This window comes from Streptomyces neyagawaensis (assembly GCF_023516595.1).
Lineage (GTDB): Bacteria > Actinomycetota > Actinomycetes > Streptomycetales > Streptomycetaceae > Streptomyces > Streptomyces neyagawaensis.
The window spans coordinates 1-56,074 of record NZ_JAMGBG010000071.1 but is presented as its reverse complement, the minus strand read 5'-3'; the positions used below and the strand labels follow the sequence as shown (position 1 = coordinate 56,074).

The 56,074-nt window shown below is 71.5% G+C and carries 52 protein-coding genes and 3 pseudogenes; 27 read left to right on the top strand and 28 right to left on the bottom strand.

Annotated features, from left to right (window positions below):
• Positions 1-22: 22 nt before the first annotated feature.
• The 3 genes and pseudogenes from M8J73_RS27945 to M8J73_RS27935 form a co-directional block, all read right to left on the bottom strand.
• Positions 23-943, bottom strand: a complete 921-nt coding sequence (locus tag M8J73_RS27945; RefSeq protein WP_249829227.1) for a hypothetical protein — start codon at positions 941-943, stop codon at positions 23-25.
• 73 nt (positions 944-1,016) lie between these two features.
• Positions 1,017-1,274, bottom strand: a complete 258-nt coding sequence (locus M8J73_RS27940) for a DUF397 domain-containing protein (protein ID WP_240501572.1) — start codon at positions 1,272-1,274, stop codon at positions 1,017-1,019.
• A gap of 88 nt (positions 1,275-1,362) precedes the next feature.
• Positions 1,363-2,040: pseudogene (locus tag M8J73_RS27935) on the bottom strand (helix-turn-helix domain-containing protein); the annotation flags it as partial.
• Between the two features lie 182 nt (positions 2,041-2,222).
• On the opposite strand from M8J73_RS27935, the gene M8J73_RS27930 reads away from it, so the two are divergent.
• Positions 2,223-2,432 carry a hypothetical protein gene (locus tag M8J73_RS27930; RefSeq protein ID WP_055540979.1) on the top strand — a complete coding sequence of 70 codons (210 nt, stop codon included), beginning with the start codon at positions 2,223-2,225 and terminating at the stop codon, positions 2,430-2,432.
• A gap of 2 nt (positions 2,433-2,434) precedes the next feature.
• Positions 2,435-2,878 (top strand): DUF7848 domain-containing protein, encoded by a 444-nt coding sequence (locus tag M8J73_RS27925; protein WP_055540980.1) that lies wholly within the window; start codon positions 2,435-2,437, stop codon positions 2,876-2,878.
• A gap of 33 nt (positions 2,879-2,911) precedes the next feature.
• Here the strand turns inward: M8J73_RS27925 and M8J73_RS27920 are convergent, their stop codons facing one another.
• The 15 genes and pseudogenes from M8J73_RS27920 to M8J73_RS27850 form a co-directional block, all read right to left on the bottom strand.
• Positions 2,912-3,286 (bottom strand): GntR family transcriptional regulator, encoded by a 375-nt coding sequence (locus M8J73_RS27920; RefSeq protein ID WP_055540981.1) that lies wholly within the window; start codon positions 3,284-3,286, stop codon positions 2,912-2,914.
• A complete protein-coding gene (locus tag M8J73_RS27915; RefSeq protein WP_240501573.1) occupies positions 3,283-4,152 on the bottom strand; it encodes a hypothetical protein in 870 nt (289 codons plus the stop codon). The genes M8J73_RS27920 and M8J73_RS27915 overlap by 4 nt, the downstream gene beginning before the upstream one ends.
• 329 nt (positions 4,153-4,481) lie before the next feature.
• Positions 4,482-5,492, bottom strand: coding sequence for an isopenicillin N synthase family dioxygenase (locus tag M8J73_RS27910; protein ID WP_240501574.1), 1,011 nt, complete (start codon positions 5,490-5,492; stop codon positions 4,482-4,484).
• A complete protein-coding gene (locus M8J73_RS27905) occupies positions 5,485-5,937 on the bottom strand; it encodes a nucleoside deaminase (protein ID WP_055540982.1) in 453 nt (150 codons plus the stop codon). The genes M8J73_RS27910 and M8J73_RS27905 overlap by 8 nt, the downstream gene beginning before the upstream one ends.
• A gap of 60 nt (positions 5,938-5,997) precedes the next feature.
• Entirely contained in the window at positions 5,998-6,396 is a 399-nt protein-coding gene (locus M8J73_RS27900; RefSeq protein ID WP_055540992.1) for a gas vesicle protein K, read from the bottom strand.
• Positions 6,397-6,576: 180 nt separating this feature from the next.
• Positions 6,577-6,769 (bottom strand): annotated as a pseudogene (locus M8J73_RS27895) (gas vesicle protein); the annotation flags it as partial.
• A 128-nt stretch (positions 6,770-6,897) separates the two neighbouring features.
• Positions 6,898-7,371: pseudogene (locus M8J73_RS27890) on the bottom strand (gas vesicle protein); the annotation flags it as partial.
• A complete protein-coding gene (locus M8J73_RS27885) occupies positions 7,368-8,537 on the bottom strand; it encodes an SRPBCC family protein (RefSeq protein WP_055540983.1) in 1,170 nt (389 codons plus the stop codon). The pseudogene M8J73_RS27890 and the gene M8J73_RS27885, both read right to left, overlap by 4 nt.
• Positions 8,530-9,114, bottom strand: a complete 585-nt coding sequence (locus tag M8J73_RS27880; RefSeq protein WP_055540984.1) for a hypothetical protein — start codon at positions 9,112-9,114, stop codon at positions 8,530-8,532. Before M8J73_RS27880 ends, M8J73_RS27885 begins: the two co-directional genes overlap by 8 nt.
• A 31-nt stretch (positions 9,115-9,145) precedes the next feature.
• On the bottom strand, positions 9,146-9,409 hold the full coding sequence (locus M8J73_RS27875; RefSeq protein ID WP_055540985.1) for a gas vesicle protein GvpG: 264 nt from the start codon (positions 9,407-9,409) through the stop codon (positions 9,146-9,148).
• 29 nt (positions 9,410-9,438) lie between these two features.
• A complete protein-coding gene (locus tag M8J73_RS27870) occupies positions 9,439-10,152 on the bottom strand; it encodes a GvpL/GvpF family gas vesicle protein (protein ID WP_055540986.1) in 714 nt (237 codons plus the stop codon).
• 9 nt (positions 10,153-10,161) lie between these two features.
• The gene (locus M8J73_RS27865; protein ID WP_055540987.1) at positions 10,162-10,614 is read right to left on the bottom strand and encodes a gas vesicle structural protein GvpA; all 453 of its coding nucleotides are present in this window, start codon (positions 10,612-10,614) and stop codon (positions 10,162-10,164) included.
• Positions 10,615-10,668: 54 nt separating this feature from the next.
• A complete protein-coding gene (gene gvpO / locus M8J73_RS27860) occupies positions 10,669-11,004 on the bottom strand; it encodes a gas vesicle protein GvpO (RefSeq protein ID WP_055540988.1) in 336 nt (111 codons plus the stop codon).
• Between the two features lie 141 nt (positions 11,005-11,145).
• Positions 11,146-12,261 carry a glycoside hydrolase family 113 protein gene (locus M8J73_RS27855; protein ID WP_079055074.1) on the bottom strand — a complete coding sequence of 372 codons (1,116 nt, stop codon included), beginning with the start codon at positions 12,259-12,261 and terminating at the stop codon, positions 11,146-11,148.
• A gap of 374 nt (positions 12,262-12,635) precedes the next feature.
• On the bottom strand, positions 12,636-13,031 hold the full coding sequence (locus M8J73_RS27850) for a PLD nuclease N-terminal domain-containing protein (RefSeq protein ID WP_055537261.1): 396 nt from the start codon (positions 13,029-13,031) through the stop codon (positions 12,636-12,638).
• Between the two features lie 154 nt (positions 13,032-13,185).
• Between M8J73_RS27850 and M8J73_RS27845 the strand changes: the two genes are divergently transcribed.
• From M8J73_RS27845 to M8J73_RS27830, 4 genes are all read left to right on the top strand, one after another.
• Positions 13,186-14,643 carry a menaquinone biosynthesis decarboxylase gene (locus M8J73_RS27845; protein ID WP_055537260.1) on the top strand — a complete coding sequence of 486 codons (1,458 nt, stop codon included), beginning with the start codon at positions 13,186-13,188 and terminating at the stop codon, positions 14,641-14,643.
• A complete protein-coding gene (gene mqnP / locus M8J73_RS27840; protein WP_055537259.1) occupies positions 14,640-15,542 on the top strand; it encodes a menaquinone biosynthesis prenyltransferase MqnP in 903 nt (300 codons plus the stop codon). The genes M8J73_RS27845 and mqnP overlap by 4 nt, the downstream gene beginning before the upstream one ends.
• A gap of 174 nt (positions 15,543-15,716) precedes the next feature.
• Positions 15,717-16,262, top strand: coding sequence for an META domain-containing protein (locus M8J73_RS27835; RefSeq protein WP_055537258.1), 546 nt, complete (start codon positions 15,717-15,719; stop codon positions 16,260-16,262).
• Entirely contained in the window at positions 16,259-17,650 is a 1,392-nt protein-coding gene (locus M8J73_RS27830) for a hypothetical protein (RefSeq protein ID WP_079055293.1), read from the top strand. The genes M8J73_RS27835 and M8J73_RS27830 overlap by 4 nt, the downstream gene beginning before the upstream one ends.
• A 45-nt stretch (positions 17,651-17,695) precedes the next feature.
• Here the strand turns inward: M8J73_RS27830 and M8J73_RS27825 are convergent, their stop codons facing one another.
• Positions 17,696-18,256 (bottom strand): carboxypeptidase-like regulatory domain-containing protein, encoded by a 561-nt coding sequence (locus M8J73_RS27825; RefSeq protein WP_055543208.1) that lies wholly within the window; start codon positions 18,254-18,256, stop codon positions 17,696-17,698.
• A gap of 178 nt (positions 18,257-18,434) precedes the next feature.
• Positions 18,435-19,058, bottom strand: coding sequence for a rhomboid family intramembrane serine protease (locus tag M8J73_RS27820; protein WP_249829226.1), 624 nt, complete (start codon positions 19,056-19,058; stop codon positions 18,435-18,437).
• A gap of 90 nt (positions 19,059-19,148) precedes the next feature.
• Between M8J73_RS27820 and M8J73_RS27815 the strand changes: the two genes are divergently transcribed.
• The 7 genes from M8J73_RS27815 (at position 19,149) to M8J73_RS27785 (ending at position 25,036) form a co-directional block, all read left to right on the top strand.
• On the top strand, positions 19,149-19,928 hold the full coding sequence (locus tag M8J73_RS27815) for a UbiX family flavin prenyltransferase (protein ID WP_249829225.1): 780 nt from the start codon (positions 19,149-19,151) through the stop codon (positions 19,926-19,928).
• Positions 19,929-20,036: 108 nt separating this feature from the next.
• Positions 20,037-20,492 (top strand): Lrp/AsnC family transcriptional regulator, encoded by a 456-nt coding sequence (locus M8J73_RS27810; protein WP_055513474.1) that lies wholly within the window; start codon positions 20,037-20,039, stop codon positions 20,490-20,492.
• 60 nt (positions 20,493-20,552) lie between these two features.
• Positions 20,553-21,716 carry an aminofutalosine synthase MqnE gene (mqnE, locus tag M8J73_RS27805; protein WP_055542825.1) on the top strand — a complete coding sequence of 388 codons (1,164 nt, stop codon included), beginning with the start codon at positions 20,553-20,555 and terminating at the stop codon, positions 21,714-21,716.
• Positions 21,717-21,953: 237 nt separating this feature from the next.
• Positions 21,954-22,478: a GNAT family N-acetyltransferase gene (locus M8J73_RS27800; RefSeq protein ID WP_249829224.1), complete on the top strand. Its 525-nt coding sequence runs from the start codon at positions 21,954-21,956 to the stop codon at positions 22,476-22,478.
• Positions 22,479-22,586: 108 nt separating this feature from the next.
• Positions 22,587-23,018 (top strand): DUF4229 domain-containing protein, encoded by a 432-nt coding sequence (locus tag M8J73_RS27795; protein ID WP_055543064.1) that lies wholly within the window; start codon positions 22,587-22,589, stop codon positions 23,016-23,018.
• Positions 23,019-23,094: 76 nt separating this feature from the next.
• Complete coding sequence (locus M8J73_RS27790; protein WP_055543063.1) at positions 23,095-23,751, top strand: TetR/AcrR family transcriptional regulator; 657 nt, start codon at positions 23,095-23,097, stop codon at positions 23,749-23,751.
• 481 nt (positions 23,752-24,232) lie between these two features.
• Positions 24,233-25,036, top strand: coding sequence for a DUF418 domain-containing protein (locus M8J73_RS27785; RefSeq protein WP_249829223.1), 804 nt, complete (start codon positions 24,233-24,235; stop codon positions 25,034-25,036).
• A 117-nt stretch (positions 25,037-25,153) separates the two neighbouring features.
• Here M8J73_RS27785 and M8J73_RS27780 read toward each other — a convergent pair whose 3' ends face one another.
• On the bottom strand, positions 25,154-26,074 hold the full coding sequence (locus M8J73_RS27780) for a MaoC family dehydratase (protein WP_055542449.1): 921 nt from the start codon (positions 26,072-26,074) through the stop codon (positions 25,154-25,156).
• Between the two features lie 266 nt (positions 26,075-26,340).
• Between M8J73_RS27780 and M8J73_RS27775 the strand changes: the two genes are divergently transcribed.
• Positions 26,341-28,365, top strand: coding sequence for an AMP-dependent synthetase/ligase (locus tag M8J73_RS27775; protein WP_249829222.1), 2,025 nt, complete (start codon positions 26,341-26,343; stop codon positions 28,363-28,365).
• 55 nt (positions 28,366-28,420) lie between these two features.
• On the opposite strand, the gene M8J73_RS27770 is transcribed toward M8J73_RS27775, so the two are convergent.
• Complete coding sequence (locus M8J73_RS27770; protein WP_055537645.1) at positions 28,421-29,485, bottom strand: phage baseplate protein; 1,065 nt, start codon at positions 29,483-29,485, stop codon at positions 28,421-28,423.
• Positions 29,486-29,816: 331 nt separating this feature from the next.
• Here M8J73_RS27770 and M8J73_RS27765 point away from each other — a divergent pair, with 331 nt between their 5' ends.
• Both M8J73_RS27765 and M8J73_RS27760 read left to right on the top strand, forming a co-directional pair.
• Positions 29,817-36,410 (top strand): RHS repeat domain-containing protein, encoded by a 6,594-nt coding sequence (locus M8J73_RS27765; protein ID WP_249829221.1) that lies wholly within the window; start codon positions 29,817-29,819, stop codon positions 36,408-36,410.
• Positions 36,407-36,805, top strand: coding sequence for a hypothetical protein (locus M8J73_RS27760; protein WP_055537644.1), 399 nt, complete (start codon positions 36,407-36,409; stop codon positions 36,803-36,805). Before M8J73_RS27765 ends, M8J73_RS27760 begins: the two co-directional genes overlap by 4 nt.
• Before the next feature lie 64 nt (positions 36,806-36,869).
• Here M8J73_RS27760 and M8J73_RS27755 read toward each other — a convergent pair whose 3' ends face one another.
• Positions 36,870-37,352 carry a hypothetical protein gene (locus tag M8J73_RS27755; protein WP_240501088.1) on the bottom strand — a complete coding sequence of 161 codons (483 nt, stop codon included), beginning with the start codon at positions 37,350-37,352 and terminating at the stop codon, positions 36,870-36,872.
• A gap of 153 nt (positions 37,353-37,505) precedes the next feature.
• Between M8J73_RS27755 and M8J73_RS27750 the strand changes: the two genes are divergently transcribed.
• Positions 37,506-40,874 (top strand): HEAT repeat domain-containing protein, encoded by a 3,369-nt coding sequence (locus tag M8J73_RS27750; RefSeq protein WP_249829220.1) that lies wholly within the window; start codon positions 37,506-37,508, stop codon positions 40,872-40,874.
• A 97-nt stretch (positions 40,875-40,971) separates the two neighbouring features.
• Complete coding sequence (locus tag M8J73_RS27745; RefSeq protein WP_055542387.1) at positions 40,972-41,559, top strand: 3'-5' exonuclease; 588 nt, start codon at positions 40,972-40,974, stop codon at positions 41,557-41,559.
• A 33-nt stretch (positions 41,560-41,592) separates the two neighbouring features.
• On the opposite strand, the gene M8J73_RS27740 is transcribed toward M8J73_RS27745, so the two are convergent.
• Positions 41,593-44,397, bottom strand: a complete 2,805-nt coding sequence (locus tag M8J73_RS27740) for a helix-turn-helix transcriptional regulator (protein WP_240501707.1) — start codon at positions 44,395-44,397, stop codon at positions 41,593-41,595.
• 409 nt (positions 44,398-44,806) lie between these two features.
• Here M8J73_RS27740 and M8J73_RS27735 point away from each other — a divergent pair, with 409 nt between their 5' ends.
• Positions 44,807-45,625: a hypothetical protein gene (locus M8J73_RS27735; RefSeq protein WP_249829219.1), complete on the top strand. Its 819-nt coding sequence runs from the start codon at positions 44,807-44,809 to the stop codon at positions 45,623-45,625.
• 105 nt (positions 45,626-45,730) lie between these two features.
• Here M8J73_RS27735 and M8J73_RS27730 read toward each other — a convergent pair whose 3' ends face one another.
• Complete coding sequence (locus M8J73_RS27730; protein ID WP_249829218.1) at positions 45,731-46,048, bottom strand: AzlD domain-containing protein; 318 nt, start codon at positions 46,046-46,048, stop codon at positions 45,731-45,733.
• Positions 46,045-46,758: an AzlC family ABC transporter permease gene (locus M8J73_RS27725; RefSeq protein ID WP_107424033.1), complete on the bottom strand. Its 714-nt coding sequence runs from the start codon at positions 46,756-46,758 to the stop codon at positions 46,045-46,047. The genes M8J73_RS27730 and M8J73_RS27725 overlap by 4 nt, the downstream gene beginning before the upstream one ends.
• A gap of 68 nt (positions 46,759-46,826) precedes the next feature.
• Here M8J73_RS27725 and M8J73_RS27720 point away from each other — a divergent pair, with 68 nt between their 5' ends.
• A complete protein-coding gene (locus tag M8J73_RS27720; RefSeq protein WP_079055000.1) occupies positions 46,827-47,447 on the top strand; it encodes a helix-turn-helix domain-containing protein in 621 nt (206 codons plus the stop codon).
• A 218-nt stretch (positions 47,448-47,665) separates the two neighbouring features.
• On the opposite strand, the gene M8J73_RS27715 is transcribed toward M8J73_RS27720, so the two are convergent.
• Positions 47,666-47,869, bottom strand: a complete 204-nt coding sequence (locus tag M8J73_RS27715) for a cold-shock protein (protein WP_043442843.1) — start codon at positions 47,867-47,869, stop codon at positions 47,666-47,668.
• A gap of 317 nt (positions 47,870-48,186) precedes the next feature.
• Here M8J73_RS27715 and M8J73_RS27710 point away from each other — a divergent pair, with 317 nt between their 5' ends.
• From M8J73_RS27710 to M8J73_RS27690, 5 genes are all read left to right on the top strand, one after another.
• Positions 48,187-49,032, top strand: coding sequence for a menaquinone biosynthetic enzyme MqnA/MqnD family protein (locus M8J73_RS27710; protein ID WP_055540294.1), 846 nt, complete (start codon positions 48,187-48,189; stop codon positions 49,030-49,032).
• 157 nt (positions 49,033-49,189) lie between these two features.
• A complete protein-coding gene (locus M8J73_RS27705; RefSeq protein ID WP_249829217.1) occupies positions 49,190-50,971 on the top strand; it encodes a serine/threonine-protein kinase in 1,782 nt (593 codons plus the stop codon).
• Between the two features lie 219 nt (positions 50,972-51,190).
• Positions 51,191-52,003: a prepilin peptidase gene (locus tag M8J73_RS27700; protein WP_249829216.1), complete on the top strand. Its 813-nt coding sequence runs from the start codon at positions 51,191-51,193 to the stop codon at positions 52,001-52,003.
• 92 nt (positions 52,004-52,095) lie between these two features.
• Positions 52,096-53,295: a cyclic dehypoxanthinyl futalosine synthase gene (mqnC, locus tag M8J73_RS27695; RefSeq protein ID WP_055543028.1), complete on the top strand. Its 1,200-nt coding sequence runs from the start codon at positions 52,096-52,098 to the stop codon at positions 53,293-53,295.
• A 7-nt stretch (positions 53,296-53,302) separates the two neighbouring features.
• A complete protein-coding gene (locus M8J73_RS27690) occupies positions 53,303-53,752 on the top strand; it encodes a hypothetical protein (protein WP_055543027.1) in 450 nt (149 codons plus the stop codon).
• Positions 53,753-53,845: 93 nt separating this feature from the next.
• Here the strand turns inward: M8J73_RS27690 and M8J73_RS27685 are convergent, their stop codons facing one another.
• Positions 53,846-54,841, bottom strand: coding sequence for a chitinase (locus M8J73_RS27685; RefSeq protein WP_063799339.1), 996 nt, complete (start codon positions 54,839-54,841; stop codon positions 53,846-53,848).
• A 171-nt stretch (positions 54,842-55,012) separates the two neighbouring features.
• On the opposite strand from M8J73_RS27685, the gene M8J73_RS27680 reads away from it, so the two are divergent.
• Together M8J73_RS27680 and M8J73_RS45585 are read left to right on the top strand one after the other, a co-directional pair.
• The gene (locus M8J73_RS27680) at positions 55,013-55,711 is read left to right on the top strand and encodes a demethylmenaquinone methyltransferase (protein ID WP_055543025.1); all 699 of its coding nucleotides are present in this window, start codon (positions 55,013-55,015) and stop codon (positions 55,709-55,711) included.
• Positions 55,712-55,835: 124 nt separating this feature from the next.
• The coding region (locus tag M8J73_RS45585) for a zinc-ribbon domain-containing protein (protein ID WP_372504027.1) at positions 55,836-56,074 on the top strand (239 nt) is incomplete at its 3' end.

The following is a 56,074-nucleotide window of genomic DNA, read 5'->3' as shown; positions in this document are numbered from 1 at the left end:
GAGAGACACTCGCCCGGCGCCCTCACTGCGGCAGTGACACCAGCAGCGCCCGTGACGACGGCGTCCGACCCGGCACCCAGTCGCTCGTCCGCGTCGCGTGCCGCAGCGCCGGGTGGTCCCGCCCCCGCAACCCCGCGTAGAACACGGCCCGGTCGGCTATCCCGGCCGCCCGGTCCCGCAGCACCGACTCCATCACCCTCAGCCCCGCCGTCTCCTGCACGTTGTCTATGAGGATCACCGGCCGCCCGCCCCCGGCCCCCGCGTCCCCCAGGTCCGCCAGCAACGCCCGTACGAGATGCCGCTCGGCGTGCGCCCGCGCGTCCCCGCCCGCCCGGAAGTGCCGGGACAGCAGGACCAGCCCCAGCTTCGGATTGCCGGCCGCGTACGGGTAGTCCCGGTACCAGACCGCGCCCCTGCGCAGCCGCCGGTACGACGACGACATCCCCTCCGTGAACGCCTCCAGCGCCGCCTCGACGATGGCCTCCACCACCGGGCCCGTCCCCGACGTCGACACCGACGACACGAGCCGTGCGACCACCTTGCCCGTCCACCGGCCCGCCGGTCTCCCCAGCAGACCGCCCGTGCCGCTCAGCAGCAGCGCCCGCTCGGCCTCCTCCCGCAGCCTCGGCGCCTCCCGGTCGCTCCACCCGCCGGCCGCGACGGCGAGCAGACCGCACGCCAGCCGGGGGAACGCGACGCGCCCCGCCCCGGCCACCGGTGCGGTGAGCTGCTCCGCGATCGTCGACAGTGCCTCGTAGACGGGCGACCACGACTCCGCCGGGCGGCCCGGCGGCGGCCGCTCGAACCGTGTCTCCTCGCCGTCCATCAGTGCGACGGGGGTACGCCCCTCGTGCGCGTCCCGCAGCACCCGCAGCGCCGTGCTCTTGCCCGGACCCCGGGCATCGGCCAGCACCACGAACGGCTCATCCTTCGCGTGCGTCATAGCAACGTGGCTATCAACAGCCATGGCGCGAGGGGCAGTTGTTGCGGACTAGGGCGCAGATTGTTCGTTCGTATTACGAGAATGTAGGAACGCCGTCCACGAAGTGCGCCCAGGCGGACCGGTTGATGACCAGCACGGGCCCGTCAGGGTTCTTGCTGTCCCGGACGGGGACGACGCCGGGGATATCGGGGGCGATTTCGACGCAGTTGCCGCCGTTGTCGCCGCTGTGGCTGCTCTTGATCCACGTCGCCACTTCCAGGCAGTCGCCGCCGTCGTTGCCGCTGTAGCTGCTCTTGATCCAGATCGCCGCGCTCAGGTCGTACCTGTCCATGACGTTCGTACCCCTCCATCACGTCGCCGATCAGAGCGGCGGATTCGCGGGCTGACGGGATGTCCGCTCTGAGCACATCATAGGTTTGGCTGTCGCGCGTGTAGACGGCTGGATCGTTGTTGAAGTGGCCACTGTGCTGCGACTCCGAGTAGACCCATCGCTCGTCGGGCAGGTCGATCAGCGACATGGAGACCTTGGGGCGGACGAGTCCGAAGAGGTTGGCCGGGACCACCTGGATGCGGATGTTGGGCCGCCGCCCGACGGCGAGCAGATGAGCGCACTGTTCGCGCATGACCTCCGGGCTCCCGACCGCGTTGCGCAGGCAGCTCTCGTCCAGGACCGCCACAAAGAACGGGCCGCCGTCGCTCAGGAAACGTGGCTGGCGGCTCATCCTGGCCCGGACGCGTTCGTCCGCCTCGTCACCGGTCGAGACCTGGGAGAACAACGCGCGAGCGTAGTCCGCCGTCTGCAACAAACCTGGCACCACCTGCTCCTGGTACTGCCGCAGCCCGACCGCCACCGCCTCCATCTCCACCCGCCGCTCGAACCAATCCGGATGCTGGACGGCCGGATACCAGTCGATCTTGCCCCACATGCGGGTCAACACCCCGCCCGTGTCCAGTACTTCGTCGCACCGTTTCGCGAACTGGTCGCTCGGGACCCTCGTGCCCGCCTCGATCTTCGCCACCTGCGACCGGTCGCACGGGATCTCCCTCGCCAGCGCCTCCTGCGTCAGCAGCGCCGCCTCGCGGTAGTGCCGGAGCACCTCGCCGAACAGGGCCGCGCTCCCCGCCCCGCCCGCCCCGTCCGCGTTCCGCCTCGTCACCGCGTCCCCCTCGTGCTCCTCCGTGGCAAAGGCCCAGTGCCACACGTCCCGCGTTGATTGCCACCGTTCCCCTCGGCGACGCTGTGTACACCCAGAGTTACTGGCAGGGCTGTGGAGTGCATGTGGAACCAGAGGGACAGCTTGTCTACGACCCGATGACACGGCGGGTCGGCGAGTACCGGGACAAGGTCGGCCCGTACGCGCTGTTGCGACCGGTCGGCGGAGGCCGGGAGTGGGAGGCGGACCCGGCGGCCTTGCGGCCGGCGACGCAGGCGGAGCGGATCGGCGCGCAGGTACGCGCGGCGAACCGCCGTACGAAGAGGAGGGTGTGAGGGTGCGTCGGCGAGACGAGGGCGAGCCGGGCCGCCCACCCGTTCCGGTCCCCGGCTGCGCCGCGTGCGCGGAGCTGGCGGCGCGGCGGGACGAGGCCCGGGCCCGGTACGACGGGAGCGCGGAGACGGACGCGAACGTCCTGTTCCGGCACCACCAGCGGCGCGACCACGGCGGAGGCGTCCGGGGTCGCCGGGTCTTCCGGTACGTGCCGTACGTCCTCGCGCAGGACCCGACGGCGGAACCGGAGTACGAGGCGCGGTGTGTGTCGGGCGACGAGACGGAGTGCGGCGCCGGGTCGGGCGTGCGGAGTGGCCCGGCTGACGTGGAGGAGTGGCTGCGCGGGCACACACAGGAGACCGGGCATGGGCGCTACCGCCGAACCTTCGGCGACTACGCGGTGTTCGAGGCGCAGGAGGACGGGCCCCGCGAGGGGACCACGCCCTGACGTGCTGCCGGGGCCGTCACGCCGAGGGCGTCCTCACGCCATCGCCTCGCGTACGGCGGTCAGGATGTCCTCCGTGTCGGCGCCCAGCGCCCGCGCGGCCGAAGTGAAGTCGCGGGCGAGGGTGGTGAGCTGGTCGGCGTCATGGGTGCGCGGCCCGGTCGGGAGGGTGGCGACCCGGGTGCCCGCGCCCCGGCGGGTGCGGATCAGCTCGCCGGCCTCCAGTTCGCGGTAGGCGCGGGCTACCGTGCCCGGCGCGAGGCCGAGGTCGGCGGCGAGCTGGCGTACGGTCGGCAGCCGTTCGCCCTCGACCAGCCGGCCGGTGCGGATCAGCGCGGCCAACTGCGCGCGGATCTGCTCGTACGGCGGTACCTGGCTGGTGGTGTCGACGCGGACGGCGGGGTCGGTCATCGGCGGAGCGTCCCCTCGGCGGCGCGCTCGTCGTCGAGGTCCGCCATGTCACCGAGGTCCGCCGCGTCGTCGAAGGCCCTGTCGTCGTCGAGGGACTTCTCGTCCTCGACCGCCCTCGGCGCCACCACGGTGACCAGGGACCAGACGACGGTGAACAGGTTCAGCAGGGCCAGGGGGTAGAACACCCAGAAGGTGAGCGCGCCCAGCACCCCGGCGCAGCCCGTCTCGGTCAGCGCGACGGAGATCATCAGCACGGCGTACAGCTGCTGGCTCGACACCAGCAGGCCCCAGGCCCCGGTGACCGCCCACGCGCGGTCGCGGCGCTGCTGGTCCCCGCCCGGTCCGTGGGCGATGCGGCGCAGGGCCCACGCGCAGGTGGGAGTGGCTATGGCGAGCGCGCCGAACATGGGGAGGCTGTAGTACAGACCGGGCCACGGGCCGAGGCTCGCGCGCATCCCGTTGCAGGTGACGTGGACGACCTTCCCCGTGCTGAGGACGCGGTCGGGGTCCACGGAGGCGGTGGCGGCGGTGATCACCAGCAGGGCCACGAGGGAGACACCCTGAAGGGCGATCAGGGGGCCCATGTGCGGTGGCACATGGTCTCTGACCAGGCGCGGCGCGAGGCTCGCGGTCCGTACCGCCTCCTGCGGGCGCAGGGTCAGGGCGTCGGCGAGCAGGACGCCGGCCACCGCGCACAGGCCGAACGCGGTGATGCAGAACACCACGCGCTGCTCGAACTCCACGTCTCCGTCTCCCAGTGTGGAGACCGCCTGCGCCACGACCACGCCGATGGCCAGCCCGGACCAGCGGGCGACATGATCGGCGTGTTCGAGCAGCCGGTACGGGAGCGGGGCACTGTCGAGCATGTGGAGATCCCCCCGGATCGTCTTGTACCAAGTTGTGGATACAAGATGGCCCGGCCTGGGCGTTGTGTCAAACGCTCGATACAAGTGGGGGTCGAGATGGGCGTCGAGGTGGGTGTCGAGGAGGAGCCTCCGGCCGTCGAGGAGGAGCCTCCGGCCGCTTTCCGCCGCCGTTCTGATCCTGCTCCGATCCTGCTCCGATCCGGTTCTGATCTGCGGGTGGTTCCATGGGGCCCGCAGCTCCGGTCGGCCGGGATCCCGAGACGCCCCGTCCTGCCCGTGTGCCGAAGCGGCCGGGCGGGACGGTGGCCCCGGTCGGCCCACCGTGATCGTCAGCCCACGGTGATCGCGTCGAGCTTCTCCCGCAGGTAGACGTGCGAGTCGACCGGCGGGTACGCGACCCGCCCGACCGGGGCGGGTACCGATTCGACGACCGTGCCCGGTGTGCACTCCCCGAAGTAGACCAGCGACATCAGCTCCTCGGCCGGCTCGTCGGCCGGCGGCGGCAGTACGCGGTGCCGTCCGGAGCGCCAGCGGTCACCGGTCCACCGGGCCATCAGGTCACCGATGTTGATGGTGAAGGCCGTCGGATCGTATGGCGCGTCCTCCCAGCCGCCCTCGTCCGTGTACACCTGGAGCCCGCCCTTTCCGGCCTGCCGGTCGAGGATCGTGACCGTGCCGAAGTCGGTGTGGGGGCCGATCCGGAACTGGCCGGGAGCGGGGTCGCCGAGGACGTCCCGGCCCGGGTACCAGTTGATGTTGAAGCCGTAGGTGGGGTGGCTCATGTGCCGGGCGAAGAAGTCCCGTTCGAGGCCGAGCGCGTCGCCGAGCAGGGTGAGCAGATGCCGCTCCAGCTCGCCCATCCGGTCCAGGTACTCCTCGCAGAGCGGCCGCAGCTCCGGCACCTCGGTCGGCCAGACGTTCGGCTGGTACCACTCCGCGTTGACCACCGGGTCCTCGAACGGCTCGTGCGTCGCGAAGGTCAGCGACTCCTTCAGATCCGGCGGGGTCTCGGTCCCCTCCGCGTAGCCGTTCGCCTCGGCCCCCGGCCCCAGCCACCCCCTCCCGCCGACCTTCACCTCGTACGCCCGCTTGCGTTCCGCGGGCAGCGTGAAGAAGGCCCGCGCCGCCTCCCGCATGCGCGTCCGCAGCGCCGGGTCCACGCCGTGTCCCGTCACCAGCAGGAACCCGGCGGTCTGGAGCGCCTCGTCGACGGTACGCGCGATCCGGGCCCGGTCCTCCTCGTCGCCGTCGAACCAGGGGGCCAGGTCGATGGTCGGGACGCGGGGGCTGCTGGGCCTACCGGCACCGTTGGGGGTACCGGGGCTGTTGGGGCTAATCACCGATGTCCTCGTTCCACAGAGCCGGGTTCTTCTCGATGAAGTCACGCATCAGGGCCACGCACTCCGCGTCGTCGAGGACGACGATCTCCACGCCGTGCTCCGCGAGCCAGTCGTGACCGCCGTGGAAGGTCTCGGCCTCGCCGATCACCACCCGTGAGATGCCGAACTGCCGTACCAGGCCGGAGCAGTACCAGCACGGCGACAGCGTCGTCACCATCGTCGTACCGCGATACGTCCGCTGCCGGCCCGCCGCGCGGAACGCGGCCGTCTCCGCGTGCGTGGACGGGTCGCCGTCCTGGACCCGCCGGTTGTGCCCCCGCCCGAGGACGGTGCCGTCCGGGCCGTAGAGCGCCGCGCCGATCGGGATGCCGCCCTCGGCGAGACCTGCCCGCGCCTCCGCCACGGCGGTGGCCAGCCACGCCCGTGCCGTCGTTTCGTCAGCCATGGGCTCACTCTGCCCCGGAACGGGCGGGCCCACGTATGCGGAGGAGTACGCGGAGGGGGATCACGGCGGGAGCAGGGTGCCCAGGGGGCCGAGGTCGAGGTTCAGGTCGTCCAGGGTGAGGCCGTAGCGGTCGCAGAGTTCTTCCATGCGGTCGTGCAGGACCATCAGGGTCATCCCGAGGCGCTCCTCCTGCTCCTCGGTCAGTCCTCCCTGGTCGACGCGGTGGAGGGCCTGGCGCTCCATCAGCTGGCGCAGCAGTTCGACGATGGTGAGCACCAGCTTGACGAGGTCCCGCTCCACGGTGTCCGGATCGGTCCGCAGCCGGTGGGCGACCGCCCCGCCGCGGGAGAGCGGTGGCGGGGCGATCTCCTCCGGCCGGGCGGGCAGCACCGAGAACGCGCGCCGCGCGGCCTCCGCCACCTCCCGCAGCCGGTCGATGGGCGGCCCCTCAGAGGGCATCGGCACCATGACCGTGCCCTTCCGGGTACGCCGGGTCCGAGGGAGCCGGGTGAGTGGGTGGCCGGTCTGTGTACGCCGGGTCCGAGGGAGCCGGGTGAGTGGGTGGCCGGTCTGTGTACGCCGGGTCCGCGTTCGTTGCGGGCGGCAGGATCGGGGCCCACTGCTCCTCCATCTGCTCGCGGACGGCGACGATCACCGCGCGCAGCGAGATCCGCACGAGGTCGATGTCCGCGATGCTCAGCACGACATCGCCGGTCAGCACGACACCCCCGCTCAGCAGCCGGTCGAGCAGATCGATCAGCGCGACCTGACGTCCGCTGAGGGGGCGGTCGTACTCGTCGTCGTACGCGGCGGGCGGGTCGTACGCGCTCATCGGTGCCGGTCCTCGTCCCGCTCCTCATCGCTCCGTTCGTCGTCGCCCCGCGCGGCGGACGCCTTGCGCCGCTTGGGGCGCGCCTCATCCGGACGGCCCTCCGCCCGGCGGGGTGCGGCGCGGGCCCTGCGTTCGGGATCACTACGTTCGGGATCACGACGTTCGGGATCGCGGGCCTTGCGTTCGGGCTCGGGGGCGCGGCGACGCTCCGACGACGACGAGCCGCTCGGGGACAGCTCCGCCGGGGACTCCTCCAGACGGCCCCGGAGTTCCCTGACCTCCTCGCGGAGGCGATCGTTCTGCTCCTCAAGGGAGCGGCGTCCGTCGGAGCGGGACGCGCGCGACGACAGGGCGGGATCGTGCTCCCACCAGTCGATGCCGATCTCCTTGGCCTTGTCGACCGACGCGACCAGCAGACGCAGCTTGATCGTGAGCAGCTCGATGTCGAGCAGGTTCACCTTGATGTCGCCGACGATGACGATGCCCTTGTCGAGGACCCGTTCCAGGATGTCGGCGAGGTTCGCGCTGGACCCCTGGCCGCCGCCGTAGGGGGTGAAGGCCCGCGACGGGGTCTGGGCGGGGGAGTCGGCGGGCCGGCTCACGACGCCCTCGACCTCGCTTCCTCTTCCGCTTCCTCGTCCTCCGGTTCCTCGTCCTCGTACTCGTCGTCCACGTCTTCCTCGTCGTCCTCGTACTCGTCGTCCGCCTCGTCCTCACCCGCCTCCTCGTCCTCGTCCTCGTACTCGTCGTCGGGCTCCTGGGCTCGGTCCTCGTCCTCCTCGTCCTTCTCGTCCCGCGCCTCCGTGTCCTCGTCCTCCTCCTCCCGCGCCTCCGTGTCCTCGTCCTCTTCTTCGTCCCGCGGCTCGGTGTCCTCTCCCTCTTCTTCGTCCCGTGGCTCGGTGTCCTCGTCCTCGGCCGATTCGTGCGGTTGGGTGACCTCGCCGTCGTGGATCTCGCCGCGCCAGCCGCCCGTGGCCTCGCCGCGCATCATCACGAACGTGCGGTACAGCTTGAGGTCGAGGCGGGCGCGGCGGCCCTGGGACCTGAACAGACCGCCGGTCCGCTCGAAGAGCCCCTTGGGGGAGTACTCCATGACGAGCAGCACCTTGGTGAGGTTCTCGCCGAGCGGGTGGAAGGTGACGACGCCCTTGGTCGTGGCCTTCTCGCCCTCGGAGGTCCAGGCGATGCGCTGGTCGGGCACCTGTTCCGTGATGTTGCCGCGCCAGCGCCGCTTCGACTTGGCGACCTTCACCTGCCACTGCGTCGTGGTGTCGTCCTGCTGATCGACGGCGACGACGCCCTTGGCGAACCGGCTGAACTCCTGGAACTGGGTCCACTGGTTGTACGCCTCGCGCACCGGGACACCCACGTTGATGTCCTCGATGATGGTGTGCCCGCGGCCGGTGCCGCCCTCGGGCGACTTGCCGTGCTTCTTGCCTGCGGCGGAGTCCTTGGCCTTCCCCGCCGCGTCCTTCGCCTTCCCGGCCACGTCCATGGCCTTGCCACCCGCACCCTTCGCCTTCTCCATGAGCGCACCCTTGGCGTGGGACGCGGTCGAGGCCAGACCGTCCGTCAGATGTCCCTCGCCGATCCGGCGGGCGCCCTCGCCGATCTTGTGGCCCGCGCCTTCGAGCATCACGGCCAGCCGCGCCTCGATGTATTCCTCCAGCTCCTCCTTCAGCCGGGTCGTACCGGGGTTGTGCGGCGCCTCGTCCCTCGCCTTGCTGAGGGTGCCGGCACCGCCTTTCGCTCCCTTGCCCTCAGCCATCGTCCTGCCTCCTCGACCTGGAGCCGCTCCCGCTCTTGGTGCGGCTCGCGGAAGCGGTCTGCTTCTTCGCACGCGACGCCGTGCTCCGGCGCTGCGGCCCGCCGCCGCTCCGGCTCCTCTTCGCCGCGGGCCGGCCCTTCCCGCCGCCCCCGCCGCTCTCGGCGCCCTGCTCGTCCCGCTCGCTCTCCTCGTTCTCCTCGTTCTCCTCGTCCTGTTCGTCCTGCTCGTCCTGCTGGTCGTCCGGCTCGGTCCGCTCGTCGTCGCCCTTCGGCTCACCGCCGTCCGGGTGTGCCCGCTCGCGGAGCCCCTCGGTGCGTTCGTGGAGGGCGCCGGCCAGGCTGTCCGCCTTCGCCGTCAGCACGTGGGTCGCCGCCGCCTTGCTCGCCTCCGTCAGTTCCCCGCGCACCTGCTGGGTGACGTTGCTCAGGAAGGGGGAGTCGAGCAGGCCGGCGAGCTGCCCCGGCCTGGCCTTGGCGCCGGCCAGCAGCGCCCCGGCGCCGAGCGCGAGCTTCGCCTTCTTCGTCCGGCCGAGGAGGTAGCCCCCCAGGATGGCCGCGCCGATCGTCGCGTTCTTCATGATCCAGTCTTCTTTCCGTACCCCACGTGCGTCACGGACCGGGTCCCGCGCCCTGCTGGGCCCGGAAGGCGCTGATCTCCTGCAACCGGCGCAGCAACTCGTCCTCGCGCCGGGTGGCCTCCTCCTCGTCGATGCGTCCCTCGGTCCGCGCCCGCTCCAGATTCACCAACTCCTCCTGGATCGGGGCGGGGTCGTAGTACTCCTCCTCGGCGGTCTGCCGCACCTTGTCCAGCACCCAGCCGATGCCGCGCACCGGGGCGAACGGCAACGTCACGATGGTTCCGACCAGTCCCACGTCCTCGCCTCCTCGGAGCAGCGCGGCGGTCATACGAAGCTGTACGGCGGCAGAGGGCCGCGCAGCCGGAGTTCGACGCCCTCGCCCAGGCGCTCGGCCAGTTCCCCGCCGGCGCGGGTGAACTCCTCGGACCGGGCGTCCTCCACCAGGAAGGAGGCGTTCACGAAGTACTGCTGGGACGGCGGAGCGACCTGCTCGGAGACGACCAGCGGACGCATGGTGGCGAGAACCTCCTCGGCGAGCGCCGCGTTCCGGTTCTGCACCTCCTGGGCCACGAGTTCGCCGAGGGCCAGCCGGTCCTCGTACGTGCCGCCGCCGTCGCGGATCGACTCGTTCAGCGTCCGGGCCTGCCCGGAGTCGGTGAGGATCGCGCGCAGCAGGACATCCTCGTCCGTGACCCCCTTCACGTTGAACTCCGCGGTGCCCGACAGCTCGTCCAGCCGCTGGGAGAAGGCCTCGGCCCGCTCGTCCAGCAAGGCGCGCACCGAATCCTCGTCCGGGGCGACGAAACCGAAGCTCAGCGGCAGGATGGCCCCGTCGGACCAGAGGTTCTCCTGGACCTCGTGGTGCGCCTCCAGGTCCCGGCGGGCGACCGAGAGATCGGCCGGGGCCTCGCTGACGACGGCACTCAGGGAGCCGCTGCTCACCGCGTGCAGATCGCTGCCGTCCTCCCCGACACCCCGGACGTCGTCGAGGTCCAGAGGGTGCTCCGCCTTGGTGATCGCGTAGATGTACACGGACATCGGCTCGCCTCACTCCTCGTCGTCATGCCTCGAGGAGCGGCGGCTCGCACCGCGTTCGGAACGCACCCGCTGCTTCTCGCGCCCGGACTCGCGGTCCTCGCGCCCCTTCTGGAGGGACTCGGAGACGGCCTCGACCGCGCCCGACAGCGCCCCCTTGCTCTTGCCGCGGGCGCCCGACTCGGTGGCGTCGCCGACCAGGTCCGTCAGCTGGGAGGGGGCCTTGCGCCCCGACTCCAGGTCCAGCCGGTTGCACGCCTCCGCGAACCGCAGATACGTGTCGACACTGGCCACGACCACGCGGGCGTCGATCTTGAGTATCTCGATGCCGACCAGGGAGACCCGTGCGAACGCGTCGATGACGAGGCCCCTGTCCAGGACCAGTTCCAGCACGTCGTAGAGGTTCCCCGAGCCGCCACCCCCGCCTCCGCGGGAAGCGAGCGCACCCTCGCCCTGTGGCACCACAGTCACGATGTGATCCCTTCCGGGCACGGGAGTCCGTGCGCGTCGGCGGTCGCCTCAGCGGCCGCCGGCCCGGTCGATCTGCGCGCGCGTGTACCGGCGTCCGCGCTCGTACGCCAGCAGCTTGCCCGCCGGGTCCAGGACCACCTGGTAGCTCGCCATCACGCTGCTCGTCTGCGGGACGCGCTCCAGTTCCTCGACCTCGACCTCGGCCTCCCAGCCCTCTTCTGTCGGTTTCAGCGCGGAAACGGACTCCGGAACGCGTCCCAGCACTACGGTGAGCTGCTCGAGCGCGCTCCGAATGGCCTCGGGCGCGGAGACACGCTCCTCGGCGGGCTCCTGCCGCGACGAGGAACGGCGCTTCTCCGACTCATGGCCGTTCGTGGCTCTCACCTTCTCTCTCTCATCTCGCCGTGTGCCCGAAAAAGCATGTATGACACGTTTGAGGCGATTAGGTCAGGAAAATTTCGTCACTCCGGTGGTCCGGTGGTCCGGTGGTCCGGTGGTCCGGTGGTCCGGTGGTCACTCGCGCCGTCACTTGTGAGCGGCGCACTGCCGGTACGCGCGCGCCAGCGCGTGGAAGGCCGTCTTCGGCTCCCAGTGCCAGCCGGACGCGGGAGTGCCGGGACGGGCCTCGATCGGCTTGACCAGGGCGTAGCTCGCCATGTCGAGGTCGTGGCGGGGATCGTCCGGGCGGTGCGGGGAGTCCGCGGAGACGAAGGTGAACGCGTGGGCGGCGTACAGGCCGAGCGCCTCGCACGCGGCGACGACATCGGTGACGTACGCGGCCTGCGTGCGCTCGCTGCGCCTCAGGTCGCCCTTGATCGCCGGGGGGTCGGCGCGATGGTCCACGGCGAACCACCCCATGCCGCCCTCCCGGGGCGCGCCCTCGAAGGTGCAGCAGCCGAACTCCTGGACCGAGAGCGGCTTGCCCGGCCGGATGTGGCGCGCGAGGTCGCGGACGTGACCGGCGTGGGTGCGGTGGTAGCCGTAGTAGTCGAGGCCGACGATGTCGAAGAGGTCCCAGTCGACCTCCTCGTCGTCCGCGGCGGCGTACGTCAGCGGGCCCCGGAAGACGGAACGGGCGACGGCGGCGGCCCGGCGTGTGAAGTCGTGGACCCGCCGGGCGGCCTCCACTGGGTCGAAGTGTCCCGCGAGGAGGTTCTCGATCCGCTCCAGGATGTCGTCGCCCGGCACGATGCCGGGCAGGAAGATCAGGAACTCGCAGCCGACGCTCAGATGCGTGTCCACGCCCTGCCGACGCAGCCGCTCCGCGAAGCGGCCCGTCTCGGCGAGGTGGTCGAGAATGTCGTCCTCGGGAACGCCCCCGAGCGTCGGCTCCAGCCAGACCGCGAGACCGCGCTCGGCCGCCTCGGCGGCGGTCGCGGTGAGCCGGTCCACGCCGTCGCCGGTGACCTTGACGGCGGTGGCGTGCAGATCGTTTCGTATCGCGCGCAGGTCCGCGCGCATCCGGTGCCGGTTCCAGGCGGTGGCGGGGGTGTCGCCCTCGCCGACCTCGTACACGACACTCCGGTACGACAGTCCGCGGGGGCGCTCCGCGGTGCCCATGAAGGCGGCGGCCCTCGTCGTCGGCAGCATCAGCCCACCGCCGAGCGCCGCACCCCACCTCAGAAAACGGCCCCTGCTCATCCCGGTCATCGGCCTTCCCTCCCCGTTGGTTGCCCTCAGTGTGGGGAGCGGGGGCTGGGGATGGGGTCGGCCGAAGGTCTATGGGGGTGGGCCGAAGGGATGGGAATGGGGCGGGGCCGGGCGCCTTAGGGGTGGGGGCCGGGGGGCGTTGGCGGGTGCGGGTGGGTGGGGGTTGTTCGCGCCCACGCGGCGGAGCCGCATGTGTCACCGCCCCGCGCCCCTGAAGGGAACGGGCCTGCGGCCCGCCCTTCGTCCTGAAAAGCACGGGGCGCAGCCCCGGTCGCTTTTCAGGGGCGCGGGGAACTGCGCGAGAGACCACAACGAACCCGCACCCGCCGACGAACCGCGCACCCCCGAGCTACAAGGCGCCCGCCCTACTCCTCGCCGTCCTTCTCGGGCTTCTCCCGCTCCTGCCGCTTCAGCTCTTCCTCCCGGCGCCGCAGATCCGCCTCCCAGCTCTTGAGGAGCGACTCGTCCTTCTTGTTCTCCTCGGAGAGCGACTTCAGGAACTCGGGATTGTCGTCGGGGGCGACATACTCCACGCGGTGGTTGCGGTGCCACTCCGACGGCGTGCGCCCGTTCGCGGGGACGTGGCGCAGCTTGCCCGCGGCGAGCCACGCGATCGGCCCGACGATCCAGAAGAGCAGGATGATGAACACCCAGGCGATCTTGGGCAGGTGCTTCGCCTCGTCCTCGGGGGTGTTGAGACAGTCGATGAACGCGTAGATGGTCAGCGCCAACGGCACGAGGTACATCAACACCCTGAGCATGGAACGCCCCCTGGAAAGCGGTGGTGGGCCCGTCCGCCGGACCCGGTGGTGACCGGTGGGGCCGTGCGGCGCCGACCCTGCGCGGCGGAAAGCCATGACCTTACGCCGGGCCCCGTGACGGGGTCAGGGTAGCCCCTCGGGGATACTGGACCGCATGGCTTACGACGATCTTCGCTCCCTGCTCCGCGCCCTGGAGCGCGAGGGCGATCTCAAGCGGATCAAGGCCGAGGTCGACCCGTATCTGGAGGTCGGGGAGATCGTCGACCGGGTCAACAAGGCCGGCGGTCCCGCCCTCCTCTTCGAGAACGTCCGCGGGTCGAGCATGCCGCTCGCGATGAACGTCTTCGGGACCGACCGCCGCCTGCTGAAGGCCCTCGGACTCAAGTCGTACGGCGAGATCAGCGAGAAGATCGGCGGGCTGCTCAAGCCGGAGCTGCCGCAGGGCTTCGTGGGTGTGCGCGAGGCGTTCGGGAAGCTCGGCTCGATGGTTCATGTGCCGCCGAAGAAGGTGAAGGCGGACAGCGCCCCCGTGCAGGAGGTCGTCCTCCAGGGCGACGACGTGGACCTGGACCAGCTTCCCGCGCTGTTCACCTGGCCCAAGGACGGCGGCTCCTTCTTCAACCTCGGGCTCACCCACACCAAGCACCCCGAGACCGGCGTCCGCAACCTCGGCCTGTACCGCCTCCAGCGCCACGACAAGCGCACCATCGGCATGCACTGGCAGATCCACAAGGACAGCCGCAACCACTACCAGGTGGCCGCCAAGCGCGGCGAACGGCTGCCGGTCGCCATCGCCTTCGGCTGCCCGCCCGCCGTGACCTACGCCTCCACGGCACCGCTGCCCGGCGACATCGACGAGTACCTGTTCGCCGGGTTCGTCGCGGGCAAGCGCATCGAGATGGTCGACTGCAAGACGGTGCCGTTGCAGGTGCCGGCGAACGCCGAGGTCGTCATCGAGGGCTGGCTGGAGCCCGGCGAGATGCTCCCCGAGGGCCCCTTCGGCGACCACACCGGCTTCTACACCCCGCAGGAGCCGTTCCCCGCGCTGAAGATCGACTGTGTGACGATGCGGAAGCGCCCGCTGCTCCAGTCGATCGTCGTCGGCCGCCCCCCGACGGAGGACGGACCGCTGGGCCGCGCGACGGAACGCTTCTTCCTCCCCCTCCTCAAGATCATCGTCCCGGACATCGTGGACTACCACCTCCCCGAGGCCGGCGGCTTCCACAACTGCGCGATCGTCTCGATCGAGAAGAAGTACCCGAAGCACGCGCAGAAGGTCATGCACGCCATCTGGGGCGCCCACATGATGTCCCTGACGAAGCTGATCGTGGTCGTCGACTCCGACTGCGACGTCCACGACCTCCACGAGGTCGCGTGGCGGGCCCTCGGCAACACGGACTACGCCCGCGACCTCACCGTCGTCGAAGGCCCCGTGGACCACCTCGACCACGCCTCCTACCAGCAGTTCTGGGGCGGCAAGGCCGGCATCGACGCGACGAAGAAGTGGATCGAGGAGGGCTACACCCGGGACGGCGGCTGGCCCGACATGGTCGAGTCGGACCCCGCCACGGCGGCGCTCGTCGACCGGCGCTGGAAGGAGTACGGCCTGTGAGCAGCGCATCGGCGGCGATCCCCCAGCCGGGCCGGACCAAGGCGTTCCTGCGGCTGGTGATGATCGAGCACTCGATCTTCGCGCTGCCCTTCGCGTACATCGCCGCGCTCACCGCCATGTTCCAGCTGGACGGCAACATCCACTGGGTACGGCTGCTGCTGGTCACCGTCTGCATGGTCGGGCTGCGCACGTTCGCGATGGCCGCCAACCGGATCATCGACCGCGAGATCGACGCGCGGAACCCGCGCACCGCGCACCGCGAGCTGGTGACCGGCGCGGTGTCGGTGAAGCACGCCTGGACCGGCGCCCTGATCGCCCTGGTGATCTTCCTGGGCGCGGCGGCGCTCCTGAACCCGCTCTGCCTGGCGCTGGCACCCGTCGCCGTGATCCCGATGGTGGTCTACCCCTACGGCAAACGCTTCACGAACTACCCCCAGGCCATCCTGGGCTTCGCCCAGGCGATGGGCCCGGTCGGCGGCTGGCTCGCGATCACCGGCGAGTGGTCCTGGGACGCGGTGATCCTGGGCCTGGCCGTCGGCGTCTGGATCGGCGGCTTCGACCTCATCTACGCCTGCCAGGACGTCGACTCCGACCGCGACACCGGCGTCCTGTCGGTCCCGGCCCGCTTCGGCATCCCGGCGGCGGTGTGGGCGGCCCGGGTGTGCCACGCCCTGACGACGGGGTTGTTCGTCTGGTACGCGCTGGCGACGGACGCGGGCGCGTTCCTGTGGCTGGGCCTGCTGATCGTGGCCGCCGCCTTCGTCTACGAGCACACGATCGTGCGCCCGCACGACCTGTCGCGGCTGAACCGCGCGTTCTTCTCCGTCAACGGCTTCATCGGCATTGCCCTGTTCGTGTGCGCGCTGCTGGATCTTCTGGTTCGGGGGCTCACTCCCTAGTACGACCCTCACGCCCCCCCCGCGGATACGACTTCCACCGCCGGGTGCGGTGGCCGCGGCTCCGTAGCGAGGACCAGTTCCTTCGGCGCGGCCTTGCGGTGTGCGTCCGCGCTGCTACGTTCCTGACAACGCCGGCGCGTTCGCCTCGGCGTCCGTGCGGGTCAGGGGGACCCCGTGTGGAAGACAGCGGCGCGTGACGCGCTTCTCGGCCTCACCGTCATGGCATCGCTCCTCGGCACCACGGGGTGCTCCTCGGAGGACGAGCCGGACGACTCCGGTGGGAGGGGCCCCGGGACGGTCACCACAGCCACCTCCGGCGCCACCGAACCGGTGGAGGACGACGGGCAGGTGTTGCCCGGCGCGCTCGTGGGGGCGTGGAGCAGCGTGGAGGAGAAGACCTCCACCGCCACCATCGCCTACCGGTTCACCGGCGGAGGGCGCTACAAGTACGCGGGCCTCGTGAGCTACCTGGTCCCCGAGGGCACCGTCAAGATCACCTTCGTGGCCGAGGGGACGGCGCGGGTCGACGGCTCGACGCTCGTGCTGCGGCCCATCACCGCCACGCGGTCCAAGGAGGACCCGAGCGCCCCGCAGGACGACTACACGGACGCGCCCTCGTCACTCGCCCCCCAGACCTACACCTGGCAGGTGGAGGACGGCCGACTCACCCTGACCGGCGCGGACGGCAACACGGTCACGTACCGCCGGGAACCGACATGAGCCCGCACCCGGCCCCACCACCGGACCCGACGCCCGCGCCGCCGCCTCCCGCGCCTCCGGGGCCCACGCCGCCTCCCGCGCCTCCGGGTCCCACGCCGTCGCCCGCCCCTCCCGATCCGGCGCCCACGCCTCCGGAACCGCCCGATCCGCCTCCGCGTTTCAGTCCGCGGATCCGGGTCCAGATCCTGCTCATCGCCGTCGTCGCGGCGGCGACCCTGGGAGCCGGCTGGCAGTTCAGCCAGGCGGGCGGCGCCTATCAGACGGCGGTGCGCCAGGACATCGAGCGGCAGGCGGCACTGCTGGAGCACGTACGGCAGGTCTACGGCATCGAGGCACCGCAGGCGTTCCAGGTGGCCGCGGCCCGCGCCAGGACCGACCTGCTGCGGCCGATCAAGGACGACGGGAGGCTCGCGGCGTCCGAGTACACGATCGCCTCCCAGACCGCCTTCGTGCTGCGCGACTCCACCCACATGAGGGACAGCCTCTACCAGGAGCGCCTCGGCTACGACGTGCCCCGTCGGCTCGCCGAGGTCCAGGACCGGTCACCGGACGCCTATGCCCTCGATCCGGCGGCACGGTCACGGGAGGGGGACCGCTGGGCACTGTGGGCGCTGCTCTCCGTCGCCGTCGCGGTGGCGGCCGTCGTCGCCGCCGTGGTCGCCGCGAACGTCCTGCGGCCCCGGCGATGGCGCCGCCCGCCGGGCTCGGCCGCCCGCCGGGTCATCAGGTCGCTGGAGTTCATCCCGCAGCCGGCCACGGCGGCACCCGAGGCCCGGCTCGGCACAAGGCTCAACCTCCTCGTGGTGGTGCTGCTGTTCCTGCTGCCCCTCGGGCAGGCCTACGCGGCCGGCGGCGAGCAGCGGGCACAGGCGGAGGCGGCACGGGAGGCGTCCCGGATCAGGACGAACGTCGTGGCGGGTCAACTGCGTGAGGCGTTCCTGTACACCGCCCGACAGGCCACCCTGCGGGCCGCGACTCAGGGCATCGCCCGCGAACTCGCAGCGATCGACGCCGACGACCCCGAGACCGCCCGGCAGGAGAACCAGGTCGCGTCCGTCGAGACCAGGGCCGCGACCATGATGGGGGTCATGGCCGAGTACATGGGCAGGGCGCCCACCCTCTCCGACGGCGTGGACGCGGACACCGTGAGCGCGCTCCGGAGCGGCGAGAAGGAGTGGTCGGGGGGCGTCGCCGAGCAGAATCGGCAGGTGGTCCTCGCCCAGCGCAGTGGCGACCGTGCCCTCCTGCTGGCCGCCGCCACGGCCCTCGCCGTCGTCGCCCAGGTCCTTGCCGCCTCCGCCATGGCCTCGCAACGCCGACGCCGGCTCCTGTGGCCGGCCGGTGCGGCGGCGCTGTCCCTCGCCCTCACTGCGGCGACCGTCCTGTGAACCGCCGAGCACCGCTAGCTCACGCGCCCCCTGGACGTCCCCCGCTCAGTCGTACGGGGCCCAGAGGAAGTTGATCTCCTGGTCCGGTGGGACGGTGAACGAGCTTCCCGGCAGGTCCACGGGGACCACGTTGTCCAGCTCCGTCCCGGGGTCCCCGTAGAAGGCGAAGGTCTGATAGACGCCGTCGGGCAGCTTGTAGGCGTACGTGCCGTCGGCTGCCGTATAGGTCTCGTAGAAGCCGTTGCGCGGCACCGTGTAGAAGGTGACGCGTACGCCCTCCACCGCGGACCCGGCCTCGTCGAGGACCTGTCCCACGACCACGTTCTCCCCGAGCCCCGGGTTGTACCCGCCGTCGTCACCGCCGTCGGCCGCACCTGTACCGCCGTCGGTCGATCCGCCGTCAGTCGATCCCCCGTCAGTCGATCCCCCGTCGGTCGAGCCGCCGTCGAGTAGGCCGCCGGTCGTCGAGGTGCCGACATCGGCCGAGTCCTCGTCCTCCGGGGAGTCGCCGCAGCCGCCGACGAGTGACAACCCGCCCAACAGCGCCGCGACGCACAACCAGCGACCGGACCGCTGCCGTAAGCGCAGGACAGGCTTCGACTTCATTGGGCACCCCCCGTGGCCAGGGCTCCACGGTGCTCCCGGGGGCGCAGGCCGTCAACGCGGGCTCACCCGCGTTCATCCGGAGATACGCCCGCTGCCGTACCCCTGCCGCCGCTGCGGGGCGACCCGTTCCGACCCCCGCCCCGGCTCCTGCTCCGTCTGCTGGATCTGAAGGCGCGCCCTACGCCGTGAGTGCCCCGCGGGGCTGACGGCGGCGGAACAGGAACGCCGCCACCACCCCCGTCACCAACCCGATCAGGTGGCCCTGCCAGCTGATCCCGGTCTCGGTGGGGGCGATACCGCCGAGGATCGCGCCGCCCCAGATGGCCGCGACCAGCACCCCCACCCCGACCCCCAGCAGCCGGCGCTCCACGAAGCCGCTGACGACGAGGAAGCCGAAGAGGCCGAAGACGACGCCGGAGGCGCCCGCCGTGTTGGTGTTGTCCGGGGATATCAGCCACACGCCCAGACCGTCGGCCACGATGATCAGCGCGCAGACCGCGACGAACCGGCGCAGCCCGCCCAGCGCCGCGAGGAAGCCGAGCACCAGCAGCGGCACGCTGTTGGCCGCGACATGGCCGAAGCCGAAGTGGATGAACGACGCGGGCACGACGTCGACCAGTTCGGGCACCGACCGCGGCATGATGCCGAAGTCGTCCAGCGCGTTCCCGCTGGCCACGTCGATCACTTCGAGGATCCACAGCAGGGCCACCCAGCCCGCCATCAGCTTGGCGGCGGCCTTCGCGCGATCCCCGCGCGACCACTCCCGATCAGGGCTCAGCGCCCCGCGCACTCCACTTGCCATGTCAACCCCCGACTCATCTCGTCCCCTCAGTGGAACGGCCGTGCCCCCTTGACCGGTTCCCGCCCCACGGCGCCGGATAGGCTCGGTGTCGTGAACCGAGTCAAGCCAGGAGAGACGGCGCGTACGCCTTGGATCGTAGGGGTCTCCGGCGCATCCGGCACCCCATACGCCGCCGCCGTACTGCGCGCGCTCCTCGCCGCGGGCGAAAGCGTCGACCTCGTGGTGTCCCGTGCCTCGCGGCTGACCCTGTTGGACGAGACGGGCATCGCGTTCCGGGACGCGCACTGGCGTGACGACCTGCGGGAATGGCTGTCGCGCGGCGCCGACGGCAAACCCGGCACGTTCCCGGTGGACGTCGACGGCGACCGTGTACGGCACTGGAGCGCCGGCGACCTGGCCGCCGGGCCCTCCTCGGGCTCGTACCCCGTCAAGGGCATGCTGATCGTCCCCGCGTCGACGGCGTGCGTCGCGGGCGTGGCCCTGGGGCTCAGCAAGGACCTGCTGCAACGGGCGGCGAGCGTCACCCTGAAGGAACGGCGCCGGCTCGTCGTCGCCGTACGGGAGACGCCGCTGAACGGGCAGACCCTGCGGCATCTGGTGACCCTGGACGACGCGGGCGCGACCGTACTGCCCGCCTCCCCGGCCTTCTACGCCGGGGCCACGCACATCCAGGACCTGGTGGACTTCGTGGCCGGGCGGGTGCTGGACGCGGCGGGCGTCCCGCACACCCTGTACCGGCGCTGGGAGGGCGAGATCGGCGGATCCCGCCCCTCCGGGACGAGCGACCCGAGCGACACGAGCGGTACCGGTACGACGGCCCCCACAGCCCCCACAGCCCCCACAGCCCCCACAGCCCCCAGGGTCACCTGAGCGGCATCCGCCCACCCCCCACGCACGGCGCACCACGCTCATCACACCGAGCAACTCCTCATCAGCAACTCCGGACAAGCAACTCTTCAGTGGAAGGCAACCGATCGCATGGACGCGGTGGACAGGCAGCTCATCCAGGCCCTGAGGGAGAACGGCCGGGCCTCCTACGCGGAGCTGGGGCGCCTCGTCGGCCTGTCGGGACCCAGTGTCACCGACCGCATCAACCGGCTGGAGGCCGCCGGTGTCATCACCGGCTATCGCGCCACCGTCGACGCGGCCTCCCTCGGCCTCGGCGTGATCGCGCTCATCGGGATCTCGCTCTCCGACGCCGCCGACCACGAGGACGTGGCGAACCGGCTGCGTGACCTCGACGAGATCGAGGACTGCTGGTTCATCGCCGGCGACGACTCCTTCATGCTCAAGGTGCGCGCCACCGACGTCGACGGCCTGGAGAAGACGATCCGCCGGCTGTCCGGCACGAAGGGCGTCTCCCGGACCCGTACGACGATCGTGCTCTCCACCAAGTGGGAGAACAGGGTGGGTGAGCTGCCCGAGGAGCAGTAGACCTCGGGGAGTACGGTGGCTGGGTTGCCCATTGAGGGAAGACTGAGGGAAGGCGGAGGCATGGACGTCGGGCTCAAGCGCGAGCTGGAGGAGAAGGTCCGCTCCGGTGAGCGGCTGACCCGCGAGGACGGCATCGCGCTGTACGAGTCGGACGACCTGGCGTGGCTGGGCGGGCTCGCGCACGAGGTGCGGACGCGGAAGAACGGCGACGTCGTCCACTTCAACGTCAACCGTCACCTCAACATGACCAATGTGTGCACGGCCTCCTGCGCCTACTGCTCCTTCCAGCGCAAGCCGGGGGAGAAGGACGCGTACACGATGCGCATCGAGGAGGCCGTCAAGCTCGCCAAGGCGATGGAGTCGGAGAACCTCACGGAACTCCACATCGTCAACGGCCTGCACCCGAACCTGCCGTGGCGCTACTACCCGCGCTCGCTGCGGGAGCTGAAGGCGGCCCTCCCGAACGTCTCGCTGAAGGCCTTCACGGCCACGGAGATCCACCACTTCGAGACGATCAGCGGGCTGTCGGCGTCGGAGATCCTCGACGAGCTGATCGACGCGGGCCTTGAGTCCCTGACGGGCGGCGGCGCGGAGATCTTCGACTGGGAGGTCCGCCAGCACATCGTGGACCACCGCACCCACTGGGAGGACTGGTCGCGGATCCACCGCCTGGCGCACGAGAAGGGCCTGAAGACCCCGTGCACCATGCTCTACGGCCACATCGAGGAGCCCCGGCACCGCGTCGACCACGTCCTGCGGCTGCGCGAGCTCCAGGACGAGACCGGCGGCTTCCAGGTCTTCATCCCGCTGCGCTACCAGCACGACTTCGTGGACATGCAGGACGGCAAGGTACGCAACCGGCTCCAGGCGCGTACGCAGATGGCGACGGGCGCGGAGGCGCTGAAGACCTTCGCGGTGTCGCGGCTGCTGTTCGACAACGTCCCGCACGTGAAGGTCTTCTGGGTGATGCACGGCGTCCAGACCGCGCAGCTCGCGCTCCAGCACGGCGCCGACGACATGGACGGGTCGGTCGTCGAGTACAAGATCACGCATGACGCGGACAACTACGGCACGCCGAACAAGCTGACCCGTGAGGACCTGCTGGACCTCATCCGCGACGCCGGGTTCCGGCCGGTGGAGCGGAACACGCGGTACGAGATCATCCGGGAGTACGAGGGGGCGGATCGGCTGCGGCGGGAGTCTCCTCAGCCGATGCGGGTGTGAGCCGGACGCCTAATAGCTCGGGGGCCACTGTTGTCGTGCGGGTGCGGGTGGTTCGTGGTTTCTCGCGCAGTTCCCCGCGCCCCTGGGAGGAACGGGCCTGCGGCCCGTCCTCCAGGGGCGCGGGACGGTGATGTATGCGGCTCCGCCGCGTGGGCGCGAACGGCCCCCACCCAGCCGCGCGTGTCCACGGTCCGAATCCGTTTGAGCGCCGCCGAACGTAATGGCTAATCTCGCCCCATGGCCCTTACCTTCCAGCTCGATCCTCCCCTCACGCCCGACCTCCGCGACGGCATCCTCCGCCTCTGGGCGGACGTCTCCAACGCCGGTGGTGCCGTCGGGTTCGTGGCGCCGGTGGCGCCGGAGGCGATACGGCCCGAGCTGGTGAAGCACATGGTGGGGATGGCGGAGGGCCGGCAGCGGCTGCTGATCGGGTTCGACGCGGCCGGCGCGCCCGCCGCCACCGCGTTCTTCAGCTTCAACACGCACCGCCTGATGACGCACTGGGTCTGGCTGTACACCGTGATGGTGCACCCCGCCCACCAGGGCAAGGGCTACGGCCGCGACCTCATGAAGGCGGCCGAGGAGGCGGCCCGCGGCTTCGACGGCATCGACGCCGTCCGCCTCACCTGCCGCGGCGGCCTCGGCCTGGAGCACTTCTACGCCGCCTGCGGTTACAAGGAGGTCGGCCGCGTCCCCGGCGCCATCCGGGTCGCCCCCGACGACCACCGCGACGACATCACGATGCTCCTGTCCCTGACCTGATCCCTGCCCGTCCCGCCCGCACCCCCGTGCAAGATCACCCCCCGACCGTGCTTCACTGGACGGTGGCCTTTGGGAACGTCCGGTACGGAAACGGAAGAGTGGATTGAGATGCTCCGCTACACACTGATGCGCCTCGGGATCTTCGTGGGCTGCTTCGTGGTCGTCTGGGCGCTCGTCTACTCCGGCGTCGCCCCGCGTGGTCTCGGTGCCTCCAACGGCATGTGGATGATCATGCTGGCCCTCGTCGTCTCCGCGCCGATCAGCTTCGTGGCCCTCCGCAAGGAGCGCGACCGGGCCTCGGAGCGGATCGCTCCGCGCCTCGACCGTTCCATCGACCGCGTGAAGTCCAACCTCGCCGCCAACCGCAGCCAGGAGGACGAGGCGGACGACGTGGCCCGCACCCCGGCCCCGGCCGGCGCTCCCGCCAAGGACACCGCCGAGGACACGGCCGAGGACACCGACGCCGGGAACGCCAAGCCCGCGGAGAGCGGCCCGGACTCCGAGAACGCCAAGGCTTCCGAGGGCGTCAAGGCTTCCTAGGTGGGCCGGGGCTCCCAGTGGCCCGCCCCGGAACGGCAGGGATCTTTCCCGGCGGCAAAACCGTACGCTTGCCCGCATGGGTGCTGTGAAGAACAAACGGATGCCCCGGGCGGTACGGGAACAGCAGATGCTGGACGCGGCCGTGCGGACGTTCGGGCAGCGCGGCTACCGGGCCGCCTCCATGGACGAGATCGCCGAACTGGCGGGCGTGTCCAAGCCGTTGGTGTACCTGTACCTGAACTCCAAGGAAGACCTCTTCACCGCCTGCATCCGCCGCGAGGCCCAGGCGCTCACCACCGCCGTACGCGAGGGCGTCAACCCGGGGCTGCCCGCCGACCGGCAACTCTGGGAGGGGCTGCGGGCGTTCTTCACGCACACCGCGCGCAACCCGGACGCCTGGGCCGTCCTGCACCTCCAGGCCCGTACACATGGTGAACCCTTCGCCGCCGAGGTCGCGGCGATGCGCGAGGAGATGGTGGCGTTCGTGACGGGGCTGATCCTGGTCGCCGCCCGAGAGGCCCGCCGCGACCCGTCCCTCCCCGAACGCGAGGTCGCCGGCCTCGCCGAGGCACTCGTCGGCGCCGCCGAAGCCCTCGCGGCCTGGGCCAACGCCACGCCCGGCCTGACCGCCAGGCAGGCCGCCGCCACCCTCATGAACTTCGCCTGGTCCGGCCTCGGCAACCTGATGGACGGCCACCCCTGGAGCCCACCGGCCGACATGGCCACGTCGTAGGTCCACCGGGTCCGCCAGTGCCATGCCGGACGGTCTCCGGCCGCGGGCCGACCGGCGACGACCGGTGGGGCCGACCGGTGGGGCCGACCGGTGGGGCCGGCCCCACCACGGATCCTCGGGTGCACCGGCTCGTGCCGTGCCCCCTGCGTTCCTAGCGTTTTCGTATGACGGAAACGCTGCGATGGCCCACTCCCACCCGGTTATTGGGCGTCGACGCGCTGCGCGGGTTCGCGCTGTTCGGCATCCTCGTCGTGAACCTCGCTTCTTCGCCTCCGGCTACCCGTTCCACCTCGTCGTCGATCCGGCGCACGGCTCCTGGCCGGCCGACTCCGCCGAGTTCGTGGTCCGGCTGCTGTTCGAGATGAAGTTCTACCTGCTGTTCTCGTTCTCTTCGGCTACAGCTTCATCTTGCAGCCGGCCGCCGCGGAGCGGGCCGGCGCCAACTTCACCACACGGTTCGTCCGCCGGCTCGGCGGCCTTTTTGACCACCTACGCGCTGCTCGGTCTCGTCCTGCTCGCCGTGCACCGGATCCGGCCGAGGACGGCGGTGATCGCCGCGGGGGTGATCGTCGTCGTCATGGCGGCCGGTGCGGCCGTGGCCGCGCTGGCCGGCGCCGACCTGGTCGCCGACCGGGGCGCCGCGCTCGCCGACGGTCGCGCGTCGACCGACGCGTTGGACGGCGGCCCGGGTTCGGTGATCGGTGAGCATGTGCGCTCGCTGCCGGTGATGGCCGGAAGCCTGGCCGTGCAGGGCCCGCTCGCGCTGTCCGCGTTCCTCGTCGGGCTGGCCACCGGCCGGCATCAACTGCTCGCCGACGGGATCGGCAGGCACGCGGTCGCGCTGCGGCGGCTGGAGCTGGTCGGGTACCCGGTCGGGCTCACCGGCGCGCTGGTGTTCGCGGTCGGCGGCGGCACGGTCGGCCTGGCCGGGCTGGCGGTCTGCATCCTGACCGCGCCGTTGCTGACCGGCGCCTACGTGGCCACGCTGCTCCGGGTGTTCGCCACCCCGCGCGGCGCCCGGCTGGCGCCGGTGCTCGCACCGGCCGGCCGGATGGCGCTGTCGAACTATCTTGGCCAGTCCCTGCTGGGCGTGCTGATCTTCACCGGCGTGGGGCTCGGGCTGACCGGGGACACGCCCCCGGCGCTCGTGCCGGTCGTCGCCGCCGCCATCTTCGCGCTCCAACTGGAGCTGAGCCGACGCTGGCTCGCGCGGTACCGGCACGGCCCGGTCGAATGGGCACTCCGGGCCGTCACGAACGCGGAGCGTCCCCCGATGCGCCGCTGACCTCTGCCGGTGACTTCTGTCGCTGACCTGTGCCGGTGACTTCTGTCTCTGACCTCCGCCAGTGAGTTCTGTCGCTGACCTCCGCCAGTGGTTCCGGGCGGTGGCCTCCACCACCGCTCACTGGAGCAGCGGGTACACGCTCCCCGTCACATGCGTCCGCTGCCCGCCCTTCCGGTCCGTGCCGCGGAGTTCGAAGTCGCCGCCGGGGCGGCCGTCCGCCGCGTAGGCGACGGTGCCCGGGAGGGGGACCGGTGCGCGGAACTCGGCGCGGACCAGGGCCGCCGGGGGTGTGCCGTGTTCGGCGAGGCAGCGGGCGACGGTCCACATGCCGTGGGCGATGGCCCGTGGGAAACCGAAGAGGCGGGCGCCGAGGGGGTGGAGGTGGATGGGGTTCCGGTCGCCCGAGACCGCTCCGTAGCGCCGCCCCACATCCGCGCCGAGCCGCCACTCGGCTAGCGCGGGGAGCGGCGCTGCCACCGGCCGCCTCTCCCCTTCGGCCGGGCTCGGGGCGTCGTCCACGCGGTGCCGGGCGAGGTACGTGCTGCGGGACTCCCAGGCGATCTCGTCGCAGCCGCATGCGCCGCCGGTGTCCCGTACCTCCGTCACGACCGTGGCCTCGGTGCCCCGGCGGTGCGGCGTCAACCCGTCGACGTAGACGGTCAGTTCGTACTCCCCGGTGGCCGGTAGCCGACGGCGGCGGGTGATCTCGATCGAGGTGTGGACGAGCCCCAGCAGGGGCAGCGGGAAGTCGCGGCCGGACATGATCCGCATGGCGAGCGGGAAACCGAGGACGTGCGGATAGGTGAGCGGGACGGCGTCCTCGCCGGTGGGGAAGCCGCAGACCCGTTCGTACGCGGCGAGATGCGCGAGGTCGATCCGTACGCCGGGCAGGACGAGCCGGTCGAGGCGGCCGACCGTGCTGTCGCCGTGCCGGGCGGCCGTACGGGGCAGCCTGCGGCTCTTGCACGGGGAGAGCAGTGCGCCCCGCGCGAGGAGGGGCGGGAGGAGAGGAGGGCCGGTGAGGGTGAGCTGAGGCATCGGACGGTTTCCCCTTCTCCCCGGTGCGGCGCACTTCCTTACTCCCCAGTCAGGTTACCCGAGGTAAAGGTGCCGGAAGCAGCGTGTGCGAGTGGGGGAGATGAACGACCCTCAGGTAATTTGACGCCGCCTTGACCTGCGGCGGAGCGCCGCACGACACTGCACATCCCCGCCCCCGGAACATCCCCGGACCACCCCCACACTCACACGAACCTCACACACCGGCCCCGTACGATCCGGGCACACCGAACGCCCAGGAGCCGCCCGTGTCCCGCCTCGATCGCAGTGAACCCCTGCTCGTGGAACCCGAGTTGAAGCGGCTGGACGGCACGGTACGAGAGGCCTACGTCCCCCCGCTGGTCACGCCCGGCACCTACGGCTCGCTCGCGGACATCCCCTTCGACAACGCGGACCACGAGCCCGGCGCGGTCGTCCTCAGCCGCAAGGACAGCGGCAGGGGCGACGGCAGGGGCAACGGTGGGGACAGCGGCAAGGACGGCCGGGTCGGCGGTCCCGGGGACGGCCGTGAGGACGCGAACGGCAGCGGTGGCGGCAACGGCGGTGGCGACCCCGCCGGGGACGGCGGCCGTTGGCGGGACGTGACGGCGGCCGAGTTCGCGGCGGAGGTGCTCGCCGTGGCGAAGGGCCTGATCGCCGAGGGCCTCATGCCGGGCGACCGTATCGCCATCATGGCGCGGACGACGTACGAGTGGACGCTCCTGGACTTCGCGGCCTGGGCGGCGGGCCTCGTCACCGTACCCGTCTACCCCACGTCCTCCGTCTTCCAGACCCGCTGGATCCTCCAGGACTCCGGCGCGGTCGCCCTCGCCGTGGAGGCGTCCGGCCAGGCCGCCGCCCTCGGCCCCGAACTCGACCGCATCCCCGACCTCCGCCACCTGTGGGTCTTCGACAAGGGCCACATGGAACGCCTCGCCGAACGGGGCCGGGACGTGTCCGACCAGGAAGTCGCCGTACGGCGCGGGGTGCTGGGCCCCGACACCCTCGCGACCCTCATCTACACCTCGGGCACCACCGGCCGCCCCAAGGGCTGCGCCCTCACCCACGGCAACTTCTTCGCAGAGGTCGACAACGCGATCGACCTCCTCTACCCGATCTTCCGCGCGAAGACCGACGAGGAGGCGTCGACGCTCCTCTTCCTCCCGCTCGCCCATGTCTTCGGCCGTATGGTGGCGATCGCGTGCATGCGGGCCCGGATCCGCGTGGGCCACTCGCCGAGCTTCCGCACCGAGGACCTGCTGGCGGACCTGAAGTCGTTCCGGCCGACGTTCCTGCTGCTCATCCCGTACGTCCTGGAGAAGGTCTTCAACACGGCCCGCGCCTCCGCCGAACGCATGGGCCGCGCCTCCTCCTTCGACCGCGCCGCCGCCGTGGCCCGCCGCTACGGCGAGGCCCTGGAGTCCGAGCAACACGGCACCGGGCCCGGCCCCACCGCCTTCCTCAGGGCGGCCCGCTCCTTCTACGACCCCCTCGTCTACCGCCGCATCCGCAACGCCCTGGGTGGCCGGGTCCGTTACGTCATCTGCGGCGGCTCCCCGCTCGGCCGCCGCCTGGCCGCCTTCTTCGCCGGCGCCGGCATCGAGGTCTTCGAGGGCTACGGCATGACGGAGACCACGGCGGCCGTGACGGTCACCCCGCCGGTCCGCCCCCGCCTCGGCACGGTCGGCCGGCCGCTGCCCGGCACGCGTGTGCGTATCGCCGCCGACGGCGAGGTCCTCCTCCACGGCGGCCAGATCTTCCGCGGCTACTGGGACCCGCAGGCCGGCGGAGTCGTCCCCACGGGCCCCGACGGTTGGTTCGCCACCGGCGACATCGGCCGGCTCGACGAGGAGGGCTACCTCACCATCACCGGCCGCAAGAAGGAGATCCTGGTCACCGACAGCGGCAAGAACGTGGCCCCGGCCCCGCTGGAGAACTGGCTCCGTTCCCACCCGCTGATCGCCCAGGCCATGGTCATCGGCGACCGCCGCCCCTACGTCACCGCCCTGCTGACCCTCGACCCCGAGGGCATCACCCACTGGCGCCAGATGAACGGCAAGCACGCCGTTCCCCCGGAACTCCTCGTGGACGACCCGGAACTGCTCAGGGTCCTCCAACGCGCCGTCGACGAGGCCAACCGCCTCGTCTCCCGCCCCGAGTCCATCCGCCGCTTCACCGTCCTCCCCGGCGGCTTCACGGAGGAGGCGGGCCATCTGACTCCGTCGATGAAGCTCCGGAGGGAGACGATCGAGGAGGCGTTCTCGACGGAGATCGAGGGGTTGTACGAGAGGTAGGGGGCCGACGGGCGGCGAACGGGTGCGCCGCCGGCGCCCCGCTGGTCCCGCGGCCTCAGACCAGCAGGTCCTTGTAGTAGAAGCTGGCCTTCTTGTCGGTCAGTGTCTTCGATTCCTCGGAGCCGAAGCCGATGTGGAGGCGGGCCGCCGCCGGGTTGGCGGTGTCGGGGATCTGGATGGCCAGTCCTTCCGGCTCCCGGTAGTAGAGGCTCTCGCCCGCCTTGGTGAGGCTGCGTTGCACCACGGTCCCGGTGTTCCAGTCGATGGAGGTGACGTAGGTGTTGCTCTCGCTGGTGCGGTTGCCGGCGGAGTCGTAGGTGTAGGCGGTGCCGTCGAGGGTGTAGAGGTACTGGCCGAGTGAGGCGTAGCCCTGGAAGGTGGGGCCGGTGAGGACGGCCGGCTGGATGAGGGTGGCCAGGGGAGTGAACGTCCTCGCCTTGAAGGCGGCGAGGTCGTAGAGGCTGTACTTCCAGGTCCCGCTGACGCGGTGGCGGTGCGCGATCCGGCTGTTGACGGGGTCGATGGCGACGGTGTTGTGGTCGGAGCCCGGCACCGGGTCGAAGATGCTCACCAGCTGCGAGTCCGGTGTGAGGACGGCGCCGTTGGCGAACTTGAAGCGGGCGATCTTCGTGCCGTAGCCGACGTTCTGGCTGTCGGCGAGGGCGTTGGTCTCGGTCCACAGGTAGGCGCTGTTGCCGGAGGGTTCGGCGGCGATGGAGACGCCGTGGCCGAAGCCGCGCAGGTACATGCGGCCGATGATGTAGCCCTGCCAGTCGAGGCGGGTGACGCACAGGTCGCCGTTGGTTTCGCGTTCGGTGCCGGTGTAGGTGCGGCTCTCGCCGGGGAGCTGGCGTCCGGCCTGTACCAACTGCACCGTGTAGAGGTGCTTGTTGGTGTTGTCGAAGGAGAAGGACTGCAGGATCCGGACGTCCTGGAGCAGGATCTCGCGGAACCACTCGTCGGAGGCGTCGGTGAGGTCGAAGCGCTTGGATGTGGGCACGGCCGCGGCGGCGGTACCGGCGCCGGCGAGCACGGCGGAGCCCAGCACGGCCGCGCCGCCGAGGCCGACGGCGCGCTTGAGGATCTGTCTGCGGCTCGGTCTGCCCGTGTCGGCGCTCATGATGCTGGAGCCTCCCCCTGGTTGCGTGTGAACAGCCGCTGGATTCAATCACCTCGGCGTCGGGCGCACCAGACCTGTTCTCGCAGGTCAGGCCACTAGCGGCGAAATGGTTCCCCATTGTGGCGCGAATCACATATGTAAAGGAGGGGTAAGATCACGGTTCGTGTGGATCATCCGATTATGTGGGGCTACCTCGGTCGATCAGGGACCACTTACCGTCCACCGGTGATCTGATCACCATCTGGCGTGAACGCTGCGTTCGGCCTGGCGACAGGTCGGGTTCGTAGACGCGCCGGGGGCTCCCGGCTCCGGCTGGGTGGGGGATGGGTCCGTGCGACTGACGCGCAGACGTGGCACGTGGACGAGCGGCGGCCGCGCCGCACGGGCAACCGGGGTACGGGGCAGACGGGCCTCGTTGGTCCTGGTCACCACCCTGACGGCCTCGCTGCTGGCGGCGCCGACCATGGAGAGCGCGGCCTACGCCGCCGGTCACGCGAAGGCCGGCCGGAAGCAGCCCGTGAACGTCCCGGCCCAGCCCGCGGGCGGCGTCCCGCGTGACCGCGCGGAGGCGACCCCGACGAAGCCGGCCCGTACCGTCTGGCCGAAAAGCGCGCAGGCCAGGGTGTCGCTGTCCGGGCTGAAGACCGGCAAGAAGGTCCCCGTCGCCCCCACGGGTCCGGAAGGGGAGGGCAAGGCCGCGGCGGTCTCCGTGGGCCCGCCCCCGGCGACCGCCAAGTTCAGTGCCCAGTCCGCCAGGACCTCCGTGCCCGCGAAGGTGGACGTGAAGGTCCTGGACCACAAGAGCCTGGCCAAGGTCGGCGGCGTCGGCCTCGGCGTCGAGGTCACCCGGCGGGACGGCACGGCCACCGCCGGCCCTGTCCAGGTCACCTTCGACTACTCCGGCTTCAAGTACGCCCACGGCGGCAACTTCGCCTCCCGCCTGCGCCTGGTCGCCCTCCCGGCGTGCGCCCTGACCACCCCGAAGGCCAAGGGCTGCTCCCCGGGCAAGGCCAAGCCGGTGCCCGTCCGCAACGACGTGGCCGACGGCACCCTCACCGCCACGGTCCAGGCGGACGGCGACCCGACCGCCGACCAGCCGGCCCTGCGTGAGGGCTCGGGCCTGTCCCGGTCGACGATGGCCGCGACCTCGTCGGCGACGGTGTACGCGATGACCTCCGGGTCGTCGTCGGAGGCGGGGGACTACCGGGCGTCGTCGCTGAAGCCTTCGGGGTCGTGGGACGTGTCGGTCGGCTCCGGTGCGTTCACCTACAACCTCCCCATCCAGGCACCCGAACCCCCCACAGGGCCCGCGCCGTCCCTTGCTCTCGCGTACAACTCGCAGTCCGTGGACGCCATGACGTCGGCCCAGAACACCCAGGCAAACTGGGCGGGCCTCGGCTGGGAACTGGACGGCGTCGGCTTCATCGAGCGCCGCTACCGGGGCTGCCAGGATGACGGCAGCGGCTCCGGCTGGGTCGGCGACCTGTGCTGGGACTCGCCGAACTCGGACACCGAGGTCGACGGGGCCGTGTACGTCATCAGCTTCAACGGCATCACCTCCACCCTCGTCCAGGACGGCAACGGCACCGGTTCGTACCACGTCCAGGACGACCCGGGCTGGCGCGTGCAGCATCTGACAGGCGGGCACGGCTCCGACGACGAGTACTGGGTCATCTCCACCCAGGACGGTATGCGCTACTACTTCGGCTGGGGCCGCTCCGAGCGCAACAACGCCGCCACGGACTCGGTGCTCACGGTGCCGGTGTTCGGCAACGACCCCGGCGAGCCCGGCTACGACGGCGGCATCGGCGTCCGCACCCAGGCATACCGCTGGCAGCTCGACCGTGTTGTCGACCCCAACGAGGTGGAGAGCGCCTATTTCTACGAGAAGGAGCGCAACCACTACCGGTCCGTGCTCCTGACCGACCAGGCCCGTGAGTACGACTCCGCCGCCTATCCCGTGCGCGTCGAGTACGGCTGGGCGTCCCAGATCAGCGGCGCCCAACTGCCCGCCAAGATCGACCTGAGCTACGTCGGCCGCTGCGTAGAGCGCATGGCGTACAAGGACCCCTTGGAGAGCGAGGCCGCCGGGCAGGTGGCGGACTGTCCCGCGATCTCCTCCACCCCGGACTCCTACCCGGATGTCCCCACGGACCTGATGTGCGATCCGGCCGCCGACGACGGCTGCAAGACCATCACCGGTGAGACGTACTCGCCGACCTTCTTCGCCACGAAGATGCTGTGGGACGTCAAGACCTTCGTCCGGGACACCGACTCCTCGCCGTGGGACCCGGCGATGCAGTACCAGATGAAGTACGGCCTGCCGAACCCCGAGGGCACCGTCGACAACACCCTCTGGCTCGACTACGTCCAGCGCCGCGGCTACGGCGACGGGCAGGACCTCACCCTGCCGACCATCAACATCAACGGCGAGTGGCGGGACAACCAGCTCGGGGGCGGCACCCTCAACTTCCGCCGGGTCACCCAGATCCACGGCGACCTCGGCTCGTTCGTCAACGTCACCTACCGGCACTACGACGACCAGGACACCTGCGACATCGACAACCCGCCCTCGGAGTCCAACAACACCCAGGCCTGCTTCAAGCAGCGCTGGGTGCCGGAGGGTTCCACCGACGAGCGGACGGGCTGGTTCAAGAAGTACGTCGTCGGCAAGGTGAGCGTCGACCCGGGCCCCGGCGCGGGCTCCGGCAACGACGGCGATCCGACCATGACCACCACGTACGACTACGTGGGCAAACCCGCCTGGGCGTTCCCCAACGACCCGCTGGCCAAGGACGAGGACGAGTCCTGGACCGAGTGGCGCGGGTACAAGCAGGTCGAGGTCCACACCGGCACCAAGTCCAACGCTGCCTCCACGTACTACTGGCTGTACCGGGGCATGGACGGCGATCGCACCTCCAAGACCGACCCGTCCGCCACGCGCGACGTGACGGTGGACGACGGCGACAGCGGTCGTGCGCCGGTGCCCGACTCGGCCTGGCTCAAGGGGAAGACGCTCGAGACCAGCGAACGGGACGGATCGGGCCAGTCCCACAGGCGGGTCTGGAAGGAGTACTGGGTCCACACCACCGCCCACTACGACGGTCTGCCCGACGCCCGGTTCGTCCGTGACTCGAAGACCACCACCCACGACCTGACGTCCACCGGCTGGCGCGAGCACGTCGTGAAGGACGAGTACGACACCGCCGAGCCGGCCTCCACCAAGTACGGCCTGCCCCTGCGCACCAATGACTGGGGGTTGTCCGCCACGGGCGACAACCGCTGCACGACCTATGGCCGGGCCTACAACACCGACTACTTCCCCGACTCGCAGGTGCAGCGCTGGATGGTGCTGCCCGACGAGACCCGGCACTACGCGGAGGACTGCGCCGCGCGTTCGTCGGCCAACCAGGACGCCTACACGGTGAGCCTGTACGACGGCGCCACTTCGGTCGCCGCCAACAAGCCCGGCGACGGCAACGTCACCGCGGAACGCAAGTACTCCGACGCCACCCACTACCGCGAGACCACCGCGACGTACGACGGGGGCGGCCGGCAGACCACGGTGCGGGACGCCAAGCAGAAGACCACCACGACCACGTACTCACCGGCGACGTCCTGGCCGGTCAACGGGGTGAAGGTGACCACGCCCGACCCCGACGGCACCACGGGCGGTGCCGGACCGCAGTCCACCACCACGTACTACTCCCGTCTGTGGGGAACCCCGTACCGGGTTGTGGACGCCAACGACCGGACGACCCGCATCGTGCACGACGCCGTGGGCCGCATCTCGAAGGTGTTCAAGCCCTCACGCGTCGCGAGCTACCCCGACGGCCTGCCGTCCCTGGAGTACGACTACGACATCGTCGCCACGGCCAACAGCGAGGGCGTCCCCAGCCTCGTCTCCAACGTGCCGCCGAAGGTCACCACCAGGACACTCCTGGAGTCCACCGGGAAGATATCGTCCTCGTACGAGTTCTACGACGGTCTCGGTCGGATCCGGGAGACCCAGACCAAGTCACCCACCGGCACCGGTCGGGCCGTCGTCTCCACCCGCTACGACACCTCGGGCAACGTCACCGGCACCAGCGCGCCGTTCTACAACTCGGGGACGGCCGGGATCGACGGCATGGTCCTGCCCACCGTGGAGACCCTGCCCTCCTACACCGACCTGCTCATCGACTTCGCGGGCCGCACCACCGAGTCGCGCGTCCTGGTGAACGGCGAGGCACAGACGCAGGGCCAGACGCGCACCAACTACCACGGCGACTACACCACCACGATGCCCGCCGTCGGCGAGCGCACGAACACCTACACCAATGTGTTCGGCGAGGTCGACAGGGTGGTCGAGTTCGGCCCCTCCACGTACTCGACGTATTACGAGTACACCCGCAAGGGGGAGCTTTCGAAGATCACCGACTCCAAGGGCAACATCACCACCCACACCTACAACTGGCTCGGTGAGCGCACCGGCGGCAAGGACCTCGATAGCGACCCGAACGGCGTCGCCGGCGTCACCTACGACGCCAACGGCAACATCGAGACGGTCAAGGACGGCAACGGCAACGTGGTGACGTACACCTACGATGCCCTGAACCGGCTGCTGACCACGCAGAACGGGTCGACCGTGCTGGCCCGAAACACCTACGACACGGCACCGGGCGGCATCGGGCAACTCGCCACGTCCACCTCGTACGCGGGCAGCTACGCGTACTCCACCGCCATCACCGCCTACGACGTCGAGGGCAACGTCACCGAGAAGCAGACGACGATCCCGTCCGACGGAAGCGGTCTGCAGGGCACCTACAAGACGTCCTACACCTTCAACACGGGCGGCCAGCAGACCAGCGTGACCTACCCGGCCGTCGGGGACCTGCCCGCGGAGACCGTCACCACGGTCTACGACACCTACGGCAAGCCGGAGAAGCTCACCAGCACCCTCAACAACACGGTGTACGTCGACTCCACCGGCTTCGACAGGCTGGGCCGTCTCACCGACCGCACCTATGGCACCACGGCCACGACCGGCACCACGGCCCGCCGTTCGTACACGTACGACGACGCCACCGGCACCGGCTGGCTGCAGAACATCACCACGACCACCAGCACGAAGGGCACCGTCCAGAACGACGACTTCCTCCGCGACAACGCAGGCCAGCTCACCGACCTGGCGGACCGCCTCACCGGCCAGCACGAGTGCTTCACCTACGACGAGCTGAGGCGCGTCACCCGAGCCTGGACCTCGGCGGCGACGACCGGGTGCTCCGGCCCCTTCCAGTCCGACCTCACCGGCAACCAGGACCCGTACCAGCTCGACTACACCTACGACGGAATCGGCAACCTGCAGAAGGTCACCCGCACCACGGCGACCGGCAGCAGCGTCCGCGACTACGTCTACCCCGGCTACTCCGCCGACCAGTCGACGTACACCGCCGGGGCCGCCCACCCGCACGCCGTCTCGACGATCAAGACGCCCACCGGCACGGACAGCTACACCTACGACGACGCCGGCCGGCTCGAGAGCCGCACCGTCGACGGTGCCACGACGAACCTCGTGTGGAACGTCCTCGGACAGGTCACCGCGACCAGCGGGGCCACCACCACCGGCTACGTCTACGACGCCGAGGGCGACGTGCTGATCCGCAGGTCGGCGACGGAGAACGTCCTGTACCTCGAGGGCCAGGAGGTCCACAAGGCATCCAGCGGAACACCCAAGGCCACGCGCTACTACGGCAACGGCGCCGCGGTCGTCGCCTCGCGCACAGCGGTGAGCACCACCGCCAGCAAGCTCAACTGGATCATGTCCGACGGCCAGGCATCCACCCAGCTGACCGTCGACACCGCCACGGGCACCGCGCAGCGCCGCCGCTATCTGCCCTTCGGCGCCCAGCGCGGCAGCACGGCGCTGCCCGCCGGCACCGACCGCGGCTTCCTCGGCAAGCCCGAGGACGACACGACGGGTCTGTCCATCCTGGGCGCCCGGATGTATGACGCGAGCCTCGGCCGCTTCCTCAGCCCGGACCCGCTGACCACCCCGTACACCCCGCAGAGCCTCAACGCCTACTCGTACTCGCTCAACAACCCCGTCGCCTACAGCGACCCCACGGGGCTGTCCTGCGACCTGTCGTTCGACAGCAAGGGCAACCCCGTGATGAGCGGCTCGTGCGACGACGCCCCCGGCGGTTCCTCGTCGCTGACGGACACCGGCGGCGGCAACGACGGCGGCGGACTGGACTTCGCCGTACCGCCGACCAACGCCGACGACGGATGCGGTTCCTGGGGAGTCCTGTCCGGCTTCTGTTCGTCGGTCGGTGAGACCTTCTACGGGATCGTCAGCAACGTTCCGCACACGGCGGAGTTCGCCGGCTGGATCTTCGACGGCGACTGCCGCAACGGCGGCGGCCCCGGGCAGCCGGGATGTGACTACGGCACCCAGTTCGACAACTGGGTGGGCAGCTACGGGTACGACATCGACGGTGACGCCTACCTGGTGCCGAGCACCGTGGCGGCGATCTTCAGCCACCGCCCCAGCCTTCGGTCGCTCAAGAACAAGAACTACCGCATCGACCGGCACGGGCGACTGTCGAACGGCAAGTACACCATCGACAATGAGGGGATGGCGAAGCACCTGCCCGGTCGCCGACGGGAGGACCTGTCCGCCGAGGACCGGGACGGCGCCACCAAGAGCGTCTTCCTCAAGGGTGTGGATGCGGAGCAGGCGGTGCTCGACGCGGCGGCGTACGCTGACGCACACAATCTGTGGTCCGGTGGCAACAACCCGAAGGCGAAGGTCTACGTGACGAACGGTCCGGTCGGTGTCGTCGGGCGAACCGGAGAACTCACCCACTACATCAACGTCTACAAGAAGCCGACCAAGCAAGGTGTGACTCTGGTCCACGGCGCCCCCGGAGGTGGGCCCAAGTGAACGTCTCCGACGTGGTCGGGCGGGCGGCCCGGCGTCGCGCGAGCTGGTCCTGGCTCGACTCGAAAAGGGTCATGGAGGAGTTGGCCGGCCGCTGCGCACTCGACCTCGACTGGGACTGGGAGGCCCCGGAGGGATGGGGCTCCCTCAGACGCGGGAACGAGGACGAGGCGATCGTCTCCGGGGACCTCCCGCTGTGCGTGACGTTGGCAGGCTCCCCGACTGCCCGTGCGGCGGCGGAGCTGGGCTGCGAGGTCATCACCGTGTCCTCGTGGGTGGCTCCGGAACTCTCCTGCAGTCCGGAAGTGCTCGGCGAGGCGTTCGGACACCCGGAGGGATTCTCGTCGATGGACGTCGAGGAGTTCTCCGGGCAGGACCTCTGGTTCGCGACGGTGTGAGGGCTGCCCTGGCCCACCGTGAACCGTGACGGTGAGGATGAGGCGGCGGTGAGGACCCGCCCGCCTACACCCCACCGGCCGGGTCGCCCTCACCCAGCGCGAGCCACCAGTGCCCTCCGTCCTTGACGAGGAGCAACTCCTGCTGCTGACCCGTCTTCTCGAAGGTCACCCGGATCGGGTTGAAGTAATCGACGACCCCCTCCAGCACGGTCACCTCGACGTGCCCGCTCGCCGCCTTCCCGTAGGTGTGCACCGCGTCGGCAGCCGCTGCCCTCACCCCCTGGTACGAGGGTGCGGCGAGCCGGGTGAGTCCTTCCGTGTCCCCGGCCCCGAGCCGCTGGACGTAGACCCGGACGAGGGTGTCCACGTCCTCGGCGGTCTCCCGTACGTCGGGGTACCTGGACCTCTCCGCCCGCACCGTCACATCGATGCGCGGCGAGTCCGCGAGAGCGTACGGCGCACGAATCCAGTTCCACCACACGCCCCCGGCGGCGAGGGCGGCGACGAGCACACCGCCCGCACACCAAAGAAAGACCCGTCTCCGCATCAGTCCCGTCCTCTCCCTGGGCCCGCCGTCGGCTGTCCCGCAGGCGGTCTCCCCGTAGATCCCTGCCGGACGGCTACGGTTGCACGGAGGGCGATCCCCACCGGGATTGTCACGGTGGGGACGCGGCGAAGCCCGCAGCGCTACCGTCCCCCCATGGCGCAGGACGCGAATCAGGTCGATGCCGGTGGTGACGGTGCGATCGGTGCCGGGCGGGACGTGCGTGCCGCGACGACGGGCGACCACAGCCCCGCGACGTACATCGAGAACCTGTACGTGCAGCCGCTCCCGGAGCCGGACGCCGTGCCGCCGCCCGACGAGGAGGCCGAGCAGGCCGCGTTGAAGCAGTACGCGGTGCGCGTGCGGGAGCGCTACGGCCGGCTGGACCTGGACGTGCTGATCCCGACGGAGGAGGGCGAGCACCCGCCGGTCGCGCTGCGTGAGGTGTTCGTGTCGCCGCTGGTACGGGCCGACCCGCCGCCCGTCGAACTGCCCCGCGACATCCTCAACCGCCTGGTGGAGACGGGTGACTGGCCCGTCGAACTGCCGCCCGGCGTGGAGCAGGAGTCGCTGGAACGGGCGCGGCAGGCCTACCAGGAGCGGCCCGCGCGGGACGTGCTCCAGCTTCTCGCCGCCCGTGACGCCGACCGGCTCGTCCTCCTCGGCGACCCCGGCGCGGGCAAGTCGACGCTGGCCCGGCACCTGGCGCTCGCCCTGACCGGCGGTGTCCCCCGGGGGCCGCTGCGGCCACTGGCCGGACGGGTCCCGCTCGTCGTCGAGTTACGGGAGTACGCGGCCGGGCCCTGGCGGCACCGCACCTTCGAGAAGTTCCTCGCCCACCTGCACGAGACCAACGGCCTGGCCCCACCGCCCGCGATCACGGAGCGGCTGCTGCGGCAGGGCCGCGCCGTGGTCGTCTTCGACGGCCTGGACGAACTCTTCGAACCGGCCGCCCGCGAGCGGGTCGGCCACCGTATCGCCGACTTCGCGAGCCGGTACCGCGAGACGGGCGTACGGATCGTGGTGACCTCGCGGGTCATCGGCTACCAGCGGGCGGTCCTGGAGCACGCCGACTTCCGGCACCACATGATCCAGGACCTGAGCGAGGAACAGATCGCCCTGTTCGCCCGCCAGTGGTACGCGGCCGCCTGCCCTCACGACCCCGAGCGCGCCGACCGGCTCACCCGCCGCCTCACCCAGGCGGTCGCCCACTCCCGCCCCGTCCGCGAACTCGCCGGCAACCCACTGCTGTTGACGATCCTGGCCGTGGTCGGCAGGCGACGGGAGCTGCCCCGCGACCGCCAGGGCGTGTACCGGCACGCGGTGGCCGTCCTGGTCGCCCACTGGGACGAGCACGCCAAGCATCTGCGGGTCCCCGCGGACGCCGAGGCCCTGTCGTACCTCGGTGACGAGGACCGGCACGAACTGCTGCGGCTCGTCGCCCGGCAGATGCAGAACGGCCGCGGCGGCCTGGCCGGCAACCACATCCACAGCGACGAACTGCTCGCCACCTTCAAGACGTACCTGTGCGAGCAGTACGAACTGCCGGTCGCCGAGGCCGTGGCCGCCGCCCGCACCATGGTCCGGCAGTTCCGCGAGCGCAACTTCATCTTCAGCCACTACGGCGGCGGGGTGTACGGATTCGTGCACCGGGCGTTCCTGGAGTACCTGGCCGCCGAGGACATCGACCGCCGCTACACCCGCGAACGGGAGTGGAGCCGGGAGGAGCTGATCGACGAGATCTTCGTCCGCCGGGCCCTCGACCCCGCCTGGCACGAGGTCCTGCTGCTGCTCGTCGGCCAGATCGGCGTACGCGAGGCCGGTGCCGCCGTCACCCGCCTCCTCGCCCTGCACCGCCTCCGGGCCGACGGCAACGACACCCGGCTGCTGGTCCTGGCGGTGCGCGCCCTGGGCGAGGTACGCAAGATCGGCTCGCTCGCCGAGGAGAGCCGGGCCGTGGTGGACGAGGTGATCGCCCTGTTCTCCGACGCCGCGCTCAAGGGCCGCCATCCCGGCGAACTGCGGGGCGTCCACCCGGTGCTGGCCGGGTTCGGCGCCCACTGGAGCGGGCGCCGGCGTTTCCTGCGCTGGTTCCATCTGCGGGGCCAGTTCGGCTGGAGCGTGGCGACCTCCGCCGCGCTCGCCTGCTCCCTGCACCACAGCCGGGAACTCGCACGGGTCGTCGCCGTCCACTACCGCTCCGCCGTGGCCCGCGCCGAGGCCATGGAACTACTTGCCGCCCGCTGGGGCCACGACCCCGCGACCTGGGAACTGCTGCGCGAACGCGTCACCGCCGACCGCAGCGTCGGCTGCCGCCGCGCCGCGCTGTACCTCCTCGGTCAACACGGCCGCACCGACCCCGAACTCTGGGCGCTGATCACCGAACGCGTCGTCGACGACGGCTCGGAGAGCGTGCGGGGCCGGGCCCTGGAGGTGCTGGGCAAGCTGTGGCCCGACAGCGGGGACGCCGCCCGGATCGTCCACCGGCGCGCGCTGGAGGACCCGTCCCCGGAGACCCGCTGGGAGGCGCTGCGCCTCATGGTCCGCCGCTATGTGGGCCGGGACGCGGCCGTCGCCGCCGCGTTGCTCCGTGATCGCGCGATCCGCGACCCCGAGGCGCCGATCCGCGCGTACGCGCTGCGCCGGCTCGTCCACCACGACCGCGCGGACGACACCTGGCAACTGGTCCGCGCACGCCACACCGACGACGCGAGCCCTCTGGTACGTGACGCCGCCGCCCGGCTGCTGCGCTACGAGGCGGGCGACCGGAGCGTGGTCGTCGAGCGACCGGCCCCGGACTCGGCCCCGCACGCCGACCACGCCAACGGCCACACACCGGGCGACATGCGCCGCCTGGCCCTCCAGGAACTCGTACGCGTCCATCCCGACGCGCCCGACACCTGGGCCCGCGTCCACCACGCCATGACCGACGACATCGACGAAGGGGTCCGCGCCGTCGCCGTACGACTCCTCGGCGGCCACCGCGGGACGGAACCCGGCACCCGGGAGGCGGTCGTCGACCGCTGCCTGAACGACCCCGAGGCCCACGTCCGCCACTCCGCCCTCCAGACCCTCGCCCGCCGCTGGGGCGACGACCCGGCCACCCGGCACTTCATCCGGGAGCGGGCGGTCGCCGACGACGAGGTCCGCGTCCGCTGCGCCGCGCTCGACGTCCTGGGCGCGCACTGGAGCGCGGACCCCGAGTCCCGCGCGCTCCTGCGCGCCCGCGCCGTCGACGACCCCGGCTCCCGGGCCCGCGTCTGGGCCCTCCGCTGGTCCGCGGTCCACGAACCCGGCGACGCCGGCGCGGCCCTGACGCGACACCTCGCGACGACGGACCCCCACCCCGACGTCCGCACGGCAGCCCTGTGGATCCTGGCCTTCGGCCACCCCACCGCCCCCGCCACCCTCCCCGTCCTCCAGTCCCGGGCGACGACGGACGACGACGAGACGGTACGGGCGGAGGCGACCCGAGCGGTGGCGGCGGCCGAGGCCCTGGCACCACTGACGGACCAACTGCCGTGAGCGGCGGCCCGTACGGCTCGGGTCGCGGTGGCCGAGGGGACGGGGGCGCCCGGAAATTGAGGTGCCCGCTTTGGACCCGCATCCCTACCCTCGCTCCATGAGTCACCCATCCGCCCTGCTGAACGTCATCGATGTGGAAGCCACCTGCTGGGACGGGCAGCCGCCGCCCGGTTCCGTGAGCGAGATCATCGAGGTCGGTCTCACCGTCGTGGACGTAACCGCCCGGCGCCGTGTGTCCCGGCACCGTGTTCTGGTCCGGCCTGCCCGGTCGACGGTGAGCGACTTCTGCACCGAGCTGACGGGGCTGACCCAAGCCGAGGTCGAACGGGGTGTCACCTTCGCGGAGGCCTGCCGGGTCCTCGTCGAGGAGTACGGCGCCGGGGAGCGTCCCTGGGCGAGCTGGGGCGAATACGACCGTCTGCAATTCGCCCGGCAGAGTCAGGCCGACGGGGTGGCCTACCCGTTCGGCTATCCGACGGAGCGCACCCACACCAACGCCAAGGCCGTTTTCTCCACGGCGTACGGGCTGCGCAAGAAACCCGGCATGAAAAACGCCCTGCAGATCGCCGGACTGCCTCTGGAGGGACGCCATCACCGCGGTGAGGACGACGCGTGGAACATCGCCGCCCTCGTCCTCGATCTGCTGGACCGCGGAGCCTGGCCCGTCACGGTGACGGTCGTCTAGAAGCCTTCTCGTTCCCCCCGTCCAGAAGCCTTCTCAATCCACCAGGTCCGCCGCCGTCAGCAGTCTCGTCAGGTCCGTCCTCGAGCGGACCTTCAGCTTTCGGTAGATGCGGGTGAGGTGGGCCTCCACCGTTTTGCGCGACACGAACAGTGACGCCGCCGCCTCCGTGTTGTTCAGGCCCCTCGCGATCGCCCGCGACACCTGGAACTCCTGGGGTGTCAGTTGGTCCAGGACCCCGCCCATGCCGCCGGAACCGGACCCGGTCCCGGACGGGGCGGTGGTCGGCAGACCCCCGGCCGCCGCCAGTTCGCTCGCCGCGCGCCGCGCCCACGGCACCGCGCCCAGGCGCTCGAAGCAGGCCAGGGCGGACGACAGGGGCGCCCGGGCGGCTGCCGGGCGCCGGTGGCGGCGCAGCACCTCCGCCTCGCACAGCAGTGTCCGCGCCCAGTCGAACGGGCCCGTCGTCCGCCCGTGCGCCTTCAGCGCCGCCCCGAAGCACGCCTCCGCCTCCTCCGGCGTCCCGGCCAGCAGGCCCCGTACGCGTGCGGCCGCCGCCTCCGCCGAGGCCAGGCCCGTCTCCCTCGCCCGCTCCTCCAGCCACACGACCACCTCGCCGGCCCGCGCCGCGTTCCCGGCCCGTACGTGCGCCTCCGCCAGGTCCGCCGCGAAGGGCACCACCTCCGGGTTGCCGATGCCCTGCTCCACGGCGAGTGACAACGTTTGCTCCAACTGGTCGGCCGCCGCCTCGTGGTCGCCGTACGCCAGGGCCGACAGGCCGAGCACGGCCGTCATGTGGAACTCCTGGCAGCCGATGCCGTACGCCCCGCACTCCCGCCGCGCCCGCGCCACATGCTCCTCGCACTCCACGCGGTCGCCGCGCAGTGCCTCCAGGCGGGCCAGGCAGTACAGGGCGTAGCTGACGCAGGTGAGCTGGCCCAGCTCCTCCGCCCAGCGCAGCGCCTCCGTCAGGTCGCCGCGGGCGGACGCCCACTGGCCGATCCGGGTCTCCAGTTCGCCCCGTACGGCGAGGGTGAAGCCCAGGACCCCGACCGCGCTGTGCCGCCGCGCCGACTCCACCGCCGTGTTGAGCAGGGCGCGGCCGCGCGTGAACTCCTCGACACGGCTCCACGCCTGCCCGGCGATCGCGTACACCTGCTGGTCGCGTACGGGGTCGCCCGCGCCGTGCCGGTCGGCGGACTCCAGCATCGCGCGCCCCTCGGCGGTACGGCCGGCCATGACGAGGGCGCCGCCGAGGAGGGTGAGGCTGTACCAGCGTTCGGGGCCGGACTCGGAGGCGAGGGCCAGGGACTCCTCGGCGACGCGTACGGCCGCCGGGACATGGCCGTCGAGGCGGGCGGCGGCCGTCGCCTCGGCGAGCAGGAGGCAGGCGCGGGTGGGGTCCGTGTCGCGTACGGCCTCGGCGGCGTTCACGAGCAGGCCGTACGCCTGCGCGGTCTCGCCCTTCCAGGTGTACATCCGGCCCAGCAGGCCCTGGATCGCGGCGCGCATCGCCGGGTCGGGGGTGATGCGGACGGCCTCCTCGCACCACTGGGGCCCGGCGGGGGAGCCGCTGAGGAGCGCGTCGGACGCGGCGTTGAGGAGGCGCCCGGCGCGCGCGGCGGGGTCGGGGGTGAGGTCGGCGGCCCGGCGCCAGGCCAGCGCCGCCTCCCCGAACGCGCTGCGGCGCCGGGCCTCCAGCGCGGCCTCCGCGAGCGCGGCCGCCGTGTCCTCGTCGGGGCCGGGGGTCGCGGACGCCCGGTACCAGGCGTGCAGCGGGCCCGTACTCACCTCGGCCAGCGCCTGGAACGCGGCGTAGCGCAGGGCGAGGGGGGCACGGCCCAGGACCAGGGCGCGCAACACCGGATGGTGGAAGTCCAGGCCGTCCGCCGTCGCCGTGATCAGGCCGTCCTCCTCCGCGGGGGCGAGGGCGTCGAGCGACAGCCCGGCCGCCTCCAGCGCCTTCCGCAGCGGGCCCGCCGCCGTCGAGCGACCGGCGGCGAGGACGACCAGCGCTCGGCGGGCCGGTTCGGGCAGCGCGTCGATACGGGTAGCCCAGGCGCGCTCCAGATGACTGCCGAGGGACGGCGGGTCCAGCAACGGCCGCTCCCCGCGCGCCTGTTCCTCCGTCAGCCCGCTCGCGATCTCCCGCAGGGCGAGCGGGTTGCCACCGCTGATCTGCACGAGGTCCACGAGCACGCTGGGCGCGACACCGGGCCGCCGCACCGCATCACCCGCCGCCCGGATGCCGGCGCCACCCGCCCCCGCTCTCGTGCCCGCCAGCAGCTCCGCGCACTCCTCCGCCGTCAATCCGCCCACCTGCACCGCCGGGATGCTGCGGCGCGGCCCCGACTCCCCGTGGTCCTCGCGGGAGCCGAGCGCCAGGGCGACCCGTTCGCTGGAGAGGCGGCGGGCGATGAACAGGAGGACGCGCTGGGACGAGGGGTCCACCCAGTGGAGGTCGTCGACGAGGACGACGACGGGACGCTCGTCGCCGAGCGCGGCGAGGACGTTCAGGGCGCCCATGCAGGCGGCGTACGGGTTGCCCGGCGGGTCGGCGGGGTCACCGCCCAGCGCGAGACACGACTCCAGGGCGGCGCGCTGCGCTCCGGGGAGTTCCCTGAAAAGGGACGAATAGGGCACAAGAAGGTCGCCGAGGGTGGCGAACGGGAGCACCGTCTCGGTCTCGATGCCCCGGGCCCGCAGGAGTGTCGCCGGTGCGGAGCCCGACGTTCCGGCCGTCGCCCGCTCCGCCGCGTAGTCGAGGAGAGCCGTCTTGCCGATGCCGGGCTCGCCCCACAGGAGCAGCGCCGCCCCACCCGCCACGAGCAGGTCGTCCATCAGCCGGCGTTCCCGCTCCCGACCGACGAGTCCCCGTAACAATGCGCCACCCCCTGGTGCCCGCCCGCGCCCGCCCGTCGTCGTCCATCATGCCGCGCGGAGGGCGGGCCAAGAAGGTCGAAGCCGGGATCGGTCGGGGCGAGATGTAGGGACTTCCCGGAAGCGGGCCCGATCCGTCCGGGGCTTCAATGATGTCTCGCGGGACCTCGTTGAACGGGGGATCGGGGAACCGCGCAGCACAGGGAATCAAGGGGAACAGCACGAGATCAGGAACAGCAGGTAGTCGAGCACAGCAGGAAATCAGAGGGGATCGGTGCAAGGGGGAAACCCTGAAGGACTTCCCGAGGGATTCAGGGGACCGAGGGAAGACCAGGGGATGAACCAGGTCGCGGAACAAGGGGGACGGCTCATGCCGGCATCCGTGGAACGCGGGGATCTCACCTCCGGGTCCGACCGGCCGGGCCGGTCGGACTCGCTCGACCGGCTCGACTCGGTCGAGATCAAGGTGACGTTCTCGGGTGCGGGCGCGGCCGCCGCGACCCGGGCGCTGGCGCCGGACACCGGGGGAGCCCGGCGCCGCGTCTACTTCTGTGAGGCTCTCGCCCGCTCCACGGCGCCGGGTCAGCTGCCGCTTCTGGATGCGGGGTTGATCCTGCGCCTACGGGCGGGGAGCGGGCGGGTCGGGGCCGCGACCGCGGAATTGCGGCCCTGTCGCCGGTCCCGGCTCTCGGAGCGCTGGCTGCGCTTCCGTGAGCAGGGACCGGACTCCTTCCACCTCGCGGACACCTGGTCCGGCGACCGCCGGGTCCTGTCCGCCACGCTCGTCTCGGACTGCGACCGTACGGCGGTGGAGGCGGCGGCCACGGGGGCGAAGCCGCTGGAGCTCGTCTTCTCCGACCGGCAACGGGCCTTCCTCGCCGACTGCGCCGACGTCAGCGTCGGCTTCGGCTCGCTCGACGTCCTCGGCCCCGTCCACGCGGTCCGCCGGCGTGGCGTACGGCTCGACCACCACGAGGTCACGCTGGAGCACTGGACTCTCGACGGCCGCCCGGAAGGGGGCGAGCCGCTGGAGTGGCTGGAGGTCTCCGAGCGCGTCGCCCCCGAGGGCGCCGAGGTGGTCCAGGCATCCCTCGCCGCCCTCCTGAAAGGCAAGGGCCTCGAACCCGACCTGGGCCCGGGTGTCCGCGTTCGCCGGGTTCTGGAGGAGCTGGCCGCCAGGGGCGGATAAGTCATCGCGGACGGACGCGCCGGGCGCACGCCCCCGAACCGCCGTCGCGCCCATGGCAACGCCCCACGCCCTACGCCCACCGCCGCACGCCACCGGCGCCCTCGCCTACGGCACCCCCAGCGCCCGCAGCACCCCCGCCGTCGCCGCCGCCCCCAGCACCACCACCGCGAACGGCGCCCTCCGCCACGCCAGTACGCCTCCCACCAGCACCCCGGCGGGGCGGGCCCAGCCGGCGAAGCCGCCCGACTCGGTCAGGGCGCCCGTGGCGAGCAGCGCCACCAGCAGCACCACGGCCGCGGCGGCCAGCAGCTCCCGGACCCGTGCGGGGACCTCGACCCGCCCGTGCAGCAGCGGCCCGGTGAGCCGGAGGGCGTACGTCCCCACCGCCAGGGCCAGCATCGCGACGACGACCCCGCCGCTCATGCCGCCGCCTCCCGCCGCCCCGAGGGCCGCCGGACGAGCAGACCGGCCAGCGCGAGGAGGACGGGGACTCCCGTGGGGGTCAGCGGAGTGGCCGCCAGCGCCACCACCGCCCCGAGCAGCGCGGCCCGCCGTACCGGTCGCTGCTCGCGCAGGGCGGGCAGGACGAGCGCGGCGAGCACGGCGGGGAAGGCGGCATCGAGGCCGTACGTGGCGGTGTCACCCAGGGCGGACCCGGCGAGCGCGCCCGCGAGGACGCACACGTTCCACGTGGTGAACAGGCCGATCCCGGAGACCCAGAACGCGACCCGGCGCCGTACCGGATCCCGCTGGGCCAGGGCGAAGGCCGCCGTCTCGTCGGTGACCAGGTGCGCGCCCACCAGCCGGGCGAGCCTGCCCCGGCCCAGGACGTCGGCGACCGCCAGGCTGAACGCCGCGTTACGGGTGTTGAGCAGCAGCCCCGTGGCCGCCGCCGCGAACGGGCCGCCCCCGGCCAGCAGGATCCCCACCGCGCTGAACTGCGCCGCCCCCGCGTACACCACGAGCGACATCACCACCGGCACCCACACCGGCAGCCCGCCCGCGACCGAGATCGCGCCGAAGGAGAGCCCGACGACACCGCCGGCCGTACACACCAGGGCGATGTCGCGGAGCAGCTCGGGGTCGTGGACGTCCGGACGACGGACACGTCCTGTTCGGAGAAGCGAACGCATGTTTTCTACAATGAACAGCAGGCACCCTGTTCGTCAAGGCGAACGATCGTACTTCTGGAGCGAACGACATGGCCGACGCAGCGCCCGAGAACGGAACCGGAGAGACGCGGGACGAGACGCGGCACGACGGGAAACCCCCGGCGCGCCTCCCGCTCGACTGGATCGCCGCCTCCCTCCGCCGGGAGCGCACGCGCGCCGGCCTCTCCCTCTCCGAGCTGGCCAAACGCGCCGGGATCGCCAAGTCCACGCTGTCCCAACTGGAGGCGGCGAGCGGCAACCCGAGCATGGAGACTCTCTGGGCGCTGGGCGTGGCGCTCGGGGTTCCGTTCAGCGCGCTGATCGAGCCGCCCGCGCCGGCGGTGCAGGTCATCCGGGCGGAGGAGGGGCCCACGGTCCACTCGGAGCACTCCAGCTACACGGCGGTCCTGCTCTCCGCGAGCCCGCCCGGCGCGCGCCGCGACATCTACCGCACCCGGCTGGAACCGGGTTCGAAGCGGGAGTCGGAGTCGCACATCCCGGGAACGGTCGAGCACCTCACCGTGAGCACAGGCCGGGTGAAGGCGGGCCCGAGGGGCGAGGAGGTCGTGCTGGGGCCGGGCGACTACATGGCGTTCCGGGGAGATGTCCCGCACTCGTACGAGGCGCTGGCGCCGGGAACGTCGTTCGTGCTCGTCATGCAGCACATCTGAAAGATGCGGCCCACTGGAAGGTGCGTTCCATCGGGAAGGTGCGTTCCATCGGCAAGGCGCGGCCCATCGGGAAGGCGCGGCCCATCGGGAAGGCGCGGCCCCTCCGACAGGTGCGGCCCCTCCGAAAAGGGCCGGAAAAAAGGCAGGAGTCCCGTTGCCGTGCGGCGCGGGACTCCTTGGGTACTGCTTTCAGGTCCGGATCAGAGACTGGAACGGTCTCAGATGGCGGTGACGTTCTCCGCCTGCGGGCCCTTCGGACCCTGGGTCACGTCGAAGGAGACCTGCTGGTTCTCCTCAAGCGAACGGAACCCGTTGGCGTTGATCGCGGAGTAGTGAACGAAGACGTCGGGGCCGCCGCCTTCCTGGGCGATGAAACCAAAGCCCTTTTCGGCGTTGAACCACTTAACGGTTCCGGTAGCCATAAGCCCTCCTTGGGCCCAAAGGGTCGCCCTGCTCCAGAACCTGCAAGTGTGAAACAGTGCCGCACAACTGCATACGTCTGAAAACGACTAGAGCCCGCGGTTACATGCTCCGCAGGCTCTGTACTGCAAGGGAAACCAAACTGCAACTTGCGGCGAGCCTAGCACGCGGGCAGCCGAAAGCAATAGAGGTCAAGATCACGTCACCCAGATGTTTGAGTGATCGTTGCGCCGGATTGACGACCGTCCCTCGATCGCCTCGTGCCCGCCGCTCGTACCCCGGACCCCGGACCGTACCTCATGAGGTCTAGTCTCGCGATGTGGACAATTCTCGCACCAGGCCGCGCGTAGGCCACATCCAGTTCCTGAACTGCCTGCCCCTGTACTGGGGGCTCGCGAGAACGGGCACGCTCCTCGACTTCGAGCTGACCAAGGACACCCCGGAGAAGCTCAGCGAGCAGCTGGTGCGCGGGGACCTCGACATCGGCCCCATCACCCTCGTCGAGTTCCTCCGCAACGCCGACGACCTGGTCGCCTTCCCCGACATCGCGGTCGGCTGCGACGGCCCGGTGATGTCCTGCGTCATCGTCTCGCAGGTCCCCCTCGAACGCCTGGACGGCGCCCGCGTCGCCCTCGGCTCCACCTCGCGCACCTCCGTACGCCTCGCCCAGCTGCTGCTGGCCGAGAACGTCGGGGTGCGGCCGTCGTACTACACCTGCCCGCCCGACCTCTCGCTGATGATGCAGGAGGCGGAGGCCGCCGTACTGATCGGCGACGCGGCGCTGCGGGCCAATCTGCTCGACGGCCCCATGTACGGCCTTCAGGTGCACGACCTGGGCGCCATGTGGAAGGAGTGGACGGGACTGCCGTTCGTCTTCGCGGTGTGGGCGGCGCGCCGGGACTACCTGGAGCGCAACCCGCAGGTCACCCGGCAGGTCCACGAGGCGTTCCTGGCCTCCCGCGACCTCTCCCTGGTCGAGGTCGCCAAGGTCGCGGAGCAGGCCGCCCGCTGGGAGGCCTTCGACGAGCAGGTCCTGGAGCGCTACTTCAACACCCTCGACTTCCGCTTCGGCGACCCGCAGCTGCGGGCCGTCGCCGAGTTCGCGCGCCGGGTCGGGCCCACGACGGGATTTCCGGCGGATGTGAAGGTGGATCTCCTTTCCTGAGCATTTCCTTCGCCGGCCGCCGGGCCGTCGCCGGAAATTCGTTTGACGAATTCCGGGTTCTGTGGGAGTGGCGGTCGGCGTTCGCATTCCCTTTCGGGCGTACGGCACTACGCTGCTGGGGAGTCCTGGAGTGGACGCACGGGGGAGGGGTGGGGCGATGCAGCCGCTCGACATCGGCGAACCCACGATCGTGGGTCCCTATCGGTTGCTCGGCCGGCTCGGCTCCGGCGGAATGGGTCGGGTCTACCTCGGCCGCAGCGCCGGCGGCCGCACCGTCGCCGTGAAGGTCGTGCACCCGCACTTCGCGCTGGACGAGGAGTTCCGCGCCCGCTTCCGCCGCGAGGTGGAGGCCGCCCGGCGGGTCGGCGGCGCCTGGACCGCGCCCGTCCTCGACGCCGACCCGGAGGCGTCCGTCCCCTGGGTGGCGACCGGGTACGCGGCCGGGCCCTCCCTCTCGGCGGCCGTCGCGGACGGCGGCCCGCTGCCCGAGCACACCGTCCGGGTACTGGGCGCCGGCCTCGCGGAGGCCCTCTCCGCGGTCCACGCGCTGGGCCTGGTCCACCGCGACGTGAAGCCCTCCAACGTGCTGCTCACCGTGGACGGCCCGCTCCTCATCGACTTCGGCATCGCCCGCGCCACCGACGGTACGGCCTCCCTCACCTCGACCGGCGTCTCCATCGGCTCCCCCGGCTACATGTCCCCCGAGCAGATCCTCGGCCACGGCGTCACCGGCGCCGCGGACGTCTTCTCCCTCGGCGCGGTCCTCGCCTACGCCGCGACCGGGGAGTCCCCCTTCCCGGGCGACTCCTCCGCCGCGCTCCTCTACAAGGTCGTCCACGAGCCGCCCCGGCTGGACGGTCTGCGGGGCGACCTGCGCGACCTGGTCGAGCACTGCCTCGCGAAGGAACCGGGCGCCCGGCCCGCCCCCGACGAGGTCGCCCGCGCCCTCGCCCCCGACGGCGCCGCCCGCCTGGTCACGGCCGGCTGGCTCCCCGGCTCCCTCGTCGAACAGGTCGGCCGCAGCGCCGTCCACCTCCTCAACCTGGACGCGACGGAACCGGGCCCCTCCGGGCCGGTGGGATTCAGCAGCCCTTCGGTGGGGGAGCCGGGCACGCCGACGCCGACGGACGCCACGCCGGGTGGGATGAGTGGGGTGAGCGGGACGTTCGGGCCGCCACCCGTCATGTCGCCGTCGATGCCGTCGATGCCATCGATGCCATCGATGGCCTCGATGCCGTCAGCGCCGTCCATGCCGTCGGCGCCGCCCGCGCACTCCGGCCCCGCCACGTACGTGCCCGGCGCACGCGCGGATGCCGCGGTGGCGGACACCGTGCCGCCGCCGACCGCGCCAGGCAAGATCTCCCTGAGCGTGGCCGCCGCCTCGACGACCGAGGCCGGCGGGCGTGGCCGAAGAGTGAGCTGTTCGATCGCGCTGGCCGTGGCGGGGGCCTTCGCGGCGGTCAGCGTGGGGTCGGTGTTCGTCTTCGGGATGCTCAAGAGCGAGGACGACGCCAACAGCGACAGCGCGGCCCCCGCACCGACGGCGAGCGTGAGCCCCTCCGAGGTGCCGGGCGACACGAAGGGCGACGTACCGGCGAAGTACCTCGGCACGTGGGAGGGCGACGGCTACGCACTGGACGGCAAGCTCCCCGCCGGCACCTTCCGGATCACCCTGAAACAGGCCGCCGTCGGTAAGGACCTCGGCACCTTCCGCTCGGTCGACCCGCTGGGCGGCGCCTGCGACGACAAGCTGGTCCTCAAGGAGGTCACGGACGCACACGTCCTCGCCACCAGCATCGCCGACACCGAGAACAACCCCGGTACCTGCACCAGCAACACCCACGTCGTCACCCTCACCCTCGACGGCGACGCACTCCAGTACGCGGCGGACAACGCGGACGCCGGCGACCCGACGGCCCGGCTGAAGAAGCTGAAGTAGGAACCGCACACCTGGCTGACCCCGGCCCCGTAGGGGCGCGGGGAACTGCGCGACAAGCCCACGCCGTTCCCGCACCCGCCGACGAAACCCCCGCACCCCGAGCCGAACGGCGAGCGCGGGGTCGAAGGGGCGGCAGCCCCTGGAGGACGGGACGGGCAGGGGCGGCGGGGGCCGAAAACCCTGGCGGCCCCCGCGCCTCACCCCCCTAGGCTGACCCCCGTGGATCCGGACCTCTGGTTGATCGTCCTGACGGCCGTCGGCGCCCTCTGGGGAGCGGCGGCGGGGGCCCTGCTGCCTCGCCCCGCCTACCGTTTCGCGGTCGACGAGGACTCCCCCTGGCAGACCACGTGCCCCTCGGGCCACCCCCTCACCGGCCCTGCCCGCGGCTGGCTGGGCCGCGCCCGCTGCCCGGCCCCCACCCCAGCCACCGCAACCGCAACCGCCCCCGCCACAGCAATCCTTGACTCCACGGCCCCCACCCCCTGCACCTACGGTCCAAGCACCCGCACCCTCGCCGCCCTCACCTCCCTCGTCTGTGTCACGCTCGCCCTGGCCACCGGCGTACGCCCGGAGCTCGGCGTCTGGTTCGTTCTCGCCCCGCTCGGCGTTCTGCTCGTCCTGATCGACCTCAAGGTTCAGCGCCTCCCCGACCCGCTGACCCTCCCGTTCGCCGCCCTCGCGCTCCTCCTCCTGGGCGGCGCCGCCCTCCTCCCCGAACACGCGGGCGAGTGGCGCACCGCGGCGTTGGGCGCCCTCACGCTCGGCGGCGCGTACTTCCTTCTCTTCCTCATCCGCCCCCTCGCCCTCGGCTTCGGCGATGTGAAGCTCGCCGTGGGCCTGGGCGCGGTTCTCGGCTGGTACGGCTGGGGCGCCCTGTACGTCGGCACCTTCGCCGGCGCGCTCGTCGGCAGTGTCTGGACCGTCGTCCAGGCCGTCCGCGGTCGGGCGGCACGCCGACAACTCGTCGCCCTGGGGCCGTTCATGATCGCGGGGGCGTACCTGGGCCTGCTCCTGGAGGCGTACGCGGCGTGAGGTCCGGGGACGTCCGGGCTGACGTCGGCCGTGCGCGGCGGCTGGCGTAGGCTGGCGTGGTCCGTCCAACCCTTACGAAAGGGACGCTCCCGGTGACCGAGAAGGCCGACCTCCAGTCCGTTCTCGACCGTGCCGCCGAGGGTGGGCGGATCACACCGGAGGAGGCGCTCGACCTCTACCGCGATGCTCCGCTGCACGCGCTCGGCTCCGCCGCCGACGCCGTCCGCCGCCGCCGTTACGCGGGCACCGAGCACATCGCGACGTACATCATCGAGCGCAACATCAACTACACCAACGTCTGCGTGACGGCGTGCAAGTTCTGCGCGTTCTACGCCCCGCCCACGGCCAAGGACAAGGGCTGGACCCGCGACCTCGACGACATCCTGCGCCGCTGCGCGGAGACCGTCGAACTCGGCGGCACCCAGATCATGTTCCAGGGCGGCCACCACCCGGACTACGGCGTCGACTACTACGAGAAGCACTTCGCCGCCATCAAGAAGGAGTTCCCGCAGCTGGTCATCCACTCCCTCGGAGCCTCCGAGGTCGAGCACATGGCCAGGATCTCCAAGGTGAGCGTCGAGGAGGCGATCCAGCGGATCCACGCCGCCGGCCTCGACTCCTTCGCGGGCGCCGGCGCGGAGCTGCTCCCCGAGCGTCCCCGCAAGGCCATCGCGCCGCTCAAGGAGTCCGGTGAGCGTTGGCTGGAGATCATGGAGACCGCGCACAACCTGGGTGTGGAGTCCACCTCCACCATGCTGATGGGCACCGGTGAGACCAACGCCGAGCGCATCGAGCACCTGCGCATGATCCGTGACGTACAGGACCGCACGGGCGGGTTCCGCGCGTTCATCCCGTACCTCTACCAGCCGATGAACAACCATCTGAAGGGCCGCACCCAGGCCACGATCTTCGAGTACCTGCGGATGATCGCGATCTCCCGGCTCTTCATGGACAACATCGCCCACATCCAGGGCTCCTGGCTGACGACCGGCCAGGACGCGGGCCAGCTCACGCTGCACTACGGCGCGGACGACCTCGGCTCGGTCATGCTGGAGGAGAACGTCGTCTCGGCGGCCGGTGCCAAGCACCGCTCCAACCTCCAGGAAATGATCGACATGATCCGCACGGCGGGGCGGGTCCCGGCCCAGCGCTCCACGACGTACGAACACCTCGTCGTCCACGACGACCCGGCGAACGACCCGGTCGACGCGCGCGTCCAGTCCCACATCTCGTCCACGGCGATCGAGGGCGGCACGGCCCACCCCGAGCTGAAGATCCTCGCGTCCAACTAGCCCTCGCATGCTGACGATCCACGCCGCCGACGAGGTACGCCTCACCTGGGACGACCCGGAGCCCGTCAAGGACGGCGCCGTGGTCGTCGAGGGCATCCGGGTCCGGGCCGCGGGACCACTGGAGGAGATCCAGGAGCGGTTCCCGGGCGCCCGCGTGCGCCGGTGGCCCGGTGTGCTCGGCCCCGCCCGCGTCCACGAGGGCCCCCTCCCTGACGCGCCCACCCCAAGGGAACGCGTCCACGTGGTGCTGAAGTCCGGGGCGACCGCCGTGCTGGCGGACCACACGGACACCCCCGAACTCCGCGCCGCCGCCGAACGGAACGACGTCGTCGTGCTCGCCGCTCCCCGCCCGCCGGCGATCGTCGACGACGGCCGGGCGGACCTGGCGGTCTTCGACGAGGCGGGCACCTGTGTGGCGACGGTCTGCGCGGGCCGCCTGGTGCACCGCCGCCGCTGACGACACGGGCGCCGTTGACGACACGGGCACCGTTGACGACACGGGCACCGCTGACGACACGGGCACCGCTGACCGCGGGGGCCGCCGCCCCGCTCATCCCGAGAACGCCTCCGCGAACGCGCCGGCCTCCTGCTCGACCCCGCTGCAGTCGGTCAGGGCGTCACTCGCCCCGTCCCCGCACTCCCGGTCCCGGAACGTCGCCCACATGGAGACCCAGGCGATCCCCTTCTCCTCCGCGAACTTCCTGACCTGCGCCGCGTCCTCCAGCGTGAACGTCTCGTTCTCCACGTCGTTGACGCCGAGCATCGAAGTGAGGGCGAGAGCCCTCCACGCCGTGGCCGGGGACGTTTCGAAGACGTCCCGCACCTGTCGGTGCGTGGCCCTCGCGGCCCGCTCCGCGTAGTCGCCCATGTCGCCGTCGTACGAACTGGCGTAGTTCATGGTCATGATGTTGACGGTGGAGACCTCGACGGACGCGTCATTCGCCGAGTGGAGCAGGGCGAGGGCGTCGTCGTCGAGGCCGGACGGCATCACGGGGAGCGTGAACGAGACGGTGAGGCGGGGCCGATCCCGCTGGAGGCGGGCGATCGCCTCGGACCGCAGGTCCACCGCGTCGGAGTCCTTCAGCGCGTCCCCCTCGACGTCGAAGTCGGCGGCCGTCGCGCCGGCGGCGTCCAGTGCCGCGCCGTACGCGTCGGCGAGGTCGTCCGCGTCGTCGCAGGCGCCGGCCAGTTCCGTCCCCGACGCCCCGCCGAAGGACACCCGCACCGACGCCCCGGACTCCGTCAGCGCCGCGACACGGGACTTCACCGCCCTGTCGCCGAGGGGGGTGGTCCCGTTCCACGCGGGCTCGCACGCGTCGCCGTCGGCGATCACGAAGGCGAGCTGGTACGCCGCCGCCGACCCGGCGTCGTCGAGGTCGGACGCCTCCGTGGCGTCCACGTAGGGGGCGTACACCGTGGAGGTCCCCGCCGCCTTCTCGGCGGCCGTCGCCTTCGCGTCGGGTGTCCTCGGCGCCCCGCTCGGCGCGGAGGCGGACTCCGTCGGCCCCGTGGCGCAGCCCGCGCACGCCAGGACCAGCGCGGACATCACGGATATCGCAGAGATCGCGGATATCGCGGATATCAGTGGGGCGGCCGGTTTCGGGACATTCCTCATGCTGCTCACGCGGGAAACCAATCACACCGGGCCGCGCGCCACGCCGTGGTCGCCGGGACGGGCGCTGCGAGGCCGCTCGGCCCCTACTGCCACAATGGGCCCGTGACCCGCGCATCCCTGGACAAGCAGCCGCACGAAGTCGCCTCGATGTTCGACCGAGTGGCGGAACGGTACGACCTGACCAACGACGTGCTGTCCCTCGGGCAGGACCGGCGCTGGCGCAAGGAGGTCGCGCGGGCGGTGGACGCCCGCCCCGCCCAGAAGGTCCTGGACCTGGCGGCCGGCACCGGCACCTCCTCACAGCCCTTCGCACGGACCGGCGCGTACGTCGTCCCCTGCGACTTCTCCCTCGGCATGCTCCGGGTGGGCAAGGAACGCACCCCCTGGCTGCCGTTCACCGCGGGCGACGCCACCCGGCTGCCGTTCAAGGACGACACCTTCGACGCGGTGACCATCTCCTTCGGCCTGCGGAACGTCCAGGACACGGACGCCGCGCTGCGCGAGATGCACCGGGTGACCAAGCCCGGCGGGCGGGTCGTGATCTGCGAGTTCTCGCACCCGACCTGGGCGCCGTTCCGGACCGTCTACACCGAGTACCTGATGCGGGCGCTGCCGCCGACCGCGCGCGCCGTGTCGTCCAACCCCGACGCGTACGTGTACCTCGCCGAATCCATCCGCGCCTGGCCCGACCAGGCCGGTCTCGCCGAGCGGCTGCAGAAGGCCGGCTGGGGCAAGGTCGCGTGGCGGAACCTCACCGGAGGGGTCGTCGCCCTGCACCGGGGGTTCAAGGTTCACCCGTAAGGGGGAAGCCTCAGAGGGCGCCCTGTTGATGGGAACCGGTCAACGGAAAACGCCGTCCGTTTGATACGTCACCGCACACGCGGCACCCGTGTGCCCACGTCCGATCACGGCACGAGTTCTCTGGATGACGGAGCGTTCCATGACGTCCTACTGTCCGCACTGCGGGGCCCCCGGCCCCGACGACGCGCGTTACTGCATGAAGTGCGGGCGGGAACGCATACCGGTCCCCTCGGCGCCCCCGGCACCGGACGCGCCCGCCGGCCCGGGCGCCCCGACTGCGCCGCCCGCCTCACCGACCGAGCCCGCGTCGACCCCGCCGGCCGCTCCCCGGGCCGCTCCACCGGCCGCCCCTCCGTCGGCCCC

Coding starts and splice junctions, on each gene's coding strand:
- M8J73_RS27945 (WP_249829227.1), bottom strand. CDS start 943: ATGACGCACGCGAAGGATGAGCCGTTCGTGGTGCTGGCCGATGCCCGG.
- M8J73_RS27940 (WP_240501572.1), bottom strand. CDS start 1,274: ATGGACAGGTACGACCTGAGCGCGGCGATCTGGATCAAGAGCAGCTAC.
- M8J73_RS27920 (WP_055540981.1), bottom strand. CDS start 3,286: ATGACCGACCCCGCCGTCCGCGTCGACACCACCAGCCAGGTACCGCCG.
- M8J73_RS27915 (WP_240501573.1), bottom strand. CDS start 4,152: ATGCTCGACAGTGCCCCGCTCCCGTACCGGCTGCTCGAACACGCCGAT.
- M8J73_RS27905 (WP_055540982.1), bottom strand. CDS start 5,937: ATGGCTGACGAAACGACGGCACGGGCGTGGCTGGCCACCGCCGTGGCG.
- M8J73_RS27900 (WP_055540992.1), bottom strand. CDS start 6,396: ATGCCCTCTGAGGGGCCGCCCATCGACCGGCTGCGGGAGGTGGCGGAG.
- M8J73_RS27885 (WP_055540983.1), bottom strand. CDS start 8,537: ATGGCTGAGGGCAAGGGAGCGAAAGGCGGTGCCGGCACCCTCAGCAAG.
- M8J73_RS27880 (WP_055540984.1), bottom strand. CDS start 9,114: ATGAAGAACGCGACGATCGGCGCGGCCATCCTGGGGGGCTACCTCCTC.
- M8J73_RS27870 (WP_055540986.1), bottom strand. CDS start 10,152: ATGTCCGTGTACATCTACGCGATCACCAAGGCGGAGCACCCTCTGGAC.
- M8J73_RS27855 (WP_079055074.1), bottom strand. CDS start 12,261: ATGAGCAGGGGCCGTTTTCTGAGGTGGGGTGCGGCGCTCGGCGGTGGG.
- M8J73_RS27850 (WP_055537261.1), bottom strand. CDS start 13,031: ATGCTCAGGGTGTTGATGTACCTCGTGCCGTTGGCGCTGACCATCTAC.
- M8J73_RS27845 (WP_055537260.1), top strand. CDS start 13,186: ATGGCTTACGACGATCTTCGCTCCCTGCTCCGCGCCCTGGAGCGCGAG.
- M8J73_RS27830 (WP_079055293.1), top strand. CDS start 16,259: ATGAGCCCGCACCCGGCCCCACCACCGGACCCGACGCCCGCGCCGCCG.
- M8J73_RS27825 (WP_055543208.1), bottom strand. CDS start 18,256: ATGAAGTCGAAGCCTGTCCTGCGCTTACGGCAGCGGTCCGGTCGCTGG.
- M8J73_RS27820 (WP_249829226.1), bottom strand. CDS start 19,058: ATGGCAAGTGGAGTGCGCGGGGCGCTGAGCCCTGATCGGGAGTGGTCG.
- M8J73_RS27810 (WP_055513474.1), top strand. CDS start 20,037: ATGGACGCGGTGGACAGGCAGCTCATCCAGGCCCTGAGGGAGAACGGC.
- mqnE (WP_055542825.1), top strand. CDS start 20,553: ATGGACGTCGGGCTCAAGCGCGAGCTGGAGGAGAAGGTCCGCTCCGGT.
- M8J73_RS27800 (WP_249829224.1), top strand. CDS start 21,954: ATGGCCCTTACCTTCCAGCTCGATCCTCCCCTCACGCCCGACCTCCGC.
- M8J73_RS27795 (WP_055543064.1), top strand. CDS start 22,587: ATGCTCCGCTACACACTGATGCGCCTCGGGATCTTCGTGGGCTGCTTC.
- M8J73_RS27790 (WP_055543063.1), top strand. CDS start 23,095: ATGGGTGCTGTGAAGAACAAACGGATGCCCCGGGCGGTACGGGAACAG.
- M8J73_RS27780 (WP_055542449.1), bottom strand. CDS start 26,074: ATGCCTCAGCTCACCCTCACCGGCCCTCCTCTCCTCCCGCCCCTCCTC.
- M8J73_RS27770 (WP_055537645.1), bottom strand. CDS start 29,485: ATGAGCGCCGACACGGGCAGACCGAGCCGCAGACAGATCCTCAAGCGC.
- M8J73_RS27755 (WP_240501088.1), bottom strand. CDS start 37,352: ATGCGGAGACGGGTCTTTCTTTGGTGTGCGGGCGGTGTGCTCGTCGCC.
- M8J73_RS27750 (WP_249829220.1), top strand. CDS start 37,506: ATGGCGCAGGACGCGAATCAGGTCGATGCCGGTGGTGACGGTGCGATC.
- M8J73_RS27745 (WP_055542387.1), top strand. CDS start 40,972: ATGAGTCACCCATCCGCCCTGCTGAACGTCATCGATGTGGAAGCCACC.
- M8J73_RS27740 (WP_240501707.1), bottom strand. CDS start 44,397: ATGGACGACCTGCTCGTGGCGGGTGGGGCGGCGCTGCTCCTGTGGGGC.
- M8J73_RS27735 (WP_249829219.1), top strand. CDS start 44,807: ATGCCGGCATCCGTGGAACGCGGGGATCTCACCTCCGGGTCCGACCGG.
- M8J73_RS27730 (WP_249829218.1), bottom strand. CDS start 46,048: ATGAGCGGCGGGGTCGTCGTCGCGATGCTGGCCCTGGCGGTGGGGACG.
- M8J73_RS27725 (WP_107424033.1), bottom strand. CDS start 46,758: ATGCGTTCGCTTCTCCGAACAGGACGTGTCCGTCGTCCGGACGTCCAC.
- M8J73_RS27720 (WP_079055000.1), top strand. CDS start 46,827: ATGGCCGACGCAGCGCCCGAGAACGGAACCGGAGAGACGCGGGACGAG.
- M8J73_RS27715 (WP_043442843.1), bottom strand. CDS start 47,869: ATGGCTACCGGAACCGTTAAGTGGTTCAACGCCGAAAAGGGCTTTGGT.
- M8J73_RS27705 (WP_249829217.1), top strand. CDS start 49,190: ATGCAGCCGCTCGACATCGGCGAACCCACGATCGTGGGTCCCTATCGG.
- M8J73_RS27690 (WP_055543027.1), top strand. CDS start 53,303: ATGCTGACGATCCACGCCGCCGACGAGGTACGCCTCACCTGGGACGAC.
- M8J73_RS27685 (WP_063799339.1), bottom strand. CDS start 54,841: ATGTCCGCGCTGGTCCTGGCGTGCGCGGGCTGCGCCACGGGGCCGACG.